Annotated in this window: 46 protein-coding genes and 2 tRNA genes (1 of these 48 running past the window's edge); 45 read left to right on the forward strand and 3 right to left on the reverse strand. The window is 58.6% G+C overall.

The genetic code is table 11. The features are described from left to right. The first annotated feature begins 215 nt into the window (after positions 1-215). From RX395_RS04805 to RX395_RS04815, 3 genes are all read left to right on the forward strand, one after another. The gene (locus RX395_RS04805; protein ID WP_316365867.1) at positions 216-1,640 is read left to right on the forward strand and encodes a lipopolysaccharide biosynthesis protein; all 1,425 of its coding nucleotides are present in this window, start codon (positions 216-218) and stop codon (positions 1,638-1,640) included. Positions 1,641-1,958: 318 nt separating this feature from the next. Further along, positions 1,959-4,622, forward strand: coding sequence for a hypothetical protein (locus tag RX395_RS04810; protein WP_316365869.1), 2,664 nt, complete (start codon positions 1,959-1,961; stop codon positions 4,620-4,622). Between the two features lie 340 nt (positions 4,623-4,962). Continuing rightward, positions 4,963-5,769, forward strand: a complete 807-nt coding sequence (locus RX395_RS04815) for a hypothetical protein (RefSeq protein ID WP_316365871.1) — start codon at positions 4,963-4,965, stop codon at positions 5,767-5,769. A 90-nt stretch (positions 5,770-5,859) separates the two neighbouring features. Here RX395_RS04815 and RX395_RS04820 read toward each other — a convergent pair whose 3' ends face one another. After that, on the reverse strand, positions 5,860-7,074 hold the full coding sequence (locus RX395_RS04820; RefSeq protein WP_316365873.1) for a transglutaminase domain-containing protein: 1,215 nt from the start codon (positions 7,072-7,074) through the stop codon (positions 5,860-5,862). A 567-nt stretch (positions 7,075-7,641) separates the two neighbouring features. Further along, positions 7,642-7,929 (reverse strand): hypothetical protein, encoded by a 288-nt coding sequence (locus RX395_RS04825; protein ID WP_316365874.1) that lies wholly within the window; start codon positions 7,927-7,929, stop codon positions 7,642-7,644. A 561-nt stretch (positions 7,930-8,490) separates the two neighbouring features. On the opposite strand from RX395_RS04825, the gene RX395_RS04830 reads away from it, so the two are divergent. The 17 genes from RX395_RS04830 (at position 8,491) to RX395_RS04910 (ending at position 30,441) form a co-directional block, all read left to right on the forward strand. Beyond that, a complete protein-coding gene (locus RX395_RS04830; RefSeq protein ID WP_316365876.1) occupies positions 8,491-10,665 on the forward strand; it encodes a hypothetical protein in 2,175 nt (724 codons plus the stop codon). Then, on the forward strand, positions 10,649-11,008 hold the full coding sequence (locus RX395_RS04835) for a hypothetical protein (RefSeq protein ID WP_138375005.1): 360 nt from the start codon (positions 10,649-10,651) through the stop codon (positions 11,006-11,008). The genes RX395_RS04830 and RX395_RS04835 overlap by 17 nt, the downstream gene beginning before the upstream one ends. Positions 11,009-11,570: 562 nt before the next feature. Further along, the gene (locus RX395_RS04840) at positions 11,571-12,788 is read left to right on the forward strand and encodes an AAA family ATPase (protein WP_316365878.1); all 1,218 of its coding nucleotides are present in this window, start codon (positions 11,571-11,573) and stop codon (positions 12,786-12,788) included. Between the two features lies 1 nt (position 12,789). Then, on the forward strand, positions 12,790-13,458 hold the full coding sequence (locus RX395_RS04845; RefSeq protein WP_138375007.1) for an RloB family protein: 669 nt from the start codon (positions 12,790-12,792) through the stop codon (positions 13,456-13,458). A 344-nt stretch (positions 13,459-13,802) separates the two neighbouring features. Next, positions 13,803-15,941 carry a DUF4118 domain-containing protein gene (locus RX395_RS04850; RefSeq protein ID WP_316365880.1) on the forward strand — a complete coding sequence of 713 codons (2,139 nt, stop codon included), beginning with the start codon at positions 13,803-13,805 and terminating at the stop codon, positions 15,939-15,941. Further along, on the forward strand, positions 15,938-16,843 hold the full coding sequence (locus tag RX395_RS04855) for a tetratricopeptide repeat protein (protein ID WP_316365882.1): 906 nt from the start codon (positions 15,938-15,940) through the stop codon (positions 16,841-16,843). The genes RX395_RS04850 and RX395_RS04855 overlap by 4 nt, the downstream gene beginning before the upstream one ends. Continuing rightward, positions 16,840-18,720 (forward strand): DUF2194 domain-containing protein, encoded by a 1,881-nt coding sequence (locus RX395_RS04860; protein WP_316365883.1) that lies wholly within the window; start codon positions 16,840-16,842, stop codon positions 18,718-18,720. The genes RX395_RS04855 and RX395_RS04860 overlap by 4 nt, the downstream gene beginning before the upstream one ends. Further along, positions 18,717-20,144 carry a GT4 family glycosyltransferase PelF gene (gene pelF, locus RX395_RS04865; RefSeq protein WP_316365885.1) on the forward strand — a complete coding sequence of 476 codons (1,428 nt, stop codon included), beginning with the start codon at positions 18,717-18,719 and terminating at the stop codon, positions 20,142-20,144. The genes RX395_RS04860 and pelF overlap by 4 nt, the downstream gene beginning before the upstream one ends. Positions 20,145-20,147: 3 nt before the next feature. Beyond that, positions 20,148-21,692 carry an exopolysaccharide Pel transporter PelG gene (gene pelG, locus RX395_RS04870; protein WP_316365887.1) on the forward strand — a complete coding sequence of 515 codons (1,545 nt, stop codon included), beginning with the start codon at positions 20,148-20,150 and terminating at the stop codon, positions 21,690-21,692. Next, entirely contained in the window at positions 21,682-23,451 is a 1,770-nt protein-coding gene (locus tag RX395_RS04875) for a CotH kinase family protein (RefSeq protein WP_316365888.1), read from the forward strand. The genes pelG and RX395_RS04875 overlap by 11 nt, the downstream gene beginning before the upstream one ends. Further along, positions 23,438-24,229 carry a polyphosphate polymerase domain-containing protein gene (locus RX395_RS04880; protein WP_316365890.1) on the forward strand — a complete coding sequence of 264 codons (792 nt, stop codon included), beginning with the start codon at positions 23,438-23,440 and terminating at the stop codon, positions 24,227-24,229. Before RX395_RS04875 ends, RX395_RS04880 begins: the two co-directional genes overlap by 14 nt. 3 nt (positions 24,230-24,232) lie before the next feature. Continuing rightward, positions 24,233-24,898, forward strand: coding sequence for a DUF4956 domain-containing protein (locus tag RX395_RS04885; RefSeq protein ID WP_316365893.1), 666 nt, complete (start codon positions 24,233-24,235; stop codon positions 24,896-24,898). A gap of 251 nt (positions 24,899-25,149) precedes the next feature. Next, positions 25,150-26,121, forward strand: coding sequence for a LacI family DNA-binding transcriptional regulator (locus RX395_RS04890; RefSeq protein WP_316365952.1), 972 nt, complete (start codon positions 25,150-25,152; stop codon positions 26,119-26,121). A 183-nt stretch (positions 26,122-26,304) separates the two neighbouring features. After that, positions 26,305-27,306 (forward strand): PTS transporter subunit EIIC, encoded by a 1,002-nt coding sequence (locus tag RX395_RS04895; RefSeq protein WP_316365895.1) that lies wholly within the window; start codon positions 26,305-26,307, stop codon positions 27,304-27,306. Further along, positions 27,303-27,704 carry a PTS transporter subunit EIIC gene (locus RX395_RS04900; protein ID WP_316365897.1) on the forward strand — a complete coding sequence of 134 codons (402 nt, stop codon included), beginning with the start codon at positions 27,303-27,305 and terminating at the stop codon, positions 27,702-27,704. The genes RX395_RS04895 and RX395_RS04900 overlap by 4 nt, the downstream gene beginning before the upstream one ends. A 106-nt stretch (positions 27,705-27,810) precedes the next feature. Beyond that, entirely contained in the window at positions 27,811-29,352 is a 1,542-nt protein-coding gene (locus RX395_RS04905) for a glycoside hydrolase family 32 protein (RefSeq protein ID WP_316365898.1), read from the forward strand. Positions 29,353-29,448: 96 nt separating this feature from the next. Next, positions 29,449-30,441, forward strand: coding sequence for a PLP-dependent transferase (locus RX395_RS04910; protein WP_316365901.1), 993 nt, complete (start codon positions 29,449-29,451; stop codon positions 30,439-30,441). 133 nt (positions 30,442-30,574) lie between these two features. Here RX395_RS04910 and RX395_RS04915 read toward each other — a convergent pair whose 3' ends face one another. Continuing rightward, on the reverse strand, positions 30,575-30,919 hold the full coding sequence (locus RX395_RS04915; protein WP_316365903.1) for a winged helix-turn-helix domain-containing protein: 345 nt from the start codon (positions 30,917-30,919) through the stop codon (positions 30,575-30,577). Positions 30,920-31,112: 193 nt separating this feature from the next. Between RX395_RS04915 and RX395_RS04920 the strand changes: the two genes are divergently transcribed. The 25 genes from RX395_RS04920 to smc form a co-directional block, all read left to right on the forward strand. Further along, the gene (locus RX395_RS04920; RefSeq protein ID WP_006234046.1) at positions 31,113-32,624 is read left to right on the forward strand and encodes an IMP dehydrogenase; all 1,512 of its coding nucleotides are present in this window, start codon (positions 31,113-31,115) and stop codon (positions 32,622-32,624) included. Positions 32,625-32,997: 373 nt separating this feature from the next. Further along, the gene (gene leuS / locus RX395_RS04925) at positions 32,998-35,574 is read left to right on the forward strand and encodes a leucine--tRNA ligase (protein WP_316365905.1); all 2,577 of its coding nucleotides are present in this window, start codon (positions 32,998-33,000) and stop codon (positions 35,572-35,574) included. Between the two features lie 258 nt (positions 35,575-35,832). After that, positions 35,833-36,327, forward strand: coding sequence for a ribosome maturation factor RimP (locus RX395_RS04930; RefSeq protein WP_316365906.1), 495 nt, complete (start codon positions 35,833-35,835; stop codon positions 36,325-36,327). A gap of 1 nt (position 36,328) precedes the next feature. After that, entirely contained in the window at positions 36,329-37,576 is a 1,248-nt protein-coding gene (gene nusA, locus RX395_RS04935) for a transcription termination factor NusA (protein WP_006234042.1), read from the forward strand. A 91-nt stretch (positions 37,577-37,667) separates the two neighbouring features. After that, positions 37,668-40,382 (forward strand): translation initiation factor IF-2, encoded by a 2,715-nt coding sequence (gene infB / locus RX395_RS04940; protein ID WP_316365910.1) that lies wholly within the window; start codon positions 37,668-37,670, stop codon positions 40,380-40,382. An 11-nt stretch (positions 40,383-40,393) separates the two neighbouring features. Further along, positions 40,394-40,804, forward strand: coding sequence for a 30S ribosome-binding factor RbfA (gene rbfA / locus RX395_RS04945; RefSeq protein WP_117769586.1), 411 nt, complete (start codon positions 40,394-40,396; stop codon positions 40,802-40,804). Then, positions 40,797-41,840, forward strand: a complete 1,044-nt coding sequence (locus RX395_RS04950) for a DHH family phosphoesterase (protein ID WP_316365912.1) — start codon at positions 40,797-40,799, stop codon at positions 41,838-41,840. The genes rbfA and RX395_RS04950 overlap by 8 nt, the downstream gene beginning before the upstream one ends. Before the next feature lie 15 nt (positions 41,841-41,855). Continuing rightward, the gene (gene truB, locus RX395_RS04955; RefSeq protein ID WP_316365913.1) at positions 41,856-42,788 is read left to right on the forward strand and encodes a tRNA pseudouridine(55) synthase TruB; all 933 of its coding nucleotides are present in this window, start codon (positions 41,856-41,858) and stop codon (positions 42,786-42,788) included. Next, a complete protein-coding gene (ribF, locus tag RX395_RS04960) occupies positions 42,785-43,792 on the forward strand; it encodes a riboflavin biosynthesis protein RibF (RefSeq protein ID WP_316365914.1) in 1,008 nt (335 codons plus the stop codon). The genes truB and ribF overlap by 4 nt, the downstream gene beginning before the upstream one ends. Beyond that, on the forward strand, positions 43,785-45,893 hold the full coding sequence (gene dnaG / locus RX395_RS04965; RefSeq protein WP_316365916.1) for a DNA primase: 2,109 nt from the start codon (positions 43,785-43,787) through the stop codon (positions 45,891-45,893). Before ribF ends, dnaG begins: the two co-directional genes overlap by 8 nt. 110 nt (positions 45,894-46,003) lie before the next feature. Next, entirely contained in the window at positions 46,004-47,353 is a 1,350-nt protein-coding gene (gene rpoD, locus RX395_RS04970) for an RNA polymerase sigma factor RpoD (RefSeq protein WP_316365917.1), read from the forward strand. A gap of 188 nt (positions 47,354-47,541) precedes the next feature. Further along, positions 47,542-47,616, forward strand: a tRNA-Asn gene (locus RX395_RS04975). Positions 47,617-47,649: 33 nt separating this feature from the next. Beyond that, a tRNA-Asn gene (locus RX395_RS04980) sits at positions 47,650-47,724 on the forward strand. A gap of 195 nt (positions 47,725-47,919) precedes the next feature. Next, on the forward strand, positions 47,920-48,276 hold the full coding sequence (locus RX395_RS04985) for an Asp23/Gls24 family envelope stress response protein (RefSeq protein ID WP_022093773.1): 357 nt from the start codon (positions 47,920-47,922) through the stop codon (positions 48,274-48,276). Between the two features lie 27 nt (positions 48,277-48,303). Next, complete coding sequence (locus RX395_RS04990; RefSeq protein WP_316365919.1) at positions 48,304-49,965, forward strand: DAK2 domain-containing protein; 1,662 nt, start codon at positions 48,304-48,306, stop codon at positions 49,963-49,965. A gap of 10 nt (positions 49,966-49,975) precedes the next feature. Beyond that, entirely contained in the window at positions 49,976-52,153 is a 2,178-nt protein-coding gene (gene recG, locus RX395_RS04995; protein ID WP_316365921.1) for an ATP-dependent DNA helicase RecG, read from the forward strand. Beyond that, complete coding sequence (rsmD, locus tag RX395_RS05000) at positions 52,150-52,806, forward strand: 16S rRNA (guanine(966)-N(2))-methyltransferase RsmD (RefSeq protein WP_316365923.1); 657 nt, start codon at positions 52,150-52,152, stop codon at positions 52,804-52,806. Before recG ends, rsmD begins: the two co-directional genes overlap by 4 nt. Beyond that, a complete protein-coding gene (gene coaD, locus RX395_RS05005; protein WP_316365925.1) occupies positions 52,799-53,296 on the forward strand; it encodes a pantetheine-phosphate adenylyltransferase in 498 nt (165 codons plus the stop codon). Before rsmD ends, coaD begins: the two co-directional genes overlap by 8 nt. Positions 53,297-53,364: 68 nt before the next feature. Beyond that, positions 53,365-53,862 (forward strand): ATP synthase subunit B family protein, encoded by a 498-nt coding sequence (locus RX395_RS05010; protein WP_316365927.1) that lies wholly within the window; start codon positions 53,365-53,367, stop codon positions 53,860-53,862. Next, on the forward strand, positions 53,862-54,416 hold the full coding sequence (locus tag RX395_RS05015) for a YceD family protein (RefSeq protein ID WP_055309521.1): 555 nt from the start codon (positions 53,862-53,864) through the stop codon (positions 54,414-54,416). The genes RX395_RS05010 and RX395_RS05015 overlap by 1 nt, the downstream gene beginning before the upstream one ends. A 64-nt stretch (positions 54,417-54,480) precedes the next feature. After that, complete coding sequence (gene rpmF / locus RX395_RS05020) at positions 54,481-54,660, forward strand: 50S ribosomal protein L32 (RefSeq protein WP_022094017.1); 180 nt, start codon at positions 54,481-54,483, stop codon at positions 54,658-54,660. A gap of 87 nt (positions 54,661-54,747) precedes the next feature. Then, the gene (gene plsX, locus RX395_RS05025; RefSeq protein WP_316365932.1) at positions 54,748-55,767 is read left to right on the forward strand and encodes a phosphate acyltransferase PlsX; all 1,020 of its coding nucleotides are present in this window, start codon (positions 54,748-54,750) and stop codon (positions 55,765-55,767) included. Positions 55,768-55,891: 124 nt separating this feature from the next. After that, a complete protein-coding gene (locus tag RX395_RS05030) occupies positions 55,892-56,134 on the forward strand; it encodes an acyl carrier protein (protein ID WP_055286398.1) in 243 nt (80 codons plus the stop codon). Positions 56,135-56,137: 3 nt separating this feature from the next. Beyond that, positions 56,138-56,863: a ribonuclease III gene (rnc, locus tag RX395_RS05035; RefSeq protein ID WP_195503185.1), complete on the forward strand. Its 726-nt coding sequence runs from the start codon at positions 56,138-56,140 to the stop codon at positions 56,861-56,863. 10 nt (positions 56,864-56,873) lie between these two features. Continuing rightward, on the forward strand, positions 56,874-57,671 hold the start of the coding sequence (smc, locus tag RX395_RS05040) for a chromosome segregation protein SMC (RefSeq protein WP_316365937.1). The gene runs 2,739 nt beyond the window's last position; only the first 798 of its 3,537 coding nucleotides appear in the window; it begins with the start codon at positions 56,874-56,876; the stop codon falls past the right edge of the window.

The raw sequence follows: 57,671 nt of genomic DNA on the forward strand, positions 1-57,671 counted from the left end.
CCAGGCGAGCAACTCGTCCGGTCTCGGGCGCATCGCCCCTTGCCGGATTCAGATTCGACAAGGGGCGACCATTGTGCAATCGCAAGAAGATGACGGGGCGGAATGTCAATCCTGGTCTAACAGAGCCTTTTTTATTCGTTTGAGACGAAAGCTCAAGCGAATGCTCGGCAATTAGGCCGCATTCGTTGTAATCGCTATATGGTTTGGATGGGCAGATGACTGCAGAAAGTAAATATAAGAAATTAGCTAAGAACTCTGTGGTTTTCTTTATTGGGAACCTAGGTAGCAAGGTTATCACCTTTCTCATTGTTCCCTTTTATACTTATTATTTAACGACCGCAGAGTATGGCACAGCTGACCTTGTTACCACTACAGTCAATTTGCTCGTTCCATTTGCTATGGTTGGTATGAACGAAGCTGTTCTCCGATTCACGGTCTCAAAGGAAGTCGACGTTAAGACCATTGCGTCGAATTCGCTTCTTGTTGTTATCGCTGGCTGGCTTATTTGCTGGCTACTGTTCCCGTTGTTTCGCATGTTCAGCGTTATTGGTGATAACGTCGTTTATTTCTTGCTCTTACTTTGCTTGACCAGCTTCAACTATGTATTCATGCAGCTTCTTCGCGGGATCGGTAAATCAAAGGCATTTGCTGCTAATGGAGTGGTCATTACATTTGTTACCGCCTTTTCGAACGTACTTGCACTTGCGGTATGGCATCTAGGTGTTGGCGGATACCTTGCTTCTATGGTCGTAGCGCAATTCATCGGTGCTTTGCATATCATCGTTTCCTGTAGACTTTGGAATTACCTATCGTTCTCCAGCTTAAATAGACATGCGCTAAATGCCATGCTGACCTACTGCATACCTCTAATTCCGAACTCGCTTATGTGGTGGATTATGTCGGCTTCCGATAGGTATGTAATACTGTTCTTTATTGGCGCCAGCGCAAACGGTATCTACAACGTTGCCCAGAAGATCCCCCAAATCGTTAACATCGTCTACAATATCTTCATGCAGGCATGGCAGATTTCGGCAATTGAAGAACGAGAATCTGCGGATAATGCTAGGTTTCAGTCGACGGTCTTTCGTTATATCTTTGTGGTTCTTGCTGTGGCATCGTCCTTTATCGCTGCGTCTGCCTACCCCGTCTACACGTTCCTCATGAGTTCGTCGTATGAAGGCTCGTGGCAGCCAGTTGCTATGCTATCGCTTGCCAATCTCTTTTCCTGCGTTGCCGCTTTCTTTGGAACAACGTATGTCGTTACTAAAGAAAGCAAGAAGGCCTTCTCTACAACTGCTATTGGCGCAATCGTTAACATAGCGCTCACTTTGCTTCTTGTTCCGGCGTGTGGAATTTTGGGCGCTGCTGGCGCTACTGCCATTAGCTATGCTGTTATCGCTGCGGTGCGTGCGCGTGATACACGTAAGTTTATTAAACTTGATTTTCACAGGGGAGAGATTGCTGCCAGCTTTGTTTTGATTGGCGCCCAAGTGGCTTTGTCTTTCGCACCGTTCTCTCCCGGCATTCTAATTGCAGAGTTTCTGCTTTTCTTTGCCCTTCTATTCGTTCTTAGGAATGGTCTCTTAGACATTGCTTGCAAGGGTATGAAGGTAGTTGGAAAGCGTAAACAATCTGCTTAAGTGGTTGCTTGAATAATCAACGATGCCAATTACAAGCTGATTGTTGTCCATGAGATAAATGACGGCATCTTGGACGACAAGCGTGTGTTTACATTAGGAGTGTCGGTGGGGGCCAACGCTCCTTTTTCAGCTATCAGGTCTTTTTGTTGCCCGATGGACTATGTTCCGAGGGTATTCTAACTCTCGACCGAGTCAATCCCTGCAGCGGGACGTCGGCAATCATTTTTCTTAAATTGAGTAACGTGCTTACTGTTTTACTTCCAACGCTATGAGTCCGCGCCACTTGTTATTCTATGGTTCGATTTGATTGGAGGTTCTATGGATACTAATGAGATGGGTGCCGAGGTTATTGATCGTGACTGCATTGAAGTGTTTGTTAGCTCTTCGATGCGAGATGAGGATACTTTTTGCTGGCGTCAGCTGTGGGACGAGTTGAATAATGCCCTTCTGAAATCGGATATCTTTAAACCCTTCGCTATCGAGTTCCATGCGAGCACTGAACCATCATCGTCCTATTATCTTAATCGCTTGGCGCAGAGCGATATAGTAATTGGAATAATACGATCTGAATTGAGACCAGGGACTAGCAAAGAGCTCCATCGTGCCATTCTGCTCAGAAAACCACTCATTCTCGTTAAGCTTAAATCTGATACTTCGCCGGATATTGAATCTCTGTTTCGCTATGCTAGGGAAATGGATGCGTGCACGTATGTCGAATTACCGAGCGATTCAGATCTCGTTCCTTACTTGATGACCCAGCTTAACAATGTGATGGTCGACTTGTTTCATACTCGACGTTTTGAAATTGAAAACGGTAGTGCGGCTGTTCTTACTGATATTTCTCCAGTCTCTATCCCCGAAGATGTTCTGGATGCTTTTGGCGCTTCCGTTGCTATGGTTTCAAAAAAATACAACTACCATGCTGATTGGCTTGAGAGAAAGACTGACAATCCTTATCTTTTCTTTCTTGGTGAGAAGGCGGTTGAGTGGTTACTTTATGGCACCTCCTTTTCGATTGCCGCATTCAAGACTAGCATTCTAGAGGCCATGAAGGACAGCGGCATTCCCAGAGATACCCTTTCGCTTAGGCTTGACGCTCTCGACGCTTCTCTTGAAGGTCGCTATTCTGAGTGTTATGAATGTCTCCAACTAGCCTGTGATTCAATCGAATCGAAAGACTGTTGGGCTTATGGAAATTGTTTAATTGACAAGCGGACTGTCGCTGGCTTGCTTTCCGAATATGGATTTGGCGCTCAGTTGACAATTCAGAAAAAAATCGATGCGCTTTCCGCTCCATCCTACATTCCCCTTGCGCTTAAGTTTGAAGAGGAGGTGGGAACCGCTATCCTAAACGCTTCGAGAGAGGCGAAGTCAATTAATCCTTACACAACGATTCGACATGATGCCAGCCTTGCTTCCGTCATGTCAAGCATAACGTGTTTGTTATTTAGTTCAATATTATGCGGAAGCATATCGGGCGCCCTCTATTCTCGCAGTTTGCTTGCTAATTCGCTTATCGACTACGCCTCTATTTACAATCGGCCTGAACTTGAGCTTGAGGGAATTAAGCTGCTTGTTCTTCAGGGAGATGCTAAGGGCTTTGAGAAAAGGTTTGCATATAAGAGCGATGGCTTAAGGTCCTACCTTCCGTCGTGTGCCGAGGAGCTGTGGCGTCTGACTTCTTTAACGGCGCAGGCACGTCGTCCGAGTATAAGTGCCGCCGTCATTAAGGAGTGTGCGCCTTATTTTTCGGATGATACTATTTGCGATGCTTGGAGTGCGTTAAGCGCTGTAGATGATTTTCGACAATCTGCATCAAGGTGGATTAAAGCGATCGACATGATCAAGATGCGGGTTGATGAGAAGTCACTTGTTGATCTACTTTGCCAGATTGTCGATCAACATTTATATAGCGTCGCTTCTGATGTGTCGAACGTTTTTGGCGGAATGGATTTAGATAAAATCGACAATGGTCTCGTTGATCAACTGGGCCGTAGCCTTAAATCGAATTCCGATGAACTGCTTAAATTCAATTTCTCTGCTGGCGTATTCGGATATGTTGAGAAGTGTTGTGGCTATTCTATTCTGAGTGAGGAACAAGTGGAGCACCTACCCGCTGTTGAGCGAGGTTGTTATTCTGACAATAAGGTTGCTGCATGCAATGCGGAGACGGCTTGTATCGATGAATTGCTCAGGCAATTCGACTTGAATAATCGTTCTGATTTTCACTCTGGGTTTTCCGTTTGTCCTTCTTCTCTGTTATGCCGGTCGCTTGATGATGAGTCTTCTGAGTCATTTAGCGCATCCTTGGCTCGCGTGCTAGAGCATTGCCTTAAAGAGCTTCCAACATATCAAGGATCGCCTTGCTCTGCAGGAGAGGCTATGGCCGTATTAAATAAGTTTGCATGCCGTTGCGCGCGTGATGGAAAGGCGCTGCCCGACGGTTGGACGGATTTGATTTCTGAGCTTCCGGATGAGTGGCGAGTAGACCCGGTTTTTAGAGATCCTGCTTCAATGGATTCATGTGCATGGTCTGTAAGGTGTTTGGCTCTAAAAGTGGTTGCTGGCCTTGCAAGGGATATAGAGTTCCTAACGCTTGGCATTAAATTTGAAACACTTACTGCCGCTGGGCAGCGCGCGTTCCTGGAAGTACTTGAGCAGTTGATTGTTTGTAATGCTATCTGCGATCAGTACTGTGACGTTGTTTCTGCAATCATTTCGAGCATTTTGCTAAGTGAAGACTCTGCCGTGCGCGCGGCATTGCTTGCTAGCATTGCTGCGGGTTATCGCAAGTGGGGGTCATGTTCTTTTAGCGATTTGGCGTTTCAGTCGTTACACGACGTTTCCTCAAGTGTTGCATTTAAACTTGTGCGCCTATGCAAAGAGGGGAAGTTTAATGATGCTATTCTCGAGCAAAAGCTCCTCAATGAGCTCTCAAATGATTCCAACTGGTTTATTCGCTGGCATGTTGCGAATGACTAGATTGTGGCAGCCCGCCTGATCATTTGTTTGTTTTTACATCCCTGAATATCGCGAGACGGTACCGCCGATATTGCGTTTGAGCACCGGAGCCAACGTGAGCCTCGGTGCTCTTTTCTTGCCAGGCCTGATTGACTTGGATCGATTTCGGTGCTTATTTGATGCCATCGGCAAATCTTGCAGTGCTGACGTATGTCGGCATGCCGGCGGTATGTCGCCGATATGGGGAAGATTTAGCTGCTTGTCAGATTTAATTTCGTTGCTTTCAGACGGGATATAATTCTAATGGTTGTTATTTTCAGGCGCTTTAGTGAGCCTTGTTTGTATATAGGGTGTGTAGTAAATGCTGTTCAACTTAATTGTTCGTGCAAATGAGGCACAGCCCATGTTGACTTCTAGGATGTTCGAGGGAACTCCCGAGCAGTTCGCAAGCGCCTATAGAACAGCTACCGGCTTTGACTTTAATGCCCTCGCTCAGCTTCCGGCTATTATGACACGTGAATTTGAATCGGATGATTTGAGTGCCGTTGCCACACTTGGATATATGGATACCCCGTCTATCAACCCTGCGATCTCTAAGCCAATTCTACGGTTTCCATCGCAGGCATTGTTGGACCTGGGTCTTCTTGACGAGAACTGCTGGCAAAATAAACGTACTCATTGGAGACTTTGCGAAGGAGATCCTTTTCGCCTGTTTTCAAAGTTTCTAGATGGCCGTCCCTTGCCGGTCGAACCTGAAAGGTCTAGTGCGTATGACCCAAATCTAATTGCTGTCATGATGCCATTCACTGATGATCCTTCAATAGATCCTGTATATTTAGCGTTGGTCGAAGGCTCTAAGAGGGCGGGCAAGAAATGTAAACGTGTGGACGAGATATTGACCCCCACAGATATTACGGAAGACATATTTAAATTGATTGCGTCTAGCTCTTCGGTAATTGCGGACATTACTGGTCTGAATTCAAACGTTATGTTCGAAATGGGCTACGCGATTGGAATGGGCAAGCAGACCGTTTTGATATGTCAGGGTGATATTCCCCAACTGCCTTTTGATGTCAGCCACAGGAGGGTATTTAGCTATAAGCGCGATAAGGACGGATTGGCGATTCTTTCAGACGGGATTTTCAAAATCTTGACGAATGCTCAGTGAGTGTTTGCCCGTTTGACCATTGCTGAATATCACGAATCGGTACTACCAGTATTGCGCATGGGTCCCGGTGCCTGTTGCAAGTTGCCGGTCTCACTGAGCCGTCGTGTGTTGTTCTCGCTTATTGTTGGACAGGTCGGTCGAGCGGTAGACGTAGTCGTCCTTTTGGTAGTTTGCCGTGTGGTCGGAGTGGGCGATTGCCATGAGCTCGTCGGTCAGGCCAAAGTACAGATGGCGCTGGTCCAGGTCCCCGTACCAGTTGTCGCTGGTGTCGTCCCAGGTTAGGTCCATCTGGCACCATTTGCCGTCGATCTTAACGGCGTTCCAGGTGTGGCCGTTGCCGGTGATGCGGCCGTTGGCGATGCCCGCGGCGTCAAGGAGCTTGGAGTAGATGCGCTGGTAACTCTCGCAGGTGCCCTGGTGGCGCGTGAGGCCGCTCTCGGCCGAGCACCAGTTGAGGCCTTGGTCGTACTCCAGCTGGTCGAGCGTCCAGTCGTGGAGCCACAGCGCCATGTCGTATTCCGAGCCGTTTGTCTGTTGCCTGCACAGGTCCACGGTGTTGTTGACGATCTGAGTGACGCTTGGGCGGGCGGCGTCGTTTACGGTCACCTCCGCCGTGGCGCGCAGGTAGTAGATCCCCTTGTCGTTTTGGGGGTCGTTTCTGTCGTTGTCCATAAAGTAGAAGTAGATGCGGTACGTGCCCGACGCCGTGAAGTCAAAGGTAAAGTCGTGGCCCGCGGTGCCCAGGCTGTAGTAGCTGGCCCATGCCGCGCGCGACGGGTCGCAGACGCTTTCGTGGCTGCCGCCGTCCCAGTAGGTGGGCACGTCCATGCGCGCCTTGGCCTGGGACGAGCCATTGGTTTGGGTTACGTAGAAGGTCGTCGCTGTGCCCGCGGGGGCGTCGTTCCACGAGACGGTGAAGGTGACACCGTTTTGGCTTGCGGTGGCGGAGTGGGCGTAGCCGGTTTCTGCCGCGGTGGAGATCGCCTCGGGCGTGCCGTTGGTTTGGGCGCGGAGGGATGGGGTGGGGGTGGTGGTTGCGGCGGTGGTGCCGTCGGCGCTTTCCGTGTTGACTGCGCTGGTGCCGGTGGATGTTGCGGTGCTGTCCTCTACGGTATCTTCTGTCACATTTGTGTTGGTGCCGTCTTCAGCCTTGCCTGCGTCGCTGTTCGGGGCGTCGGATTGCGCCTGCTGCTCGGCTGTTGCCCGAGGCTGCATGGCTTCTGCGATGGCTGCCATGGGCAACGTCGCGCTGACCATGGACGTGCATGCGATCGCGCAGAGCAGGTAGTAAAGGGGTCGTTTCATAGCGGAGCCTCTCGGTGAGCAGCCAATAGGGTCCGAAGGCAGCTCCAGGCCAGCACTCCGCACATATTTTGTTGCGGTTAATTTTACGGGAACACCAGTCAACATCAGCGAACTTTCTGGGGAATGTTGGGGAGGGGACGGATGGTTGGTTGCCCGGTGACGTTGTGGATCGCGTTGGGCTGACTATGCCTGATGCGGCAAATCCAGCATGAGGCCGTCTCGCGCTTCTTCGAGACTCGCCACCGAGACCTTCCAGGAAAAGTCCGCTAGGCTGCTGCTTAGGTCAAGTTCTGCGTGGTCGTATTTTTCAATTTTGCAGCCCGGGTGATTCTCGTCTGGTAAAAGGCGACATTCGACCGGACGCGACCCGATGATTCGATACTCCTTCTGATATGCGTGCTTGGGCGTTTTGATAACGAGATTGTTTGGGATGCCCTCAAATATCTCGCGTATCAGTTTTGGCCCGGGGACGCCGTAGGAGATGGGACCGTGGGCGTAGATGCTTCCGTCTTCGGCAATGTGTCTGTCGGCGAGGCGCGCGAAGCTGTCGTACCGCACAATGCCGATTCACCAGTCCGCGCACCTGAACTCCTGGATCATGCGTATCGGGATTTTCACGGTGTTGTCGACGATATCGTTCTCGCGGACCGTGTACATGCAGTAGATAGGCAGGCAAGTATATCTGTAGAGGCACGCCCCGGGAGCCATGGAAGCTTCGAGCGGATCGCCCTGTTCGCCAGGCAGGCCATGGTAGTAGCCGGCTGCGTTCATGTAGAGGTGCCCGTTTATTAGGTCGTCGATGTATGCTTCCTTGGGTGCAAACTTGAGTAGGTATGCGATGCCGTCTTTGAGCATAGAAGATCCTTTCTTGGGTGGAGGTGCCCTGGGTCGCTTTGTGCGCCCGGGTTGTTTGCCGCCAAGGTAAGGCCGACTGGTGGGATCTTCGTGCGGGAGTGGTGCGGGTCGTTGGTGTTGCCCGGGGGCTGTGATCGCCCTCGGCGTCTGGGGTGCATGTCTGTGGAGCGTTCCGGGGGGCTGTTTCCGGGCAGGGGAGTGTCGGCTGCTGCCAGCTAATAACGAAATTGGGGGCGAGCTCACAGTTGAGGCTGTCCTGCGCAACCTCAGCGGGGCTACGTTCTTCAGACGCGTGTTGGAAGTGGTGCGGAGTGTTAGGGCCTCGCCGCGATGTCGAACGGTACGGTTATCAAGGATTTGCTCAGCGTCAAGTTCGAACTTCCGGTGTGGGTGCAAAGTGGATTGGGACAGGACGGATGATTGGGGCCATCTTCGAGCTTGCAGGTGAAATAGGGGCGGCATAGGATATCTAATGATATTCAGGTTTGGGATGCGGACCGACTCGCTTCGAATCGGGCTTACATCAACTTTCTCGACACTATCGTATGAGAGGAATCTGGTATGAAGATTGATTTGCATTGCCATACCATCAAGGCGAAATCGGGCGATGGAGGGCGCGATATTGACCCGGCCAGCTTGGCTGAGGCCTTAGCAGGCAACCAGGTTGGTATCGCCGCCATTACAAACCATAACCTCTTCGACCTTTCAATATTCAAGCAATGCGTAGCTGAAGCGTCAGCCAAGGGAATCGATCTCTGGCCGGGCATAGAGCTTGATATTCGAGGCAAGTCTAGGGTTGTCGGCCATGTAATCGTTATTGCTGACCCCGTGCATGCGAAGCAGTTTTCTGATGTCTGTAATGGCCTGGTTCAATGCACACATCCTGATGATTTTGTTCTTGATTGGGATAAGCTTGCCGGCGCATTTGTCGGACAAGGGTTCGATTTCATCGTGATATCTCATTACCGTCCCTTCAAGGGCAAGTCTTATAAAGATAAGGCACTGCCTTACGCCGATAATCAAGCACTGAAAGCGAGTTTTCCAGTAGAAACCCCGTTCTTTTTCGAGCCTTCAAACCTTAAGCGCGCTGGCATCATGTATGCCGATGGGGTCGATTGCCTGATTGGCTCGGACGTCAAAGACTGGAGCAAGTATTGTGAGTGCTCCCTTCCTGAGATTAAACTTGAGGTCAAGTGCTTCAGCCAGTTTCTGCTCCTGCTTAGAAAGACACCTGAAGTTCTCAAATCCATTATGGACAAGAAAACGTCAGAGCAGGTTGAAATCACTTTGTTCGATGACGATGCGAAGCTTACCTTCCCCGTCTACAACGACGTCACCATCGTCTTTGGCGCCAAAGGCACGGGGAAGACGGCGCTTCTAAAAAAGATAGAGAATCATTTTCGGGCGAAGGGGTGGACCGATGTCTCTTCGTATTACGCGTCAGAAAACAATGACAAGTATAAACAAATGGTGAACGTGAATCCCAAAGAGGAGGACTTTGTTAAACTCGGCGTCGACGACGCGAGTGATAAATTCGCTGGCATCAGAGCGTGGAATGAACCGGCAGTAACTCCTTTTAGCAATTACATCAGCTGGGAAGAATACAGTGTCGAGAAAAAGGACACGGCTCGCTTCGGATTTGCCTTGGCTTCTGCACCTGTAGAACCGGACCTTGACGCGATGAGATGTCTTATCGATGACTATAAGACATTGATATCTAGCGCTAATAATATTCTTAACAACAAGATTGTTGAGGCTTGCTTGAGTTCTAACGAATTCAGTGAACTTAGATCTGCTGTTCTGAGAGTATGTATGAACGCGCAATCCTATGTGCGATCCGGTTTCGTTGACGCCTACGCACTTCATCTCGAGTGTTTTACAGTCAAGAAAATGAAAAGTTACATCACTGCGCGAACGGGGAGTCCTACAAAGCCTTCCGGAACCGGGTTTTCGGCTTTTGCCTTAAGCTACAAAAAGGCGAGATCCATTTTGAATTCGATTTCCGATTCTTTTCAAAACGAGCCTTATGAGGAAAAAGTGGTACTCGGACGTCTGGCTGAAAAGGGCGACGTTGTACAACATCGAAAATACTTAATAAATCCGTCGCAGGGAACGAAGGTCTCTTATCTTCGCGATAAGGTGAAGGCCAAGAATCTAAAATCGTTGGTTGCGGCAATCGGCAATGCATCGGATACCGCCAAAACTCCGTGTGGGGCATTGGCCTCGAAAATAGCCGAGGTTAACAAGATGACAGATGAGATGGGAATTGCCTCGCTTAAGGACTGTCTGGGCGTTACCTCCTATGTGTCTTGTGGGGGAGATTCGAGCTATGAGCCCTCTAACGGGGAGAGGGCGATGATTGTTCTTGCCCATGCCCTGTTCGACGATGATGCCTCCATTTATATCCTCGATGAGCCTGAGGCAAGTATGGGCAATGAATTTATCAACGAGGTTATCGTAGATAGAATCAACCAGCTGGCGAAAGCAAATAAAATTGTCATAGTGCCCACCCATAATGCCAACATTGCTGTTCGTACTTTGCCCTGGCAATCGATTTATCGCGAATACGATGGCGGTTGCTATCGTACCTACGTGGGTAATCCCTTTTGCGATGAGCTTAGGGATATTGCTGAGGTCAAACCGCCTAAGGTGTGGACACAAGTGAGTATGGACACTCTTGAGGGCGGGGAATATGCATTTACCGACAGGGAGATTGTTTATGGAAAACTTAACTAACGGAATCGTTCTGAACGCCGGTGCCGACCAACACGTGATTACGGTTACGTTGCGTATGAACTCGGAGGGCAATGAGGTCCTTCACTTTGAAGACGCTCCGGAAGAGTTGGACATCGACTTTGCGAAAAGCGACCAGACCTCTCTACGCAAGTTATTTCGCTGGCTGTTGGATGAGCAGCTCAAGCAAAGATTCAGCCTGAAATTAAAGATTGACTCCTCGGTTAAGAATGTCACTTATAAAAAGGTCGCTGAGGATTACGTCAATGACCTCAACGCTGAAATTGATCAGGTCTTTTTAAATGAAGCTCAGACCATAAAGGATCTACATGAGAAATTGGGATAGAGCCCGGAAACGGTAGGGGTTCTGGGGACTCATAAGCCTCGATTAGTTTGAGGTATCTTTAAAGATGACTCCCGATAACGTCTTGATAAGGGCTGCTTCGAATATTGGTAGTATGGTTGTTTGCGAATTTGTGTATGAGACGCTTGACTAATGTGTCCTCGTGGAGTGCGATGCCGTCTTTCGGGTCGCTGCGGGCGCGGGTATGTAGAGTGCTTTTATGCGTTGGCACTCGTCAACCGCTAGGGCGATGCAGTACGAGTTGGGGCCTCTTTTCTGCTTCACTTCATTAAGTTGTATAGTATATAGCGCAATATTAAAGCTCTTTGGGAGCTTTAAGGGTGACGCTTTCTGTAAGAGAGTGTTGCCCTTTTTTCATGCATGTAATGTGTGACGTGTTAGCTAAACGCCATTTCGGCAATGGGATGGTCGAGTATGGGCGGTTTGGCACCTTGCGCCTGCTGTCATTGGTGTAGCAAGCACTTGATTTAGACTACTTAAAGTCTATAATCAAAGAAAAACTCTGATATATCTTTTCAAAATAATGAAAGGAATGTTGAGTACCATGCTTTGTCAGTTCACCTTTAAGAACTATCGGTCCTATCGCGACGAGGCTGAGCTTTCCATGCAGGCGACGCCGATGAAGGAGTTTGAGCGTTCCCTCATCGAGTGCTCCGACGGGCAGAGTTTCCTTCCGGTGGCTGCGGTGTACGGGTCCAACGCTGGCGGTAAGTCTAACCTGCTCGAGGCTCTTGATTACGTTCGTTCGGCGGTGGCCAGACCAATTAGATTGCTGTCTGCCAGCGCTGATGCGCCAGCGGGTGATCGCCCTTTGATAGCCCGTTGTTCGGCGTTTGAATTTGATGACGTGTCTGCTGCCGAGCCCACCGAGTTCGAGCTCTATTACCGCGCGGGCGAGCATGAGTACCGCTATGTTCTGTCTGTACACGCCGATGAGATCGTGTCCGAAGGGCTGTGGCGGCGTAAATTGGGAGCGTCGCGTACGGCGATGCTGTTCGAGCGCGAGGATACAAAGGTTGAACTCGGCCCCACACTGCGTAAGCTTGTGACGGCTGCGAGGTTCAACCCGAGCCTGCCGTACCTATCGTTCCTTTGCATCAACTTCGATGCGCCGGTGGTCCAGGAGGCGGCCAGCTGGTTTCTCGACGCTGTGTTTCTCAACTACAACAGTTCCTACCTTGAGCGGATGCTCGAGCAAATGCTCGACGAGGGCGACTCGCGCGAGGTCACGCGTTTTTTGCGCGCCGTTGATGTGCGTATTGATGGCTTCAGAGTGGAGAGGGCGCCGGAGTGGCGCGGCCAGCGCGTCTTCGTGAGGCACAAGGTGAGGGGCAAGGCGTACGAGCTGCGTTTATCCGAGGAATCTGCCGGTACCCAGAAGCTCATGGGGTTGGCTGCGTATCTGATGACAGCGCTTGAGCGTGGTGGCACCGTTGTGGTAGACGAGCTCGACGCCAAACTGCACCCGAAGCTTCTTCGCTATGTGATTCTGCTGTTTAAGGATCCTGAGGTCAACAAGAGTGGCGCGCAGCTCATCTTCTCGTCCCAGGATGTGTCAACCATGCGAAACGATGTGTTCCGCCGTGACGAGATATGGTTCGCTGCACGCGGCGAGGGGGAGGCGAGCCAACTGTGGTCTCTCGCCGATATCCACGAGGCAAACGGTAATCTGGTAAGCAAGAACGCGGCTTTCGACAAGCAATACCTGTCCGGTCGCTACGGCGCCGATCCGTACCTCACCCGCATCGAGGAGTGGGATTAGCATGGTGGTGAAGAAGTCGAAGGGCTGGCGTAGCGGCAAGCGAGAGGGCCGCTCGCGCATGGTTCAGATGACGCGTCATCTTGTAGTGAGCGAGGGCAAGGAGACCGAGCCTCGCTACTTTGAGGGCGTGCGTGCGGCGTTGGGCGCGGCGAACGAGCGCAAGGTTGCCATTGTCGTTAAGGGGACCGGCAGACACACGCTTGACCTGCTTGACTTCGCCGTCGAACACTGTCGCTATGCGCCCGAGACGTTCGATCACGTGTGGCTCGTGTATGACAAGGATGACTTTCCTGCGTCCGACTTTGATGCGATGAAGCGCAAATGTGACGAGCTCTCCGATGGTTCGAGGACCTTCCATGCGTTGTGGTCGAACCCCTGCTTCGAGCTGTGGCCGCTTTTGCACTTTCGCTACACGACCGCGCATATGTCCGCGTCCGACTGCCAGCATGCCCTCGCGCAGGAGATGTCGAAGAACTTGGGCATCGAGTACCGCAAGAACCTGGACGGGATGTTTGGGGCAGTGGATGATAGGCGAGGCGAAGCATTGGAGCGTGCTGGGCGCCTCGTCGCGTACCATAGGGAACTGGGTAACATTAAGCCATCTGCGCAAAACCCTGCAACTAAGGTGGGCGAAATTTTCGATGTAATCGGGCCGTATCTGGTTGGCTAGGCGAGTCGCTGGATTGGCTTTCCGGTTAGTGCGATTGGCGGATTGTACTGCGCTATTGCGAGTCCGGTGCGTAGGAGAAGTGCGGGGAAAATCGAAACTCGCCGAGCGCACATCGATTTTTGCCAACAAAACTGCAGGTCGCGGATGCCCAAAACAGGGGACTGTTTGACAGATCTCGGTTTTTCACCGTACCCCCGATTGGGTGCGCATTTAGCACCCTCGATGTCCCCACATTCCCTAAAAAAGTTCTTAAAACAGCCTTAAAGACGTTTCAGCTCGCGTTGACAGCGTAAAATACGTATGTTTGACTATGTCTAAAGTGGATTTTAGGGGGGGAGTGCGCCATGGAGGTGCTGGTTGTTGGCAACACCGCATATGTTGACGATGACTTTTGTGCCAAGGCGTTCCCCGGGGACCATGTCCAGGTCGTCGCTGCCGCGGAAGCGCGCCGCGACGAGTCATCGCCCCATGCCTCGTGGAAAGAGCTTCTGCAACACCTGGATCAGGCCTACGAGTTCGACCGCGTGGTCTACCTATCCAATTACCTTACCCCGCATACCGATACCGTGGGCGATATCGAGACGCTGCGCTCGGTCTTTCGTGCGTGCGCGGGTCGCCGGGTCCAACTGCTGTATGTAGCGGGGCCCGCGGGTGCCGAGGGCGCCGCCGATGCCGTGGGGCGAACGGGCAAGGGCATTATCGCGCACGCAGCCAACGACCTGTGCCGCTACTACGCTGCTCGCGAGGGCGTTCAGACCAAGATTCTGCGCGTGCCGTTCCTGTATACCGCGTCTGCCGCGCTGGAGGACCCGTTTCTGGTGCCGCTGTTCGACGCGTGCTCAACCGGATCGGTCGCTCTGCAGGGCGCGCAGGATGCGGCGTTTCCCCTGCTGTGTGCCGAGGAGCTTGCGGTGCTGGTACGCCGTATCTTCGACAGCTGGGATGGTAACTTTGAGACGCTCGACGTTGCCGATACCTTCCATCACACGTCAGGTGAGGTGGGCGACGCCCTTAAGTCGCTGTTCCCGGGGCTCTCAGTTGCCTATGGCGATTCTGCTGGCTACGCCCTGCCCGCCAGCGACGTCGCTCGCGTGCGCTATGGCTGGTTTCAGCGCTATGACTTGCTGCGCGATCTCTCGACCATTCAAGCTCGCTGGGGCGCTGGACGCATCAAAAAGATCAACCCGCTGCGTGCCGCCATCGACCGCATCCAGATGCGCTCGCTGCCTATTAAATGCCTAGAGACGGGCGTTGCCTGGGTTCTGTTCGAGGTGCTGGAGCATCTGTTCTCCCAATCTGCCCAGCTCAACGTGCTCGATTATCGCCTGCTCTGCGTTGTGCTGATCGGCACGCTGTATGGCCTGGACTTTGGCTTGGTCGCGGCGCTGCTGGCATCGGTGGGCTTGGCCGCGAGCTACTTTACCCAGTACGGCTATACCTTCCAGGGCCTGTTCTACGAGCCGTCCAACTGGCTGCCGTTTATTGCGTACTTTGTTGTGGGTGCCGTGTGCGGCTATGTGCAGCTGCGCAACAGCGAAGCCATTAGGGCGGAGCGCGATCACAACGAGCTCGTGCGCAACCGCAATACGTTCCTTACGCAGCTCTACCACGACGCGATCGAGGACAAGCGCGCGTACAGGCGCCAGATCGTGGGTCGCCACGACAGCTTTGGCAAGATCTTTGCCGTGACGCAGGAGCTCGACGTGCTCAACCCACGCGACATCTATCGCAAGTGCTGCGAGCTTCTGGGCGAGATTCTCAAGAACGATTCGGTGGCGATCTACCATGTTTCGGGTGGGGCATTTGCACGCCTGGTGGCAGCAAGTCCCGCGATTGCCGAAGATGCCGCACGCTCGCTCACGCTTGAGCAGCTTGCACCTCTTTTGGGCGACGGGGGTCGTTCGAACCTGTGGGTGAACCGCGAGCTGACGCCGGGACTTCCCATGTTTGGATACACGATCGAGCGCGACGGGGCACCCGCCGTGTTGATCTTTGTGCGTAGTGCGGCCGAAAACCAAATGACCCTCTATTATCAAAACCTGTTCCGCATCTTGTGCGGGCTGGTCGAAAGCGCGCTGGGCCGTGCCTTTGACTATGAGGCGGTGGCGCAGGATAAACGCTGCGTTGACGGCACTTGCGTGCTCAAGCAGGCTGCCTTTGGCCAAGAGCTCGCGGCGGAGCAGGCGCTGGCAGATAGCAAGATGGGGAGTTTTTTGCTTCTGCGCGTGGTACCGGGCGTGGAGCCTGTCGGCGAGCTGGTGGGCGCAATTGGGTCGGCAATCCGCGAGAGCGACGCGGCGGGTTTGGTCGACGGCGACGTGCTCTACTTGCTTATGCGCCAGGCAAAGGCGTGCGATCTGCCCATTATCCGCGAGCGCCTGAGCGCAAAGCAGATTGCGGTGGAGCCCGTCGACGGCGAGGACATCGTGGCGCTGCTGCAGCACATCTCTTACACCGGTGACGGCGAGGGGAGTGTCGCTTGATCTCGCTTGTCGTTGCTGCCGTCTTGCTACTGATTCATGCGCTGGTTTGCCTGATGCTGTGGACGCTCATGAAGCTGGGCCTGCTGCCGGTGCGCGGGCACATGCTGGCTTTGATAGTGCTGGTGCCGCTGTGGGGCCCGTTGCTGGTGGTTCTGTTATCGGTCCGCAGCGCGATGTTTGGCGAGGGGCTGAAAGAGTCTGCGCTGGAGTCGCTGCGCTTTAACGACGACCTGCATCGCAGCATCCTGGTGCACGACCGTGACGCCGATGCGGGCGTGGTCCCGCTCGAGGAGGCGCTCATCGTCAACGACCCGGCATACCGGCGCCGCCTAATGCTCTCCATGCTCACCGAGGAGCCCGACGCGTACCTGGCGCAGCTGCAGGCGGCTAAGCTTAACGACGACGTTGAGGTGGCGCACTATGCGGCGACGGCGGTGGCGCAGATCTCCAAGGAGTTCGACCTTAAACTGCAGCAGCTGGAGCATGCCTTTAAGACGGACCCGAGCGCGCAAAACCTCAACGAATACTGTGATTTTCTTGGCGAATATTTGGGCTCGGGCTTGGCTGAGGGGCGCGTGGCTCAGATTCAGCGTCAACAGTACACGCGCCTGCTTGCGCGTCGCTGCGAGCGCGAGGACGCCCTTGAGCTGCGCATTCGATATGCGACGGCGCTGGCCGATGTCGGACAGATCGACGAGGCGCAGGCCGTGATCGACCAGCTGGTGCTCGACGTGCCCGAGGAGCAGGAGGTTTGGATGCTTTGCCTGCGCCTGGCCGTGATGCGCCGCGACGGTGACGAGGTCCACCGTGTGATTGATGCGATTGACAAGCAGCATGTGTATTTGAGCGCCGACAACCGCGAAAAGTTGGCGTTTTGGCGCGACGGGGAGGAGGCCCGATGAGCGTGGTGCAACATATCCGCGACCGTGCAGGCCGCTTTCGCTGGATGGGACTCCTCGTGGTGTGGGCTGTTTTTATCGTCATGGCCGCCGTGCTGCTGATCGAACGCGCCGGCGTGCAGTACAGCGCTGGACAGCACAAGCTGGGCATGCTCGCCGCCAACGACGCGGTGCCGGCCTCCTCGGCAATCTTTGGCCAAAAGCCCACGTGCCTGGTCATTACCGACTCGGACCAAGATAGCGTCGACGACGTTAAAGATCAGTTCGACCAGATTTTGCTGGACATGAAGATCGCCCATCGCGATGTTGATATTGCCACCGACGGTGCGGACGCGATCCCATCGCTCACGTCGTTTGATCGCGTGATTGTGCTTATGCCCTCGCTTGACGGACTGGGTACGCATCTGACCGATCTGATGAGTTGGGTGAGTGCGGGCGGCTCGCTCATGCTGGGCATGACGCCAGATAACTCGAACTACTTGCAGGCTATTGCTTCCAACCTTGGGATCGAATCGGCCGGATATGACTATGCGACAGCCGAAAGTATCGTTCCGAGCGAGGACTTTATGTTGGGCGGAGGAGAGCGCTACGAGTTCTCGGATCCCTTCGATTCTTCGCTTTCGGTTTCATTGCGCGAAACGGCGCACGTATGGGCAAAGACCGGTGACGCGGGCACGCCGCTCATTTGGTCTAACGATTGCGGCAGTGGTCACACCGTGGTGTGCAACATTGGCATCTACGACAAGGTCATGCGTGGGTTCTATGCTTCGGCCATAAGCTTGCTGGGTGATGCCACGGCCTATCCGGTCATCAACAGCGCCGTGTTCTATTTGGACGACTTTCCTAGCCCCGTGCCCTCGGGCGATGGTACTTATATCAAGCGTGACTACGGCCTTTCCATTGCGGATTTTTACACCAAGGTCTGGTGGCCCGATCTGCAAAAGCTCGCGCAAAAATACGGCATTCGCTATACCGGCGTGATGATCGAAAACTACGAGGACGCGGTCAACCAGACCGAGCCCGCGCGCCAGGCCGATACCACGCAGTTCCGTTACTTTGGCGGTATGCTGCTACAGATGGGCGGAGAGCTGGGCTTTCACGGCTACAACCATCAACCGCTCGCGCTCTGGGACACCGACTACGGCACTTTGTACGACTACAAGACGTGGAAGAACAAGGAAACGCTTGTCGCATCGCTCAACGAGCTTATCGCTTTCCAGGACGAGGTCCTGCCCAACGCTCATGGCTCGGTTTACGTGCCGCCGTCGAATATCCTTTCGGCCCGTGCGCGCAAGCTTATCGGCACCGACGTTCCGCGCATTAAGACCATCGCCAGTACGTATTTTGAGGACGGCACCGACCTGCCGTACGTGCAGGAGTTTGGCGTGGCGAGCGACGGCATTGTGGAGCAGCCGCGCATTGTCTCGGGCGGCATGGTCGGCGATTCCTATATGCGCCTGGCTGCCGTGTCCGAGCTCAACATGCACTACGTAAGCACGCACTTTATGCACCCGGACGACCTGCTCGATCCCGATCGCGGCGCTACGGAGGGCTGGGAGGTCTACAAGGGCGGCCTGACCAACTACCTGGAGTGGCTTACCAAGTTTGCGCCCGACCTGCGTCGCCAGACCGGCTCGGAATGCTCGGGCGCCATCCAGCGCTTTTCGTCGGTGACGGTGGGCGTGGATACCAGCGCGGATGCCTGGACGCTTAGCCTGGGCAATTTCCACGACGAGGCGTGGCTCATGTTCCGCGCCAATAATGGCGAGCCGGGTGCAGTCACGGGTGGCGAGATTACGCATCTGACAGGCGACCTGTACCTGGTCAAAGCCACGGACAAGACGGTGACCATTGCGCGCAAGGAGGGTAGCGACAAATGAGAATTTGCTTGGTACTCGAGGGTTGCTACCCCTATGTGCACGGCGGCGTGTCTACCTGGATGCACGGCTACATTACGGCTATGCCCGAGCACGAGTTTGTGCTGTGGGTGATCGGCGCGCATGCTGCCGACCGTGGCAAGTTTGTCTACGAGCTGCTCGGCAACGTGGTCGAGGTGCACGAGGTGTTTCTGGACGATGCCCTGCGGCTTTCGGGCGAGCAACATGAAGCCAGTTTTAACGACCGTGAGCGCGAGGCGCTACGCCGTCTGGTGTCGTTCTCCAATCCGGACTGGGACGTGTTATTCGATATCTTCCACCGCCGTCGCGTGCATCCGCTCTCGTTTTTGCAGAGCCGCACGTTTATGGATATCTTCCGCGACGTGTGCCTTGCCGAGTACCCCTACACGCCCTTTGCCGACGCATTCCACACCATGCGCTCTATGCTGTTGCCGGTGCTCTACCTGCTGGGCAGCGAGGTGCCGGTTGCCGATGTGTACCACGCTATCTCGACCGGCTACGGCGGCCTGCTCGCCTGCCTGGGCTCAAGCGTTCACCATGCGCCGGTGCTGCTGACCGAGCATGGCATCTATACCCGCGAGCGCGAGGAAGAGATCATTCGCGCCGACTGGGTGGTGCCGTCATTTAAGGACCGCTGGATTCGCTTTTTCTACCTGCTTTCGGAGGAGATCTACCGCCGCGCCTTCCGCGTGACCAGTTTGTTCCATAACGCCCGCAAGACGCAGATTGATATGGGCTGCGATGCGGACAAATGCCTGGTCATCCCCAACGGCATTCAGTTCGACCGCTTTAAGGATATTCCCTTAAAGCCCGATGATGGCTGGGTGGATATTGGCGCAGTGGTGCGCTTGGCGCCCATCAAGGACGTCAAGACCATGATCTATGCCTTCTTTGAGCTGCACGATCGCCTGCCCAAGGTGCGCCTGCACATCATGGGCGGCGTGGACGACGAAGAGTACGGCGCCGAGTGCCACGCGCTGGTCGATACCCTGGGCGTGCGCGACCTGATCTTTACCGGTCGCGTCAACGTGGTCGAGTACATGGAAAAGCTCGACTTTACCATTTTAACGAGCATCTCCGAGGGCCAGCCGCTCAGCGTGCTAGAGTCGCTTGCCGCGCGCCGTCCCTGCGTGACGACCGAGGTGGGCTGCTGCCGCGAGCTGCTGGAGGGCGCACCGGGCGATGACTTTGGCGTTGCCGGGTTTGTATGCCCGCCTATGTATCGCAAGGGCCTGGCCGATGCCATGGAGCGCATGTGCACAAGCCGCGCCCGTCGCATTGAGATGGGGGAGCGCGGGCAGCGTCGCGTTGCCACGTACTTTTTGCACGAGCAGATGCTCGCCAACTATCGCGCGCTGTACGACGAGACGGCGCAAGCGTTTGACCTGCCCAGAGAGGGGGAGTAGCCGGTGGCCGGAATCGGTTTTGAGCTCAAGCGCCTGTTTAGGCGCAAAGGCCTGTTTGCCACGATGCGCGCTTACGGCTACGCCGGCATTGTGTGCACGGGCCCGATGCTGTTGGGCGTGCTGCTCCAGGTGGGCATCTTGGTGCTGTGTGGTCTGTGGGGCGTGGGCCGTGCCAACCAGGATCTGCTGGTGTGCATGGTGACCTACACGCTGCTGGCGTCGCTTACGCTCACGAGCTTTTTCTCCATGCCGGTCACACGCTTTTTGGCTGACATGCTCTTTGCCGAGCGCGAGGATGAGATCTTGCCTTCGTTTTGGGGATCTAATGCCATCATGCTCGTTGCGGGCACCGTGCTCTACGGCGCCTTTTTGCTGTTCTCGGGCGCCACACTGCTGCAGGGACTGCTGTGCCTGTGGCTGTTCAACATTATGATCGTCAACTGGAACGGCATGAGCTACCTCACCGCCATCAAGGATTACCGCGGTATCCTGTGCAGCTTTGCGGCCGCCATTGGCGTGGCGTGCCTGTGCGCCCTGGCCGCGCTGGCGCTGGGACTGCCGCCGGTCGAGGGCCTGTTGGCGTCAATTGCTCTGGGCTACGGCGTCATGCTCGCCTGGGACGTGGTACTGCTGTACCGGTATTTTCCTCAGAGCGACCGCAGCCCCTGGCCCTTTTTGCAGTGGCTCGATCAGTTTATGCCGCTGGCGCTCACGGGTCTGTTAACCAATCTGGGACTCTTTGCGCACCTGGTGATTATTTGGGCCGGTCCCATTGGCGTGCGGGTCAAGGGCTTGTTTTATGGTGCGCCCTACTACGATGTGCCGGCGCTCATCGCGTTTTTGACGATCCTGGTCACGACCGTTAACTTTGTGGTCTCGGTCGAGGTCAATTTCTATCCGCGCTACCGCGACTACTATAGCCTGTTCAACGACGGCGGCGTGGTGGGCGACATTGTGGTGGCAGAGGAGGAGATGCTTTCCACGCTCAACAACGAACTGCGCTTTTGCGCGCTCAAACAGTTGTTTGTGACCGCGGCGGTCATCTCGCTCGAGACCACGGTGCTCTCGGCCTTACCGTTGGGCTTTAACAACCTTATGCACGGGTATTTTCGCACGCTGTGCGTGGGCTATGGCCTGTATGCCGTGGGCAATACGGTGATGCTTATCTTGCTGTACTTTACCGACTATAAGGGGGCCGTGCTGGCTTCGGGCCTGTTTGCCGGTGTGGCCGGGCTGGCGACTGCCGTGTTGTTGCTTTTGCCGCAGCAGTTTTACGGCTTTGGCTTTTTGTTGGGTGCGGCGGTGTTTTTTATCGTGGCGCTGCTGCGGCTCGATATCTATACCGCCAACTTGCCGTATCGTATCCTGAGCCAGCAGCCCATTGTGGCAACTGACAAGACGGGCTGGTTTACCGAACTTGGCCGCTTGCTCGACCGTGCCGAACAGCGCTATGAGGAAGGCCGACATAAGGGCGTGCCGCACGGCGCGTTTGAGCGCGCAGTAGTTCGCGTGTATCGCAAGCATTGGGGAGGTTCTGATGACCGATAGGATGATGTCTCGCCGTCGCCTGTTTGAGGCGGCTGCCGGTGCGCTGTTGCTTTCGGGCTGCTCGGTGCAGGAAGACTCCTCGACCAAAAAGGTCAAAAAGCAGGACAAGATTAAAAAGACCGAGGCCTCCGACCAGTCCAAGCACCTGCGCGACAAGGACGAGCTCTACGAGGTCTACGATGACTCGGGTATTGTGACCATGTACCTGACCGTCTCGCGCGGCAACAGCTCCGAGAACACCGACCACAGCTGGGCCGAGATCAACACGTACTCGGTGTATGACTATGCCGACATGGGCGTGACGCGCTATCAGGTTATGGGCCTGCTGCAGCCGGGCGACGAAGACGGCCCGGTGGCCGGCGAGGTTGGCTATGGCGAGGAAGCGCCCAATGCCACCGTGCAGGTGCGCGGTCAGACATCGAGCAATAACTCGCAAAAGAATTACAAGGTGGAGCTCAAAAAGGGCAAGGGTACTTGGCGCCAACAGCGCGCGATTGCGCTCAACAAGCACATGGGCGAGGGTATGCGTTTTCGCAACAAGATGGCCTACGACCTTATCTGCGGGATACCCCAGATGATGGGCCTGCGTACGCAGTTTGTGCATCTGTGGGTGTGCGACCAGACCGAAAAGTCCAACGACACCTTTGAGGACTACGGCCTGTTTACGCAGGTGGAGCAGCTCAACAAGACGGCGCTTAAGGCACATGGGCTGGATAAGAACGGGCATCTGTACAAGGTGAACAACTTCGATTTCCATCGCTACGAGGACACCATTAAACTTGCCGACGATCCCGACTACAACCAGGCAAGCTTTGAGGGCATGCTCGAGATTAAGGGCGATTCGGACCACACCAAGCTCATCGAGATGCTCGATGCGCTCAACGACGAATCGCAAAAGATCGATGACGTGCTCGACACCTACTTTGATTCCGAGAATCTGGTTTATTGGCTGGCGTTTCAGATTCTGACGGGCAACTGCGATACGCAGAACCGTAACTGCTATCTGTACAGCCCTCTCAACTCAAATACCTGGTACTTTTTAGATTGGGATAACGATGGCATACTTCGTAAGCTGGAGCTTTCTCTTGCCGGGTTTTCGGACTACGCGAGCTGGGAGCGCGGTGCAAGCAACTACTGGGGCAACGTGCTGTTTAACCGCGCGTTGCGCAGCAAGTCGTTCCGCAGCGAACTCGACTGTGCCGTCAAGGACTTGCGCTCGTATTTGACCGAGACTCGTCTGACCAAGATGATCAAACACTACCGCGAGGTTACTGACTCGCTGGTCTTTGCTTCGCCCGATATCGACAATCTGCCTGTCACCAAGGACCAATACGAGCAGATCGCCGCGGCGATTCCCTCCGAGATCGAGGAGAACTACAAGAGCTTTCGCGAGAGTTTTAAAAAGCCTATGCCGTTCTACATCGGCGTGCCGCAGATCGATAACGGTAAGCTGCGTATTAATTGGGATGCGTCCTACGACTTTGAGGCGCGCGACATTCGCTACACCGTGGAGCTTGCGCGTGACTATGCCATAAGCGACGTGGTCTTTAAGGCCGAGGACGTGCTGCTTCCCGAGGTGACCTGCGATGCGCCCGATACCGGCCAGTATTTTGTGCGCGTGCGTGCTACCAACTCCGACGGTTATACGCAAGATGCGTTTGACTACTATGTGACCGACGACGGCAAGCACTACGGCATGAAGTGTTTTTACGTGCAAGACGGCGGTAAGGTCGTGGAGGACACGTATGAGGAGGGCTAGCGCGCTGCTTGAGCGCTTGGCGGCTCCGCCTGTGCGTACCACGCAGGAGCGTTACCGCCACGAACTCAAATATCTCATGAACGAGGGCGAGCACTCCGCGCTTGCCTGTCGCATGGCGCCGGTGTTTAAGCTGGACAAGCATGCACGGGCGGGTGGTTACACCATTCGCAGCCTCTACTTTGACGACTACTGCAACTCGGCCTACGAGGAAAAAGACGCTGGTATTCTCATGCGCAAAAAGTATCGCGTGCGCATCTATAACGGCAGCGACAAGGTGATTAAGCTCGAGCGCAAAAAGAAGTACGGTAGCTGGATTTACAAGGAGGATGCGCCGCTTACGCGCGGCGAGTTTGAGCAGATTTTGGCTGGCGACTACGACTTTTTGCTGAGGAGCCCCTATCCGCTCTGTCGCGAGTTCTACATCGAGTGCATCTGCAACGTGATGCGCCCGCGGACCATCGTGGACTACGAGCGCGAGCCGTGGGTGATGGATGAGGGCACTGTGCGCATTACGTTTGACATGAACGTGCGTGCCGCGGTGGGAAGCTTCGATATCTTTGACGCGACGCTGCCCGCGCTGCCGGTCCTGGAGCCCGGCAAGCTGGTGATGGAGGTCAAGTTTACGGAGTTTTGCCCGCAGCTGGTGCGCGATATGGTGCCGCCGGGAGCGGCCGAGCTTACGGCGGTCTCCAAGTACTGCCTGTGTTACGAAAAGACCGCCTACCTGCGCGGATTTAATTACTGGGAATCGGATTTTGAGAACCGAGGGGATATTTAGACCATGAGCACCAGGGACTTTTTTAAGAACTCCGTCTTGGAGGCGTTTGGCCAGGTCGACCCTGCCAAGATTGGCCTTTCGCTGCTCGTGGCGCTCGCCATGGGCATCCTGATCTATTACGTGTACAAGCGCTTTTTTACCGGCGTGGTGTATTCGCGCAGCTTTGCCGTTACGCTTGTAGGCATGTGCGTGCTTACCTGTATGGTCACGCTCGCGATCTCGACCAACGTGGTCATCTCGCTCGGTATGGTCGGTGCTCTGTCCATCGTCCGCTACCGTACGGCGGTCAAGGACCCGCTCGACCTGCTGTATCTGTTTTGGTCCATTACCACGGGCATTACGGCCGGCGCCGGCATGTATGCGCTCGTGGCGCTCACGGCGGTGGTGATCGTGGTGATGATCGCCGGCTTTGCGAGCCACCAGGACAAGGCGCGCGTGTACATGATGGTCATCCACTACACGGGTCAGACCACCAGCGACGATATCGTGCGCGCGTTTGGGCGTACCAAGTTCACCGTCAAGTCCAAGACCATGCGTGGCGACAAGGTGGAAATGGTCGTCGAGATGTTCTCGGACGGTGTTGACATGCCCTATGCAGACGCCATTCGCGCGCTCGACGGCGTTGAAGATCTGACGTTGATCCAATATAACGGCGAATATCACGGCTAGAACCCTAGCGAGCAGATTGCATAAAGAGGGCCGTTCCTGGTCGAGCATGCGTCAGCGAGCGGGCGGCTACCGTGGCGAGGTGCCGCGAAAGAGGAGCGACGCGTACTTCATGTACGCGAGCGACGGTTTGAGCGGCAGATCGCCCGGTAGTTGCCCGCGCAGCGTCGAGCAGTCCGGCGTTCGTTAGAACGCCGGAACGAACAGGTATTATGGTGAAAGCGATTTCAATGACAGGGGTACTCGTGGTAAAGATGAAAGATGTGGCCGAGCTGGCCGGCGTTTCGAGCGCCGCCGTCTCGCGCTACCTCAACGGTGGATATATCTCGGCGGACAAGGCCGAGCGCATTAAGCAGGCAATCGAGCTGACCGGATACGTGCGATCTAGCCAGGCTCGCGCGCTGCGCACCGGCTCCACCAAGCTCATCGGCGTTATCGTGCCTAAGATCAACTCGGAATCTGTGAGCCGCATTACCGCCGGTATTGGCCAGGTGCTCGCTCGTCGTGGCTACCAGATGCTGCTTGCCAATACCGACAACGCGGCCGATCGCGAGCTCGAATACCTTGATTTATTCCAAAACCATCCGGTTGACGGCATTGTGCTGGTGGCAACCATGATCACCGACGAGCACCGTCGCGCGATTGACTCGTGCCGTGTGCCCATTGTGCTGATCGGTCAACATGTCGAGGGCGCGGCGTGCGTGTATCACGACGATTACGAGGCCGCTTTTGAGCTGGGCCATGCGCTTGCGGGTCGCGTGGACGGCAAGATCGCTTACATTGGGGTTACCGAGGAGGACCGCGCGGCCGGTTATGACCGCCGACGCGGTTTTGAGGCCGGCTTGCGCGCCGCGGGTAACCCGCTCGATGCCGCCTTGATTCGCCTGGGCTCGTTTACGCTCGACTCGGGCTATGGTGCGGCGCGTGAGCTGCTTTCTGTCGCTCCCGATGTTTCGTTTATCGCCTGCGCGACCGACACTATGGCGGCCGGCGCGCTTCGTGCCATCGATGAGGTTCGCGGCATGGGCGAGGGCATACACCGCGTGAGTGGTTTTGGCGACAACGCGTTTTTGCGCGCGCTGACGGGCGGCATTCCCACCGTGCATTATGGCTACCTGACCAGTGGCGTCGAGGCGACCAATATGTTGCTCAACACGCTCGATGGCGTGGAGGGGGAGAGCGGTCTAAAGACGCTCAAACTCGGCCATCAGCTTATGAATGTCTAGATTTTGGGCACGTCTGCCTGCCTCTGAGCCCTTATATTTGTCTCAAAACTACCATTCGCCGGCTATTTCCTACCGTTCACCCTAATATGAAAACGATTACAGACATATGAAACTGAAAACGATTACAGTGTAAATGTCAAAGATGGCCGGGTGCACATGCGCCCGTTGGAGGAAAGGGAAGTCATGGACTACCGCAAATCAGCGCAAGAGGTGCTCGACAACATCGGTGGCGCCGGCAACGTTGTTTCGGCCGCGCACTGCGCCACGCGTCTGCGCCTGGTGATTGCCGATAACGCCAAGGTCGACAAGGAAGCCCTCGAGAATATCGACGGCGCCAAGGGCGTCTTTGAGGCCCAGGGTCAGCTGCAGATTATTTTTGGCACCGGCACCGTCAACAAGGTCTACGAAGAGTTCATCGCGCTCAGCGGCGTCGAGGCTGCCACCAAGGCCGAGGTCAAGGAGGCCGCGGCACAGCAGCAGAACATCTTTATGCGTGCCATTAAGGTGCTCGGCGACGTCTTTGTCCCCATCATCCCCGCCATCGTGGCTTCGGGTCTGCTGCTGGGCATTATGAGCGCCCTCAACTTTATGGCCTCCAACGGCTTTATCGCGCTCGACACCAATAACTTTATCTACAAGATAGCCGACCTGGTCTCGGGCACGTCCTTTGGCATTCTGCAGATTCTGATCGGTTACTCCGCCGCTAAGGCCTTTGGCGCCAACCCGTATCTGGGCGCTGTCGTCGGCGGTGCGTTCATCAACTCCTCGCTGCAGAGCGCCTACACGGTTGCCTCCGAGGGCGTGCAGACCATGGTCACCGTCATCCCTGGTCTGTACAGCTTTGAGTGGGTTGGCTATCAGGGCCATGTGATCCCCATCGTTATCGCCTGCGCCATTCTGGCCTTCCTCGAGAAGTGCCTGCACAAGATCGTTCCCGAGATGTTCGACCTCTTTGTGACTCCGCTCGTCTCGGTGTTCGTGACCGTGCTCGTGACGCTCGTTGCCGTCGGCCCCATCTTCGTGTGGGCCGAGAACGCCATCCTCGGTCTGATCCAGACCCTGCTGACCTTGCCCTTCGGCATTGGCTCCTTTATCGTCGGCCTGTTCTATGCTCCCACGGTCGTTACCGGTATCCACCAGATGTACACCGCCATCGACCTGGGTCAGCTTGCCCAGACGGTGTGACCTATTGGCTGCCCATCGCCAGTGCCGCCAACATCGCCCAGGGTGGCGCCGCGCTCGCCGTTGCCTTTAAGACCCGCGATGCCAAGATCAAGGGCCTGGCGCTTCCTTCGGCCCTGTCCGCCTTCATGGGTATTACTGAGCCTGCCATCTTTGGTGTGAACCTGCGCTTCTTTAAGCCCTTCATCGCCGGCTGCATCGGCGGCGGTTGCGGTGCCCTGGTCTGCGCACTCACCTCGCTTGCTGCTTCCGGCACGGGCGTTACCGGTATCTTCGGTATCCTGCTGTGCCTGGCACAGCCCGTGCAGTACGCGATCATGTTTGCGGTCGCCGCGGTCGTGTCCTTTGCCATCTCGTTTGTCCTGTACAAGGACGAGCCCAAGGCTTCCGAGCAGGCCTAGGAGCTTTTGATTGAGGGGTGCCCGCGGGTTGTATGCTCGCGGGCGTTTCCCGTATCTGTTGCCGATCTCTGGCGCCTTGTTACTTTCGATCCGTTAGGACTTTGATATGTCTAATGCACTTGGTCGCGACCTTGCAAAGCTGGTTGCCGCTGTTGACGCTGCCGCCTCTGAGTGCGGTCATGGCGCGTATGGCCAGCGCTTCCATATTATGCCGCCGGCGGGTTGGCTCAATGACCCCAACGGTCTCTGCCAGGTGGGTGGCGTGTTTCACGCGTACTTCCAGTATGCCCCGTTTGATGTGAACGGCGGCGTAAAGATGTGGGGCCATGCCACAAGCCGCGACCTTATGAACTGGGAATATGTTGGCGCGCCGCTGCTTCCCGACGAGCCGTTCGACTGCCATGGCGTGTATTCGGGCTCCGCGCTTGCCGAGGACGGCCGCATTCGCGTGTTGTACACGGGCAACGTTAAGCTTTCCGATGCGGACGGCACGTACGACTACGTCAATACTGGCCGCCGCGCCGATACCGTCTATGTGGAGAGCGTTGATGGCCTTGCCGGTCGGGAGTTCAGCCAAAAGCGCGTGGTGCTGGCGTCCGAGGATTATCCCGACGATCTGACCTGCCACGTGCGCGATCCCAAGGTGTGGCGTGACGCGGACGGGCGTTATCACTTGGTGCTGGGCGCGCGTCGTCTCGTGGACGGGCCGCATGTCGATAGCCGCTTTTGTGAGATGCACGGCGAGGGTGCCGGGCGCGATGTGGGCGAGATCTTGGTGTATGGCTCGGCCGATTTGCTGAGCTGGGAGCTCGAAAGCCGCGTTTCCACGCCCGAGCGCTTTGGCTTTATGTGGGAGTGCCCGGGATACCTTGAGCTTGAGTCGGATGGCGGTGTACCGGCGAAGTTCCTGTCCTTCTCTCCCCAGGGGCTCGAGGGCGGTCGTTGGGACCGCGGTAACGTGTATGCAGCGGTCTACATGCCTGTAACGGGCGACATTACGGGTGGCAATGACGCTTATGAGCTGGGCGAGTTCCGCCTGTGGGACGCCGGTTTTGACTTCTATGCTCCGCAGGAGTTCACGGCCGAGGACGGTCGCCACATTCTGATCGGCTGGATGGGCATGCCCGATGAGCCGACCTATGGCAACGCGCCCACCATGGCGTGCGGCTGGCAGCACTGTATGACGGTGCCGCGTGAGCTTACAGCCGGTGCTGGCGGCGTGGTGCTGCAACAGCCGGCGCGCGAGATTGAGCACCATTATGCCTCGGTGCGTGTGGGGGCGGGCTCGTTGGAGGTCGCCGGCGACGCCTGCTTTGACGTTGTTGTCGACGGTGTCGACGGCGCATTCACCGCGACCGTTGACGGCGAGCTGAAGCTGGCGTTTGTGCCCGCCGAGGGCGAACTGCCCTCGCGCTTTGAGATGCGATTTACCGATGAGGGTCGCGCTTCTGCCGGCTGCGGTCGTACCGTGCGCTGGGAGCCCGTCGACGAGGTTCGTAACGTGCGCATTGTTGGCGATGTCTCGTCGGTCGAGGTGTTTGTGAATGATGGCGCGCTCGTGTTTTCGACGCGCATCTATCCTGAGGCCTATGGCGTGACCGTTGACGCTCCGGGTGTGAGCGTGAACTATCACGCGCTCAATATTTAGGCGATTCGTCGCATATCGGCGCTATACTGCAGCCGTTGTCCACGATGCGGGAAACATCCGCATCGTGGGTTTTTGCTTATGAAGGGACGGTGCCGCGTGGACGTGCAACAGCTAGAAGAGGCTTGGGCTGCAAGGGCCGGCGCGCGTGAGGCGCGTCTTGTTGCGGCCCTGCATGTGCCGGCGGCGCTGTCTCTGTTGGGGGTTGTACGTCCCGGCGATCTCCTGGTTGCGTTTGCCGATGACTTTGCCGATGCGTTTGCGCACGGCTTTGATGGTTGCGATGTCGCGCTGGTGGGCTCGCCGTCCGCCGAGGCGTTTGCCGCTGCGTCCGAGGGCTTTGATGCTTCGTTTGATGTCGAGGGTCCGCACTTGTGGTGGTTCGTCAACTCCATCGGCGGGTTTGGTCTGCGTGTGCCCGATCTGCGCGCTCTGGGCCGCGCTGCTCGTGAGGCCCATGCGCTGTTTGTGGTGGATAACACGGTAGCGTCGGCTTTTGGCTGCGATCCGCTGCGTTTGGGTGCCGTGCTGTCGCTCGAGGCGCTCGACCGCGTGTGCGCCGGCAAGGCTCCGCGCAAGTTGGTTGCCGTATCGGTCGCGCGCTCGCAGCTCAAGCGCCATCGCGTGGATGCCGCGGCTGAGTGCGCGCATGCCCTGCTTGAGGGCTGTGGCTTGGCCAAGCTTGATATGCCTGCTGACGAGGCCGGTGTACTGGAGCGTGGGCTGGACTCGCTCGATGTCCGCATGCAGGCGCATTTCGATCGCGCCCGTGCGCTAGCCGAGTATCTGGCCGCCAACGAGATGGTGCGCAGCGTGCGCTATCCCGGACTGAGCTCGCATCCTGATCATGCGGTTGCAACGGGAATCCTCGAGCACGGCTTTGGCCCGGCAGTTGAATTTGATCTTATCGAGCTTAGCGCAGGGGGGCTGTTCGATGCTTTGTCGGGGGAGTTCCACACATCGCCCGCCGGCGGCGCAGCGACGCGCCTTTCGGCCCCACGCGGCAAGCAGGGGAGCACCATCCGCCTCTTCGCCGGCGCCGACGACCCCTTGATCGTGGCCGCCACCCTAGATAATGCCCTCCGCAACTAGCTAAATCATCCTCGACTTCATAAGTTGCGGTGAAATAGGGATTGATTTACGGCTTTAACCGCATAAACAGTCCCTATTTCACTGCAACTTATGAGAAGGGGTTGTGTGGCTATAAGGCCCCGTCCCAAATGGGCTACTCTTTGATGCTGGCGATGAGGGCGTTTGCTTTGGTGGCAATGACGTTGTTGATGTCGGCCTGCAGCTCTTCGTAGACCGCTATGGCTCGTTCGCCGGCGGGGGTGAGGGTGGATCCGCGGGCGCCGTCGCGCTCTATGAGCTTGCAGCCCAGCTGGCCTTCGGCCTCGTTTACAATGCGCCAGGCCTTGGAATACGCCATGCCCATGCTCTTGGCGGCGCGGTTGAGCGAGTGCTCGCGGGCGATGCCCTGCAGCAGCAAGACACAGCCGTGTCCAAACACGCCCGGCAGATCTTTGTCGAACGCTTGAATGACCAACTTTGCCGTCGTCTTGTACTCCATGTGCTCCACGTCTTCCCGCTAAAGTGTTTGCTGGGCAAACGCAAAGCCTGCGTCAAACCCTCGTGTGCTCTTCTTAAATCATGCATTGTAGCAGTCAAAGTGCGTTAAGATACTTCCCCAGTATTGGGCGCCCAAGGTTGGGCTGGGTCCTACGAGGCCTGCAGCCGACCGGTCGCATGGAAAAAGGAGAAACATGGCTACGTTCTTTCCCGGTGAGTCCCACACGTTTTCGGAGTATCTGCTGGTCCCTGGTTACTCGTCCTCGCAGTGCATCCCCAACAACGTCTCTCTTAAGACGCCGCTAACCCGCTTTAAGCGCGGTGAGAAGCCGGCAATCACCCTGAACATCCCCATGGTTTCCGCCATCATGCAGTCCGTCTCGGGCGTCGACATGGGTGTCGCGCTCGCTACCGAGGGCGGCCTGTCCTTCATTTACGGTTCCCAGAGCGCCGAGTCTGAGGCCGCCATGGTCAAGGCCGTCAAGGATCACAAGGCAGGTTTCGTTCAGTCCGATTCCACGCTGACCCCCGACATGACCATGGAGCAGGTCATCGAGCTCAAGGAGAAGACCGGTCACTCCACCATGCCGGTCACCGACGACGGCACCCCCAAGGGCAAGCTCCTGGGCATCGTCACCAGCCGTGACTATCGTCCCAGTCGCGATGACCACCAGACGAAGGTCTCCGAGTTCATGACCCCGCGTGAGCAGCTTATCGTGGGCGACAAGAACATCAGCCTTAAGGTTGCCAACGACGTCATCTGGGACAACAAGCTCAACGCCCTGCCCATCGTCGACGATAACGATCACCTCATGGGCATTGTCTTCCGCAAGGATTACGACAGCCACAAGACCAATCCTAACGAGCTGCTCGATAACGACAAGCGCTACATGGTCGGCGCCGGTATCAACACCCGCGACTATGCCGAGCGTGTGCCGCTGCTCATCGAGGCCGGTGCCGATGTCTTGTGCATCGACTCTTCCGAGGGCTTCAGCGAGTGGCAGAAGCGCACCATCGAGTGGATTCGCGCCAACTACGGCGAGGACGTCAAGGTCGGTGCCGGTAACGTCGTCGACGCCGAGGGCTTCCGCTTCCTGGCCGACTGCGGTGCCGACTTCATCAAGGTCGGTATCGGCGGCGGTTCCATCTGCATCACCCGCGAGACCAAGGGTATCGGCCGTGGCCAGGCCACCGCGCTGATCGATGTCTGTCGCGCCCGTGACGAGTACTACGAGGAGACCGGCGTCTATGTGCCCGTGTGCTCCGACGGCGGTATCGTCTATGACTACCACATGACACTCGCCCTTGCCATGGGTGCCGATTTTATGATGCTGGGCCGCTACTTCGCCCGCTTCGACGAGAGCCCGACCGAGCGCGTCAACGTCAACGGCCAGTACATGAAGGAATACTGGGGCGAGGGTTCCGCGCGTGCCCGCAACTGGCAGCGCTACGATCTGGGTGGCGCCGCAAAGCTCAGCTTCGTCGAGGGCGTCGACTCCTACGTTCCCTACGCCGGCTCCCTCAAGGACGGCGTGGGCGGTACGCTTTACAAGGTCAAGTCCACGATGTGCAACTGCGGCGCCCTCTCGATCCCCGAGCTCCAGGAAAAGGCACGCCTGACCCTGGTAAGCTCCACCTCAATCGTCGAAGGCGGCGCCCACGACGTAGTCGTCAAGGATTCCCAGCAGAGCGTCAGCTACCGCTAAGCGGCTTTCCCAAGCACCGCACCTTGCCGTTCAAACCGTCGCTCGCGTACCAAAGTACGCGTCGCTCCTCTTTCACGGCAATCTGCGGCACTTGGAAAACCCGACCATGCTTGGGCTGGTAACAATTAGCGGTTGATTCACAACCACGTTATTAAGATAAAGCGAGATGCCTGCAAGTCGCAGGCATCTCGCTTGTTGTATTTGCTATCATCATGCGAGTTAACGATGTGGCGGGGCGTTCTTACCTTTGCTCGCTGCAAGTTCCGCACGAGCCGAAGAGCACTTAATGTGCTCTTCGTGCGAGCAGGACTGTCCGCAGCAGCGAGTAAAGGTAAGAACGCCTCGCCCCAACCCAGCTAACAAAGGAGCTGATATGTGCGATTGCACAGATCATAAGGACGAGATCCCTGTCTACGACGCGCAGGCCATTGAGTCCAGGTGGATGAAGGCCTGGGAGGACTCCAACCTCTTTGCCGTCGACACCGACGACAGCAAGCCCAAGAAGTACGTGCTCGAGATGTTCCCGTATCCGTCGGGCGACCTGCATATGGGCCACGCGCGCAACTATACCATCGGCGATGCCATGGCCCGTCAGGCCCGCATGCGCGGTTACGACGTGCTGCACCCCATCGGCTTTGACGCCTTTGGCCTGCCTGCCGAGAACGCCGCCATCAAGCACAATACGCAGGCTGCTGCCTGGACGTATAAGAACATGGACCAGGCGCTCGCCACGATGAAGCGCATGGGCTTCTCCTACGATCTGGATCGCATGGTCAAGACCTGCAGCCCCGACTACTACCGCTGGGGTCAGTGGATCTTTGAGAAGCTGTGGGAAAAGGGCCTGGTCTACCGCAAGAAGAACCCGGTCAACTGGTGTCCTAACTGCAAGACCGTTCTGGCCAACGAGCAGGTCACCGAGGGTAAGTGCTGGCGCTGCGGCACCGAGCCCGAGAAGCGCGACCTGGAGCAGTGGTACTTCAAGATCACCGAGTACTCCCAGGAGCTGCTCGACGACCTGGAGAAGCTCCCCGGCTGGCCCGAGCGCGTCAAGCAGATGCAGGCCAACTGGATCGGTCGCTCCGAGGGCGCCGAGGTCGACTTTACCCTGTGCGACCAGGATGGCGAGCCCATCGAGGGCGATGAGGGCAAGATCACCGTCTTCACCACGCGTGCCGATACCCTTTTTGGCGTCTCCTTCTTTGTCCTGGCTCCCGAGTACGCCGGCCTGCACGAGCTCGTCGAGGGCACGGAGTACGAGGAGGCCGTCACCAAGATCGTCGAGGACTCCAAGCATATCTCTGCCGTCGAGCGTGCCCAGGGCACCCTCGAGAAGCACGGTGCCTTCACGGGCCGCTATGTGGTAAACCCCGTCAACGGCGAGAAGGTCCCCGTGTGGGTTGCCGATTATGTCGTTGCCGACTACGGTACCGGTGCCGTCATGGCCGTTCCCTGTGGCGACCAGCGCGACTTTGAGTTTGCCCGTAAGTACGACCTGCCGATCGTGCCGATCATCCTGGACGATGACGATCGTGCTGCCGTCGAGGCCAGCGGCGAGACCATCGATACCTTCCATGCCGAGACCGTCGACTGGGATTGCGCCCACGCTGCCGAGGGCACGCTCGTCCAGTCCGGCAAGTACACCGGCATGCGCGGCGGTAAGCACTCCGAGGGCGAGGCTGCGATCGTGGCCGACCTCGAGGCCATGGGCTGCGGTCGTCGCAAGGTCGAGTTCCGCCTGCGCGACTGGCTCATCAGCCGCCAGCGCTATTGGGGCAACCCCATCCCGGCTATCCACTGCGAGCACTGCGGCATCGTGCCCGTGCCCGAGGATCAGCTGCCGGTGACGCTGCCCGAGAACCTGGACCTGGGCGCAGGCGAGACCCTCGCCGAGTGCAAGGAGTTCTACGAGACCACCTGCCCGGTCTGCGGCTGCCCGGCCAAGCGCGAGACCGATACCATGGACACCTTTACCTGCTCCAGCTGGTATTTCCTGCGCTATACCGATCCGCATAACACGGAGCTGCCCTTCTCCCGCGAGGCCGCCGACCGTTGGATGCCCGTCGATAACTACATCGGCGGCATCGAGCACGCCATTCTGCACCTGCTCTACAGCCGTTTCTTTACCAAGGCACTGCGCGACTTGGGCCTGCTGAGCGTGGACGAGCCCTTCACCAACCTACTGTGCCAAGGCATGGTTAAGGACGAGAACGGTGACACCATGTCCAAGTCCAAGGGCAATGTCGTGCCCCCGAGCTCGGTCATCGAGCCCTACGGCGCCGACACCATGCGTTTGGCGATCCTGTTTATCGCCCCGCCCGAGAAGGACTTCGACTGGGATCCCAAGGCCGTCGAGGGCGCCAACCGCTTTATCAAGCGCGCCTGGCGTATCGTTTGGCAGCTCGTCCAGTCCGGCGATGCCAACGTGGCCTTCGACAAGTCCGCGCTCGACGAGGTTGCGATGAAGCTCTATCGCGAGCGTCACCGCACCATCGCCAAGTGCACCGAGGACTTCGATCGCGGCCAGTTCAACACCGCGATCTCGGCTGTCATGGAGCTCGTCAACGCGGCGAGCGCTTACCTCAATGCCACTGAGGGTACCGCCCGCGACAAGGCGCTGTGCTATGGCGTGGCTAAGGACATCGTGAGCGTCCTTGCTCCCATCTGCCCGTTCTGGGCCGACGAACTGTGGCACGAGGCGCTCGGCTGCGAGGGCAACGCCTACACCGCCGCCTGGCCCGAGTTCGACCTGGCCGAGTCCGTTGAGGACACGGTGCAGATCGTCGTCCAGGTGCTCGGTAAGGTCCGCGGCCGCGTCGACGTTGCCCGCGATGCCTCCAACGAGGAGATGCAGGCTGCCGCCGAGGCCGCTGTCGCCAAGTGGCTCGAGGGCAAGACGGTCGTCAAGGCCATCTGCGTGCCCGGCAAGCTGGTCAACCTGGTGGTCAAGTAAGCGCTGCGCGCATAGCTGACATGCAATAAACGAGGGGCGGTCCGTTTGGGCCGTCCCTCGTTTTGCATGTACCTGCCTAGGTGTCTTCGGTCAATTGTCCTATTCTTGTGGAGAAGCTGTGCGAACGCTGACCTGCAGATTCGTACTGTGCTTGCACGTTTCCGCAGCTATTGGTATAGTTTACTTGCAAATGAAGTTGTAATTGAAAGAAGTGGGGTTTCGGCCCCGCTTCTTTTTTGTATGGATGGAGGTGCCGCAATGGTCAAGACCAAGACCGAGCAGGCGATCATCAACGCGCTCGAGGCCGTCGCTCCCCAGCACGATGTCGACATCGTCGACGTCGAGCTCGTGGGTGCCACCAAGGCCCCCTGCGTGCGCGTGCGTATCGAGGGTGCCGAGGGTCAGAGCCTGTCGCTCAACGACGTCACGGCCAACACCAAGTGGGTCGGCGATGTGATTGAGGAGCTCGACCCCATCTCTTCGAGCTATACGCTCGAGGTGTCGAGCCCTGGCATGGCGCGCCCGCTACGCCGCCCGTGCGACTTTGCCCGCTTTGTGGGCGAGAACTGTGAGCTCACCTCCACCGTCACCGAGGGCCGTCGCAAGTACGCCGGCAAGATTGCCTCCGCCACCGAGACGAACGTGACCCTCGAGCTCGAGGACGGCGAGTCCGTCACCCTCGATTTCTCTGATGTTAAAAAGTGCAAGTTGAAGCCCACCTACGACTTCAAGCCCGCGAAGGAAGGAAAGTAAGATGGCAGCATCCGACATGATGTCCGCCCTGATGGAGCTTTGCCAGGAGAAGCACATCGACCAGCTCTACCTGATCGACCGCCTGGAGCAGTCGCTCGCCAAGAGCTATGCCGAGATCCTGCATCTTGAGTGGGGCGCCAAGGTGACCATCGACCGCACCACCGGCAAGATCTACGTCTACCGTCTGGAGCCGATCGACGATTCCATGGACGAGGAAGGCAACTTCACCGAGTTCGAGGAGATCGACGTCACCCCCAAGAACACGAGCCGCATCGCCGCCCAGCACGCCAAGGCCGAGATCAACGCCATCGTGCGCAACTCCGCCCGCGAGCAGATCTACGAGGAGTTCTCCGGCCGCATCGGTGACCTCATCAGCGGTACCGTGCTGCAGTCCACGCCCGACTTCACGATCGTCAAGATTCGCGAGGGCGTCGAGGCCGAGCTGCCGCACTTCGACCAGCGCCGTTACGAGAACGAGCGCAACGAGCGTCCGATGGGCGAGCGCTACCTGCACAACCAGCACATCAAGGCCGTGATTATCGACGTTCGCGACCCCAACTCCAACCTGCAGCCGGTTCGTGGCGAGCACAGCCGTCCGCCGATTGTCATCTCCCGTACCCACCCCGAGCTCATGCGTCGTCTATTTGAGCAGGAGGTGCCCGAGATCTATGAGGGCACCGTCCAGATCAAGTCGATCGCCCGCGAGCCCGGTCAGCGCTCCAAGGTCGCCGTCCACTCGCTCGACGACCGTCTGGATCCCGTGGGCGCCTGCGTCGGCCCCAAGGGCAGCCGTGTTCGCGCTGTCGTGGGCGAGCTCCGCGGCGAGCGCGTCGACGTCATCCTGTGGGATGCCGATCCTGCCGTCTACGTTGCTAACGCCCTGTCGCCCGCCAAGGTCACCCGCGTCCTCATCGACGAGGAGAAGGCCTACGCCGGTGTTATCGTGCCCGACGACCAGCTGTCCCTCGCCATCGGCAAGGAGGGCCAGAACGCCCGCCTCGCCGCGCGCCTGACCGGCTGGCACATCGACATCAAGTCCGAGACGCTTGCCGCCGACATCCTCAAGAACGTTCCCGTTCACGAGGAGCCCGCCGCCGACCTGATCGGTGACGAGGAGGACGAGGACGTCCGCCGCTGCGAGTACGTGTCCGAGGACGGCATCCAGTGCCGCAACCAGGCTCGTCCCGGCTCCCGTTTCTGCGGTGTCCACGACACCGACGCCTTCGATGATGCGGAGGACCTGATCTAGCGCGCGGTCGCGCCGGGCGGGTCCCGGCGCGTCTCCCACGCTCGTTCAGTCTCTAGGCACCCAAGGTGCCAGAAAGGGTAGGTGAAGTCATATGGCAAAAGTCCGTGTGTCCACCCTGGCCAAAGAGTTCGGCATGACCTCCAAGGAACTGATGGGTCATCTCGCCGATATGAAGATTCCCGCTAAGTCCGCTTCCTCCACCTTGGAGGACGCCTATGTCGCCATGGTCCGCAAGCAGCTCGCCTCGGTAATCGAGGCCCGCGCTCAGGAAGTCGAGGCCGCCAAGCAGGCCGAGGAGCAGGCAGCTGCCGCCGAGGAGGCCGCTCGCGCCGCCGAGGCCGAGCGCGAGCGCATCGCCGCCGAGAAGGCCCGCGAGGAGGAGCGTCGCCAGTTTGCCGCAGCCCAGGCTGCTGAGGAGGCTGCCCGCGCCGAGGCCGAGGCCAGGAAGAAGGCCGAGCAGGAGCGCCTTGCCCGTGAGAAGGAGGAGGCTGCCCGCGAGGCCCAGCGCCGCGCCGTTCCCGCTTCCGACTCCGGTTCGCGCTTCCGTTCGCTGCTCGACCAGATCGCCGCACAGGAGACCGTGCTCAAGGAGAAGAAGGACGCCGAGGACAAGGCCAAGGCCGAGCGCGCTGCCGAGCGCGGTAACCGTCGTGGCGGCAACAACGACCGCCGCGGTGGCCGTCGTAACGATCGCAACGCCTCTGACAACAACTCCGAGCGCAACGCCTCCGAGAGCCGTCCGCACAGCCATCGCACCAACGCCAGCAACAACGTTGCTGCCGGCATGGACTTCCCCAACCCCGATAAGCAGGGCAAGGGCAAGAAGCGCAAGGGCGGTCACAACAACGAAGAGGACCACTACAGCCGCATGGCTCGCGAGGCCGAGGAGTACAGCCGCGAGAAGGTGCTCGAGGAGGCTCGTGCTGCCGTCGAGGAGGCCTCTCGCGAGTCCACCGGTCGCCGCAAGAAGCGCAAGGAGAAGCGCGAGCGCGAGGCTGCCAAGGCTCAGGAGGAGCGCAAGATAGAGGAGGCGCTGGCCCAGGGCGTGAACCCCGAGGACCTCGACGCCATCAAGGTCTCCCAGGGCGTTACCGTCCAGGAGCTCGCCGAGGCGCTCGACGTTCCGGCCAACGACATCATCAAGCGCCTGTTCCTGCTGGGTACGCCGCTCACCATGACGCAGTCCATGTCCGACGACCTCGTCGAGCTCGTTGCCGACGACCTGGGCCGCCAGATCAAGATCATCACCCCCGAGGAGGAGAACACCTTCTCGTTCTACGACGATCCCGCCGACCTTAAGCCGCGTGCCCCGGTCGTCACCGTCATGGGCCACGTCGACCACGGCAAGACGTCGCTGCTCGACGCCATCCGTCACACCGGCGTTGCTGCCGGCGAGGCGGGCGGCATTACGCAGGCCATCGGCGCTTCGCAGGTCATGATCAACGACCGCAAGATCACCTTTATCGATACCCCGGGTCACGCCACCTTTACGGCTATGCGTGCCCGTGGTGCCAAGGTGACCGACATCGTCATCCTGATCGTCGCCGCCGACGACGGCGTCATGCCCCAGACGGTCGAGTCGATCAATCACGCCAAGGCCGCCGGCGTACCCATCGTCGTTGCCGTCAACAAGATCGATAAGCCGGGTGCCAACCCCGATCGCGTGCGTCAGGAGCTCACCGAGTACGGCGTCATCCCCGAGGAGTGGGGCGGACAGAATATGTTCGTCAACATCTCGGCCAAGCAGAAGATCGGTATCGACGACCTTCTGGAGACCGTGCTGCTCCAGGCCGACGTGCTCGAGCTCAAGGCCAATCCGGACACCTTTGCCTCCGGCAACGTCCTCGAGGCCAAGCTCGACAAGGGCCGCGGCTCGGTTGCTACTGTGCTCGTGACCCGCGGTACCCTGCACGTGGGCGATACGCTGGTCGCCGGCCTTACCTACGGCCGCGTCCGCGCCATGCTCGACCCCAAGGGCCGCGCCGTCACCGAGGCCGGTCCCTCCGACGCCGTCGAGATTTTGGGCCTGCAGTCCGTGCCCAACGCCGGTGACGAGTTCCGCGTGTTCGAGGACGAGCGCGAGGCACGTGCGCTGGCCGACGAGCGTTCGCTGAAGGCCCGTATCGAGGAGCAGAGCCGCGTCAAGCACGTCACGCTCGAGAACCTCTTCGAGACCATTGCCGACGCCGAGGTCAAGGAGCTCAACCTGATCATCAAGGCCGACGTCCAGGGTTCCATCGAGGCCCTTCAGGACTCGCTCGACAAGATGGATCAGTCCGAGGTTCGCATCAACACGATCCACTCCGCCGTTGGCGCCATCAACGAGACCGACGTCGTCCTGGCCGACGCCTCCAACGCCATCATCATCGGCTTTGGCGTCCGTCCCGACGGTAAGGCCCGCTCCGCCGCCGAGCGCGAGGGCGTCGAGATCCGTTGCTACGACGTCATTTACAAGTGCCTCGAGGAGCTCGACGCCGCCCGTATCGGCATGCTCAAGCCCAACGAGGTCGAGGTCGCCACGGGTACCGCGACCGTCCTGGACACCTTCAAGGTGCCCAAAGTCGGTATCGCCGCCGGTGTCCGCGTCGAGGAGGGCGAGATCGCCGCGACCGATTCCGTGCGCCTGGTGCGCGACGGCATCGTGGTCTTCAACGGCAAGATCGCCTCGATGCGCCACTACAAGGACGAGGCCAAGAGCCTCAAGAGCGGTTCCGAGGGCGGCATTGGTCTGGAGAACTTCCAGGACATCAAGCCCGGCGACCAGATCGAGGGTTACCGCATCGACCAGGTTGCCCGTACCGAGTAGGGGGTAGCTCTATGAAGCAAACGCAGGCAACCCGCCGTCTGGGCGAGCAGCTTCGCGAGAAGCTCGGTTATATCCTGCTCTTTGAGGTTTCCGATCCGCGTCTCGACCTGGTTACTTTGACTGCGGTCGAGGTCGCGGTGGACCGTTCGTTCGCGCGCGTGTACGTGTCGTGCGATGCGAGCCGCTACGACGAGGTCATGGAGGCGCTCGCAAGCGCCAAGGGCCGTATTCGCAGCCTGTTGGCTCGCTCGCTCGATTGGCGTGTCACGCCCGAGCTCGATTTTCGCATCGATCGCTCGACCGATGAGGCCGAGCGCATCACACGTGCGCTGGAAAACGTTCCCGCCACGCTTGCGATCGAAAAGGACGAGGACGGCTATCCGATAGCGGATGTCGCCCAGGAGGCAGCTTTAGATGACTAATTCCGCCGAGCTCGCTTCGTGCGAGTCTGCAGATATTCATCGACGCATCCTCGAGCTCATCGAGGGTGCGTCCTCCATTGCGATTTCGGGACATACTTCTCCCGATGGCGATGCCTTGGGCTCCGTATTGGGTCTGGGCCTTTCGCTCATGAAGTTTTTCCCCAACAAGGACATTGCCCTGCTGCTGGCAGACGATGACCCGGTTCCGCGCATCTACCGCTTTATGGAGGGTGCCGATCGTCTGGTACCGGCATCTACGTACACCGGCAATCCGGACCTGTTCATCTCGGTGGACGTGCCGGTCGTCGAGCGCCTGAATAACTCCGCCGAGGTGCTTCGCCGCTCAACGCATGTGGTGTGCTTCGATCACCATCCGGCGCGCGAGGAGTTTGCCGAGCTCAGCCTGAGGCGCGTTGAAGCTGCAGCCTGCGCTATGATCATCGACCGCTTCTTGGACAATTGCGGCATTGTCGCACGTGATGGCGTTGCGACCTGCCTGCTGTGTGGCTTGGTTACCGATACCGGCCGTTTCCAGTACCAGAATGCCGATGCTGCCGCCTTCCATGCGGCCTCGCGTCTTGTTGCCCACGGTGCCGATCCGGCGCGTGTGGCTCTCGAGGTATATCAGAGCATGCGCGTTGAGTTTTTGCACCTCAAGTCCATCGTTATGGGCCGCATTAAGACGGTCGCGCATGGGCGCGTGGCGTATAGCTATGCCTACCAGAGCGACCTTGAGGCCTGCGGCGTCACCTCGGACGAGTGCGACGGCCTGGTCGATGTGGTGCGTTCGGTGATGGGCGTCGAGGTCTGCATGTTCTTAAAGGGCATTGAGGGCGATACCAAGGTGCGTGGCAACCTGCGCTCCAAGGGCGACCTCGATGTGTCCGAGCTTGCTGCCAACTTTGGCGGTGGCGGGCATCATGCCGCCGCCGGTTTCTCCAACAACGGAACGATTCTCGAGACGCTCACCGTGGCACTTCCCATGCTGGCCGAGCTGGTAGGGGAGGATCCCGCTTCGGTGACCGTCGAGCTTTAACTTTTTGGATGGTACATGGCTCGTCGTACGCCTTCTCAACTGAATATGCTGCTCGCCGTCGATAAGCCGGTGGGCTGCACGTCCCACGATGTGGTCTCGCAATGCCGACGCGCCCTCCATGAGCGGCGCGTCGGCCATGCCGGCACGCTCGACCCCATGGCATCCGGCGTCATGGTGGTGGGCGTGGGCCAGGCTACTCGTCTGCTGGGCATGCTAACCCTCGATACCAAAAGCTATGTCGCCGACATCTCGTTTGGTGCCGAGACCAATACCGATGATGCGGAGGGCGAGGCGGTCCGCACAGTGGCTGTTGCCAACGAGCTCCGCGATCCTGCCTATGCCCGTGAGCACTTGGCCGCTATGCTGGGCCCGCAGATGCAGGTGCCGCCGGCGTTTTCGGCTATCTCGGTCAATGGCGTTCGCGCCTACAAGTCTGCTCGCGAGGGCAATGCGGTGGACCTACCTCCGCGCCCCGTCGAGGTCTATGCCGCCGACCTGATCGCCGTGGGCGGCGAGGATGATACGTGTGTGTGGACCGTGGCGTTCTCGGTGAGCAAGGGCACCTATATCCGTGCGCTCGCTCGCGACCTGGGCCGTGCCTGTGAGAGCGCCGCACATATTTCCGCGCTGCGCCGCACGGCCTCCGGTGCTGTTTCCATTGGCGCCTGTCATGCGGTGGAGGAGCTTTCTCCCGAGTCCGCCGCTGGCTTTGCCCTGGATCCCATTGCGGCCTTGTGCGCCACGCGTGTTGACTTGCCGGGCAATCTTGCCGACGACCTGCTCTGCGGCCGTCGCATTCCCGTTGAGCGTGCGCTTGCCGATTTCGATGTCTCGAAGGCGCCGTTTGCGCTGGTGCTCGATGGGGGACTCAAGGCGCTCGCCCGTATTGAGAGTGGCCGCTTTGTTATGGAGCACGTGTTTCCGCAGGCAATCGGCGGTGTTCGATGATGTTGTCCGCTCGCGAGCTCGCGCGTGTCTTTTTCGCGGGCGAGTCGGACGAGGCTCGCATCGTTGCTGCCGATAGGTTTGATGAGTGTGAGCACTTGGGTGCCGCATCGATTGCCATCGGCGTGTTCGATGGTGTGCACCGTGGACACCAGGAGCTCATTGCGGCGCTTGTCCGTGATGCCCGTGCCCATGGCTGCAAGGCGGTCGTGGTCACCTTCGATCCCGACCCGGACGTCGTGGTGAGCCCTTCGCCCGCTCAAAAACTGATGACGACGGCCGACCGTCTGCATGCCTTGGCTCAGACCGGGGTCGATGCGGTGGTGGCCGTTCCCTTTACGTCTGAGGTTGCGGCGCTTGACCATGTTGATTTTCTCTCGCTGGTGTCGCGTCTGGTCGACATTCGATCGATTCGCGTTGGCAGCGACTTTAGGCTAGGTCGCGGCGGTGCATTTGGTGTTGACGAGATGCGCGCCTGGGGTGCCGAGCGCGGCGTTGACGTATACGGGCACGACTTGCTTTGCGAGGGCGGTGAGGCCATTTGCGCCACCCGCATTCGTCATGAGCTGGGACAGGGCCATGTGGAGCTTGCTGCTGAGTTACTCGGGCGTCCGTATATGGTGCGTGGCGGTGTTATTCGCGGCCGTCACGAGGGTTCTGGCATGGGCTTTCCTACGGCAAACCTGCAGGTTCCCGTCGGCATTCAGGTGCCTGCCGATGGCGTGTATGAGGGCCTGGTGCTGGTCGATGACACCGCGTGGCCCGCTGCCGTTAACGTCGGACTGCCGCCGACGTATGCCGACGATGCCGCTTCGGCGCATCTCGAGGCCAACTTAATTGGTTATACGGGCGACCTGTACGGCGCCTCCGTTTCGCTGGCGTTTACGCGCTGGCTGCGTCCCTCGCGCGTGTTCGATTCGCTGGATGAGTTGATCGCGACCGTCGAGGGTAATATCGAGGACATTCGTCACAACTTGGGTGAGCAGGGGGTGAGCATCCGTGATTAGCGATGAGGAAAAAGACCAGGTACGCGCTGCGTCTGACCTAGTCGCCATCGTGCAGGAAACGGTTGAGCTCAAGTCCCGCGGCCATGAGTTTTGGGGATGCTGCCCCTTTCATGGCGAAAAGACGCCGTCCTTCCACATTATCCCCGCCACGCAGGTGTGGCATTGCTTTGGCTGCGGCGAGGGTGGCGACGTCTTCACCTATATCATGAAGCGCGAGAACCTGAGCTTTCCCGAGTCAATCCGTTATTTGGCCGATCGCGCGGGTATTGAGCTGCATGACACCGGAGATCGCCGCGAGCGCGGCACCAAGCGTGCCCGCATCTACGATCTGTGCGCCGAGACCGCCCAGTTCTACCACACCATGCTCATGCGAGGTAAGGACGGCCGTCCGCGCGAGTACTTTGCCAGCCGCGGCATGGGCGGCGACGTCTGCCGCCGCTACTGCCTGGGCTTTGCACCGGGCCGTAACGCGCTGGTGTCGCACCTGTCCCAGGCGGGTTTTACCCCGCAGGAGATGATCGACGCCAACGTTGCCGTGAGCCGCGGGCGCGGGCAGCTTGCCGACCGCTTTTACGACCGCGTGATGTTCCCCATCTTTGACGAGCAGGGTCACAACATTGCCTTTGGCGGTCGCATTATGGGCGACGGCCAGCCTAAGTACCTCAACACCGCCGAGACGAGCGTGTTCCATAAAAAGCGAAACCTCTACGGCTTTAATTGGGCCAAGGAGTTTATCGTCGCGCAGGATACCGCCATCGTGGTGGAGGGCTATACCGATTGCATCGCCTGTTGGGAGGCGGGGATTAAAAACGTTGTCGCCACACTGGGCACCGCCCTCACGGAGCATCACGTCAAGACGCTTACTCGCTTTGCCAAGCGCATCGTGTATATGTTCGATGGTGACGCCGCCGGCCAAAAGGCCGCTCGCCGTGCGATTCAGTTTATCGAGCAGGATTCTATGGACCTGCGCTGCGTGGTGCTCCCCGATGGCAACGACCCCATGGAGTTCATCACCGCGCATGGTGGCGAGGCATTGCAGGCGCGCATCGATGCCTCCGAGCCTCTCATGGACTTTGTGTACCGTTCGCTGCAGGAGTCGAGCGACATTACCACGCCGGGCGGTCGCGCCAAGGCGCTGGAGGATGCGCTGACGCTCATCTATCCGCTGCGCGATAGCTATATGATCGATACGTACTTTATCCAGATTGCCGACCTGCTTGGTTTGGACCTGGAGACCGTGCGCGCGAGCTCGGGCCGCGTGTTTCGCGATGTCGCCAAGCGCGAAGATGCGGAACGACGTCGTGAGCAGAACTATGAGCGCCAGCGGGCACAGGCTGAGCGGTCCGGTAGCGCGGGCGGTCGGGCGTCGGGTTCTCGCGATGCCGGTCGCGGTGCTTGGGCATCGGGCGCGACGCCGCCGGTTTCCGCGCCGGTCGAAGAAGAGCCGTACGACTACGTCCCGCTCGATGCCTACGGTGCCGCGCCCGTGGATGTCGTCGATGACCTGCCGCCGATCGACGTACCTGATGGTGTGGGCGCTGTTCCCGTGGCTGATGGTTCGGGCGCACCGGCTACGGCGGCGCCGATGGTTCTTACCGATCTTGAGCGCAAGTCCTTGGCGGGGGAGCGCGAGCTGTTGACAATGCTCACGAGCTACCCTGACCTGTTCCGCACGTATGCCGACCGCATCTGCTCCATCGAGTGGGTTGACCCACGTCACGAGTCCATCGCATGGGCCGTGCTGGCAACGCCGCCGGGAACCGATCCTGCAGCCTGCATGGATGCGGCGCGCTCGGTGTGTCCCGAGGCGGCAACGCTTGTGAGTGCCGGGCGCATCTCGGCGACGAGCAAGCACCCCACCGAGACGAATATCGTTTTTATGCTCGATACGCTCGAGCTCTATACCATCAAGCGCCGCATGCGTGCCGCACAGGCCAAGCTGCGCCAGGATCGTTCGCTCGATGATGAGGCCCGCCGCGCGCTGACCGTGCAGGCCGCGCAGGATTCGCAGCGTCAACGCGAACTGCAAAAGTCGATCGGTGGCGTGGCAGACCCGTTCCGTTTGATCGGTCTGGAGGCCGCAGGCACCGAACAGGCCTAGATGTTGTGGTCAACCAGCGTATTCTCGCCTATATCCAGTCCTCTTTTTGGGTATAGAAGTCTATGTGTGTGCTAAAGTAATGAGTCCTGTGGACTATGAAGGGAGAATCTGTGCCAAAAAAGACTGAGAGCACGGGTACTGGGCTGGAATCCTACGTTGCAAAGCTCATGGGCAACGGCTCAAACAGGACTTCGGTAACCGAGGACGAGATTCAGGTCGCCCTGAAGGATATCGATGTAACTGATGAGCAGCTCACCGCGGTGTATTCCGCGCTGCGCAACAGCGGCATCCAGATTATCTCCGCGAGCGGTAACGACGACGCCCCCATGGACGTCGACGATGACGATACCGATTCTGATACCGACGATTTCGATGACGACGACGAGCATGATTCCGGCTCGCTCGACGATCATGAGCTCAAGATGGCCCGTCAGGCCGACGCCGAGATGGGTTCTTCCAAGAGCAAGAAGAAGCGCACCGTGCGCACGTCCCGTTCACGCTCGCGCGTGCGTGGCATCGATGCCTCCACGGTGATGTTGACCGGTGATCCGGTCCGTATGTACCTCAAGGAGATCGGCAAGGTCGACCTGCTGACCGCCTCCGAAGAGGTCGATCTGGCCATGAAGATCGAGGCCGGTCTTGAGGCCACCGAGAAGCTCGAGGCTGCCGATGCTGGTGAGCTCGAGCTTACGCGTGCCGAGATGCGTCGTCTTACGCGCATTGAGAACGTGGGCCTCGAAGCCAAGCAGGCGCTCATCAGCGCAAACCTGCGTCTGGTCGTCTCCATCGCCAAGCGCTATGTCGGTCGCGGCATGCTGTTCCTGGACCTGATTCAGGAGGGCAACCTCGGTCTGATCCGCGCCGTCGAGAAGTTCGACTACCAGAAGGGCTTTAAGTTCTCCACGTACGCCACGTGGTGGATCCGTCAGGCCATCACGCGCGCTATCGCCGACCAGGCCCGTACCATCCGTATTCCCGTGCACATGGTCGAGACCATCAACAAGCTCGTCCGCGTGCAGCGCCAGCTCCTTCAGGACCTTGGTCGCGACCCGACCCCCGAGGAGATCGGTGCCGAGATGGACATGAGCGCCGACCGCGTCCGCGAGATCCAGAAGATCTCGCAGGAGCCCGTGTCGCTCGAGACCCCCATCGGCGAGGAAGAGGATTCTCAGCTGGGCGACTTCATCGAGGACTCCCAGGCCATCGTTCCGCCCGATGCGGCCAGCTTCTCCATGCTGCAGGAGCAGCTCACCCAGGTGCTCGATTCGCTTGCCGATCGTGAGCGCAAGGTTATCGAGCTGCGCTTTGGCCTTGTCGACGGACATCCCCGCACGCTCGAGGAAGTCGGTCGCGAGTTTGGCGTTACGCGCGAGCGCATCCGCCAGATTGAGTCCAAGACCCTGGCCAAGCTCCGCCATCCCAGCCGTTCGAGCAAGCTGAAGGATTATATCGAGAGCTAGTCAAGCAAGAAGCGCCCTCAAGCACATCCGCTTGAGGGCGCTTTCATGTAGTCGTTGGGGACGTTCTTGAATGACTACTCGTTTAAGAACGTCCCCAATGACTGGGTCGGAAAATTTCTTAAAAAAGTTCTTGCCCTGAGCTGATTCGTCCGTATAATAAACTTCGTTGCTTGAGAGCACGCACCTATTCCTCGGTAGCTCAATGGTAGAGCACGCGGCTGTTAACCGCGCTGTTGTAGGTTCGAGTCCTACCCGGGGAGCCAGAATTTTCCAGCCCTTTCTGTTGGGCTTTAAATTCCTCGGTAGCTCAATGGTAGAGCACGCGGCTGTTAACCGCGCTGTTGTAGGTTCGAGTCCTACCCGGGGAGCCAGGTTGTAAAACCCGTCGCTTATGCGGCGGGTTTTTTCATGCCGCGATCGCCGTTCGCGAACGTTACCATATCAACATTTCGTGTCGAGGATGTAATCCCGAGGCCCGCCACCTCAACATGGCGCGGTCGTTGTAGAATATTGCAATGATTGCTCCCACGACATGGTGCCGCGAGCACCAAGAAAAGGAGATTCTTGTGTCTGAGACCATTAACGGCAGCCTGAGCGTCTCGAACGACGTTATTGCCGATATTGCCGGTTATGCCGCGATGACGTGCTATGGCGTTGTCGGTATGGCTGAGCAGCTCCAGGGCGCCGAGAGCGTGCGCCTGCTTGCCGGTCAGCGCCTCCGCAAGGGTGTGCTTGTCTCCGCCGACGAGAACGGCCTTACGGTCGATCTTCACGTCGTGCTCGAGAACGGCGTCAACATGAAGTCCGTCTGCCACAATCTTTCGAGCTCCGTTGCCTTCACTCTGCAGGAGATCGCCCAGATCGATCCCGCCAGCCTTAAGATCGGCATCCACATCGACGCGCTCAAGAGCCGTCTGAACTAGCATCCGAAAACGGAGATTCAAATACCCATGATTGCAAAGACCATTCGCACCTGTTTTCCGATCGCTGCGGCTGCCGTTTCCGACAAGGCCGAGGAGATCAATAAGCTCAACGTCTTCCCCGTACCCGATGGCGATACCGGCACCAATATGTCGCTCACGCTCGCCTCGGTGACCAAGGAGCTTTCCGCCCTTCCCGCCGATGCCGACATGGAGGCCATCGCAGGCGCCATCACCCACGGCTCCCTTATGGGCGCCCGCGGTAACTCCGGCGTCATCACCTCGCAGATTCTGCGCGGCGTGGCCGAGGGTCTTGTCTCCGCCGACGAGCCCATTACGTCCGCCAACATTGCCTTCGCCTTCCGTCGCGCCGTCAAGGTCGCCTTCCAGGCTGTCCGCAAGCCCATCGAGGGCACGATCCTCACGGTCCTGCGCGATGTCTCGACCAAGGCCGATGAGTGCGAGAAGAAGAAGTTCTCGGCCGAGGACGCGCTCGATGCCATCGTCGTCGAGGCCTACCAGTCCGTCGCCCGCACGCCCGACCTGCTGCCCGTTCTGAAGGAGAACGGCGTGGTCGACTCCGGCGCCTTTGGCTTTGCCATCTTCCTGGAGAACTTTGTTGCCGCCGCGCTTGGCCGCAGCACCGTTGTTGAGGATTTCTCCGCCACGTTTGATTCCGCCGGCTCTGCCCGCGACGCGGCCCTCGGTCGCGTTGAGATCGAGGCCAACGACGATTGGGAGGGCTCGGAGTTCCGCTACTGCAACGAGTTCCTCTTTAAGGCCGACGCTCCGTTTGACGAGGACGAGTGCCTTAAGTTCCTGGGCTCCATGGGCGACTGCGAGCTGCTCGTGGGTGCCTACCCCGACTACAAGATTCACGTGCACTCCAACACCCCCAACCTGGTGCTCGAGCACATGCTGCAGCTCGGTCAGATTTACGAGGTCTTTATCCACAACATGGAGATGGAGGCCCACGACCGTACCGCTAAGATTCACGAGGACCAGGAAAAGGCCGCCGAGCCCGCCAAGGCGCTGGGCTTTGTCGCCGTTGCCGCCGGTTCTGGCGAGGCCGACATCCTCAATTCCCTCGGCGTTGACGTGATCGTCTCGGGTGGCCAGACCATGAACCCCTCGACCGCCGACCTGCTGGGCGCCGTCGACCAGGTCAACGCGACCTCGGTCATCATCCTGCCCAACAACGGTAACATTCGCATGGCTGCCGAGGCCGCTGCCTCTGCCTGCACCGATAAGAAGGTCGCCGTCGTTCCTACCAAGACCGTCCCGCAGGCCTTCTCCGCGCTGTTCGCGGTCCTGCCCGATTTCGAGCTCGAGGACGCCGTCGCCGCCATGGTCGACGCCATCAGCGAGGTCCGCGATGGCGAGGTCACCCGCGCCGTGCGCGATTCCAGCGCCTCTGACGGCTCTCCGATTCACTCCGGTGACGTCATGGGCATCATTGCCGGCTCCATCGATGTGGTCGGCTCTGACGTGAAGCAGGTCACACTCGACTGCATCAACCGCATGCAGGAGGAAGAGGAGGGCGACGCGCTGACGATTCTGGCCGGCGAGGAGCTGTCCGATGAGGCCTTCCAGGAGATCGTCGACGCCATCGAGGAAGCTCAGCCCGACTTGGAGATTGACGCCCATCGTGGCGAGCAGCCGCTCTATCCCGTGATCTTCTCGATCGAGTAGGCATCTGCCCATGTCCGAGCTCTGCTCCGTGCCGCGCGTCTCGGAGCGCTTTGCCCAGAGCAATGCGCTCGACGAGGATATCGCGCGACTCAAATATGTTTCGGGTAAACGTGAGGAGGCCCTTCGCCGTCTGGGAATTAGGACGGTGGGGGACCTCCTTCTCCATATCCCTCATCGATACCTCGACTTTACCCGTTCGTGGTCCATCGAGATGGCGCCCATCGGTACCGTGTGCACCATCATCGCCACGGTCGACCGCATCGTCCAAAAGCAGCCGCGTCCGCGCATGCAGGTGACCGAGGTATCGCTGGTGGACGAGACGGGCGTGTTGCAGGTCGCCTTTTTCCGCCAGCCCTGGATTGCCCAGCAGCTTAAACAGGGCGACCGCCTGGCCGTGATGGGCAAGGTCGAGTTTGCCTACGGTTTTAAGCAGATGGCCTCGCCGCACTTTGAAAAGCTCGATGACGGGCGTGCTGCGGGCACCATCCTGCCGGTCCATTACGTGAGCGATGGCGTGAGCCAGGCGTGGATGCGCCGCATCGTAAGCGGCGCGCTCGAGGTCGTCGGCAATCCGTTCGATCCGATTCCCGCGCCGCTGCGCGCAAAGCGGAAGCTCATGAGCAATGCCCGCGCGTTGCGTTCGATCCACTTTCCATCGAGTATGGCAGAGCGCGATATCGCGCGCGCACGGCTTGCCTACGAGGAGTGCCTCTACCTTCAGCTGGCGCTGCGCCTGCGCAACGACGGCGGCCTGGTCGATGTGGTTCCCTATGCCCACACCGCGGGCGAGCACCTGGCCGCGCTCAAGCAGGCCCTGCCGTTTTCGCTGAGCGACGAGCAGGAGGCCGCGTTCCAAGATATCCTGCACGATATGTGCGATGGCGGGCGCGTGATGAACCGTCTGCTGCTGGGCGATGTCGGTACCGGTAAGACCGCCGTTGCCGCCTGCGCGCTGGCTGTGGCTGCCGATAGCGGCACGCAGGCCTGCGTTATGGCGCCCACGGGCGTGCTGGCGCGCCAATATGCCGATAAGACCGGCCCTCTAATCTCGCAGGCCGGCATGTCCTGGGCGCTTCTGACGGGTGCCACGCCGGCCTCAGAGCGCGAGCGCATCCATGCACAGCTGGAATCGGGTGAGCTCGACGTCCTCTTTGGCACCCACGCGGTGCTTTCGGATAACGTTACGTTCAAGCATCTGTCACTCGTGGTCATCGACGAGCAGCACCGGTTTGGCGTCGGCCAACGCAACGCCCTGCGCGCGAAGGGCCCCGGTGCCGATCTGCTCGTTATGACGGCAACGCCCATCCCGCGTACGCTGGCGCTTTCGGTCTACGGCGATCTGGACACGAGCATCATCCGCCATCGGCCCGTCCCTGGCGCTGGCGTGACGACAAGCGTACTCACCGAGTCGAGCCGTGACCTCGCCTATGGAGCCATCCGCGAGGCGCATGAAAAGGGTCAGCAGGCCTACGTGATTTGCCCGCTCGTGGAGCCGAGTGATTCGACCGATGAGCTGGAAGACGTGCCCGGTATTGCCCGCGACGATGAGGGCCGCGTAACCGTCCCCGTGCCGCTGCACGATACGGCGACCGAGCTCGATCGCCTGCGTTTGGCGTTGCCGGGTCTTGCCATCGAGCGCCTTCACGGCCGTATGCCAGCGGGGGAGAAGGATCAGGTTATCGATGCCTTCAAGCGTGGCGAGATTGACGTGCTCGTCTCGACTACGGTGGTCGAGGTGGGCGTCGACGTGCCCAATGCCACCGTCATGGTCATCGAGAACGGCGAGCGCTTTGGTTTGGCTGCCCTGCACCAGCTGCGCGGTCGCGTGGGCCGTGGCAGCGTGTCGGGCACGTGCCTGGTCATGGCGCACTCCAAGGGCAACGGCGGCGCATCGGCGGCGCAAGACCGTCTCCAGTCGCTCGAAAAGACTTCGGACGGCTTTACTCTCGCCCAGATGGACCTGCGCCTGCGCCATGAAGGCGAGATCCTGGGTTATCGCCAGCATGGTGGCGTGAGCCTGCGTTTTGTCGACCTGGATGCCGACGAAGAACTGATCGAGTGGGCCCATTTGGACGCGCTCGAGCTCTTGCGGTATGCTTGCAACCTTGACTCTGTGGCGACGCGTCCCTTGCGCGACGCGGTCGTCATGCGTTATCGACATATCTTTAAGGAGGTCAGCGGAGGATGAGAATCATCGGCGGCGAATGGCGTGGTCGTAAGATCGAGGAGCCCCGTGGTCGCGATGTCACCCGCCCCACGACTGATCGCGTGCGCGAGGCGTGCGCATCTATGGTCATGTCGGCATTCGATTTCGATTTGGACGAGGTTCGTGTGCTGGACGCCTTTGGTGGCTCCGGTGCCCTAGGTATCGAGATGCTCTCTCGTGGGGCCCGCTCGCTCACGACGTTTGAGATCGATCGCAACGCCGCGCGGCTCATTACCAAGAATATCGAGTCGCTCTGCCGTGACCGTGCGCGTTGGCGCGTGGTGACGGGCGACATGCTGATGAGTGCCTCGCGCGGTCGTGTGCCGGGCGGCCCCTTTGATCTGGTCCTGCTCGACCCGCCGTATGCTTTTGGCGCCGAGCCGGTCGAGGAACTGCTGCAGAATCTGGCCCAGCAGGGTCTGCTTGCACCTGGTGCTTATGCCCTGTTTGAGCATGCCGCCGCCGATGCGGGCGCGCATCCGGCAGACTTTGAGACTGTACGTGAGAAGCGCTACGGCATTACCTCGGTCGACCTGCTTCGTTGGGCCGGCGATGACGATGGTGAGGGCGATAGCGCCGGCGCAGATGCCGACAACAACGATGCCACGACGCTTCAGGAGGACGTCCATGAATGACACCATCAACCGCGTGATCGTCCCGGGCACCTTCGATCCCATCACGTTTGGCCATATCGATGTGATCCGCCGCGCCCGCCGTATCTTTCCCAGCGTGATCGTCGCTGTTGCCGAGTCGCAGGGTAAAAACGGTGTGGGCACCACGTTTATGCTCGATGAGCGCGTGGCGCTGGCCCGCGAGGCGCTCGGTGAAATCGACGGCGTCGAGGTCCTGCCCTTTACCGGCCTCTTGGTCGACTTCGCTCGCGAGCAGGGGGCGGGTGCCGTGGTCAAGGGCCTGCGCGCCATGACCGACTTTGAGTACGAGCTGCAGCAGGCCGACCTCAACTACCGCCTGGATAACGAGCTGGAGTCCATCTTTGTCATGAGTGCTCCGCAGTACGGTTACATCTCGAGCTCGGTCGTTCGCCAGATCGCCTCGCTCGGCAGCGATGTATCGACGTTTGTGCCGCCCAACGTGGTCGAAGCGCTCAGACATCGCTTTTCGTGACGTTTTTTATTGCCTGGTGGCATGTGGTAAACTAGCACGATGATATGTTACCTATGAAAGGAGACCGGATGCCGGGCGAGAATTTTCCTGGCGATAGGATCGTCAGCTTGGTCGATGAGCTCGAAGGGCTGATCGAGGAAGCCAAGCCGCCTTTCGGCAAGAACGCTCAGTTCAAGGTCATCGACGCCGACGTGTTCTTCAACATCCTCGACGAGATCCGCATGAGCTATCCCGATGAGTGGCAGAAGTCCCGCCGTATCCTTAAGGAGCGCGAGGAGCTTATGGCTTCCGCCGCCGCTCAGGCCGATTCCATCATCGCCGACGCTCAGCAGCAGGCCCTCACCATTGCCGGTGAGCAGGAGATCGTCCGACTTGCGCAGCAGCAGGCCGACGACATCCGCGATCGTGCCCAACAGTATGAGCGCGAGACTCGTTATGCCGCCGAGGACTACGCAGAGCAGGTCTTTACGCACCTGGAGGAGAACCTCAAGAGCCTGACCGGCACCGTTACCCGTTGCCGTCAGCAGCTCAACGAGGGTGCCGCCCAACAGAATGGTCAGTGGTAATGGCTGAGTTCCCGAGCGTTACCGTCGATCTTTCCGAGCAGCTCGAGTTTCCTGGAGATTCGTATCCGCTGACCGGTAAGGTCGATGTCGCCACCTACACGGTGGGCGAGAAGGAGTACCAGCTTCAGGACGGCATCGACTACGACGTTGTCTTTACCAATGCCGGTACCGGTGTCTTGCTCACGGGTATGGTCCGCGCACACGCCACTGGCGAGTGCGACCGTTGCCTGGAGCCCGCTTCGTTTGATATTGCCGGTGAGATTGAGGAGTTCTACCTCTTTGAGGAGCCCGAGGATCCCGAGGCCTACGAGGACGGCTACGAGCTCCTGGGTGAGGACCGTATCGTCGATCTGGGTGAGCCTATCAATGACGCGGTCGTTATGGACACGCCGTTTGTGGTGCTCTGCAAGCCCGATTGCCGTGGTCTGTGTCCCACATGCGGTTGTAATCTCAACGTCGAGCAATGCGATTGCGCCGCCCAGGCAGAGGCAGAATGGGCCGCTGCCACGGAAAATCCATTTGCAGCATTGAAGAATCTCAAGCTTGATGAGTAAAACTGTGGTAGTATCGCTACTTGCGCGTAATCGCCACACTGGATAGTTCATAAGGAAGGTCACTATGCCCGTACCTAAACAAAAGCAGGGTCGTATCCGCACTCACACCCGTCGTTCCGCCAACATGAAGATCTCGGCTGCGGCTCAGTCCACGTGCCCCCGTTGCGGCGCTGTCAAGCTTCCGCACCACGTGTGTCCCAGCTGCGGTTTCTACAAGGACCGCGAGGTTATCGTTACCGAGTAACGGTATACTCTGGATGCGATGCCGTTCCAAATGGAACCACAATGGCCGGCTCAATGAGTCGGCCATTTTTGTATAAGGAGCATGTATATGAGTAACGTTTGCGTTTGTGTAGACGTTGTGGGCGGAGACGAGAAACCTCAGGTTGTTCTCGATGGTATCGAGGCTGCACTTACCGCCGATCCCGATATCGAGGTCTTGGCAGCTGGCCCCGCCGAAATCGTCAATCCCTTTGCCGCTTCCCATGCACGTGTTGAGGCCCTTGAGGCACCTGACGTTATCGCCATGGATGACGATCCCATTCGCGCCGTGATGACCAAGCGTAAATCGTCGATCGTGCTTTCTTGCCGCGCCATTAAGAAGGGCAACGCGGATGCGTTCTTCTCCGCCGGCTCGACCGGTGCCATGACCGCCGCTGCCACCGCCTACGTGACGCCGTTTAGGTATCAGGCCGAAGGCAAGAAGCAGCCGGTGCGCCCCTGTCTGACCAATGCGCTGCCCAATCGCGCCGGCGGTCTGACGGTGCTGTGCGACATGGGTGCCAACCCCGATGTCGAGGTTGACGATATGGTGCGTTTTGCCCAGATGGGCAGCGCCTATGCCCGCGTCGTCCTGGGTATCGAGCATCCTCGCGTGGGCCTGCTTGCCAACGGCACCGAGGACGAGAAGGGCTCTAACTTTACCAAGGCCTGTTTCCCTGCTATGAAAGCCGCCGTTCCCGGCTTTGTTGGTAACTGCGAGGGCACCGACCTCACCTCAGGCAACTTCGATGTCGTCGTTGCCGATGGTATGTCGGGCAATATTGCGCTCAAGGCCACCGAGGGCGCTGCCAAGTTTTTGCTGCAGGAGCTCAAGGGTGTCTTTATGTCTTCGCTTGGCACCAAGATCGCCGCGCTGCTCATCAAAAAGCAGATGCGCGAGATTGAAGCCAAACTCTCTGGCGACGCCAAGGGCGGCGCGATTCTTTTGGGCCTGCGCGGCGTGGTCCTGATCGGCCATGGCGCCACCTCAGTCGAGGCTGTCAAAAACGGTACGCTCGCGGCGGCCGAAGCCGTGCGCGCCGGGCTGGTTGAGAATGTCGCCAACTCTATGGACGGTATCGTTTTATAAGAGCGAGTTAGAGCGCTGTTATGTGCTTCGCGGCGCACGTCGTGGGGTAGAATCAGAACCGTGTCTTGGTACCGCCCGGGCGGTACCATTCTTTTGGTATTCATGCACTATGAGAGGAAGCGCTATGGACCGCTCCGAAATCTTCGACAAGATCGCCGAGGTCGCTGCTGACGTTCTGGGCGTCGATGTTGCCGAAATTAGCGAGGAGACCACCTTTGACGACCTCGATGCCAACTCGCTCGAGCGCCTGCAGCTGGTTACGGCTATCGAGGACGAGTTCAACCTCGAGATCGATGACGAGACCCTGCTCTCGCTCAACTCTGTCGCCGACGCCGTCGACGCTATCGAAGCTGCCAAGGAGGCCTAAGTCTTGGCTTTATCCGACCGACTTACGCGCGCCCAGGAAATCCTGGGCCACGAGTTCAACAATAAGGTGCTGCTGCGCGCGGCGCTTACGCATCCCTCGGCAGTCGAGGGCCAGCCGGTTTCTGCCAGCTATGAGCGCCTTGAGTTCTTGGGCGATTCCATTTTGGGCGCTGTGGTCGCACGCTCCCTGTTTGAGTCCTATCCGGAGTTTGACGAGGGCAAGCTCACGCGCTTGAAGGTGTCGCTTGTCTCGGGCGCTACGCTGTCCGAGGTTTCTCACGAGCTGGGCATCGACGACATCATCATCTTTGGTGCCTCCGAGACCGGTACCGGTGCGCGCGGCCTGCATTCGGCGCTTGAGAACGTCTATGAGTCGCTCGTGGGTGCGCTGTACCTGGATGCCGGCTGGGATGCGGCGGCGGAGTTTATCCATCGTACGCTTAAGCCGCATTTGGCTTCCGAGCGTGCCGAGCATCCTGCGAACCCCAAGTCGTTTTTGCAGGAGTGCGTGCAGGCCGACGGTCACGAGCCCCCGGCGTATAAGCTCGTTGGCTCCGAGGGCCCGGCGCATGCGCCCACCTTTACCGCCGTGGTGTTGATCGATGGTATTCGTCAGGGTCGCGGCTCCGGCTCCTCAAAGAAGGAAGCCGAGGGAGCCGCCGCGCTCGAAGCGCTCGACCGCATGGGTTACACCACCAACGGCGTGATTCTGAACAAGAAGCACGTGTAAGCGAGGAACCGTGTATCTCAAGTCCCTCACGCTCAAAGGGTTCAAGTCGTTTGCCGACCGCGCCCATATGACGTTTGAGCCGGGTCTGACCGTCATCGTCGGTCCCAACGGCTCGGGAAAATCGAACATCTCCGACTCGATTCTGTGGGTCCTGGGCGAGCAGAGCGCCAAGCAGCTGCGCGGCCAGGCCATGGAGGATGTCATCTTCTCGGGCTCGTCGGCTCGCAAGCCGGTGGGTGTCGCCGAGGTCACGCTGGTGCTCGATAATTCGGATCATATGCTGCCCGTCGATTTTGACGAGGTCGCCATCACCCGTCGCATGTATCGCTCGGGCGAAAGCGAGTACCTCATCAATTCGAGCCCGTGCCGCCTGATGGACATTCAGGACATCCTGCACGATTCCGGCCTAGGCAAGGATACGCATTCCATCATCAGCCAGGGCAAGCTCGACGCCATTTTGCAGAGCCGCCCCGAGGAGCGCCGCGCCCTCATCGAGGAGGCCGCCGGCATCTCCAAGCACAAGCGCCGCAAGGAGCGTGCGCTCAAAAAGATTAAGTCGATGGACGAGCACCTGACGCGTGCCCGCGACATCAATAAGGAAATCGCCCGCCAGCTGCGACCGCTGGAGCGTCAGGTCGATCGCGCGCGCAAGTACAAAGAGCTGTCCTCGCGCGCGAACGAGCTTACGCAGATGCTGGCTGTCGACGAACTTCGTTCGCTGCAGTCGCAGTGGAACGACCTGGAGAGCCGCTCCAAAGAGGGTGCGGCCGAGCTTGAGCTTGCGCAGTACCGCTTGGACGAAAAGGAG

Source organism: Collinsella aerofaciens (genome assembly GCF_032584215.1).
Taxonomy (GTDB): domain Bacteria; phylum Actinomycetota; class Coriobacteriia; order Coriobacteriales; family Coriobacteriaceae; genus Collinsella.

Bases quoted from the DNA above. Each gene is read 5' to 3' on its own strand.
- RX395_RS04815 (WP_316365871.1), top strand. From the start codon at position 4,963: ATGCTGTTCAACTTAATTGTTCGTGCAAATGAGGCACAGCCCATGTTG.
- nusA (WP_006234042.1), top strand. From the start codon at position 36,329: ATGGCAGCATCCGACATGATGTCCGCCCTGATGGAGCTTTGCCAGGAG.
- RX395_RS04830 (WP_316365876.1), top strand. From the start codon at position 8,491: ATGAAGATTGATTTGCATTGCCATACCATCAAGGCGAAATCGGGCGAT.
- RX395_RS04990 (WP_316365919.1), top strand. From the start codon at position 48,304: ATGATTGCAAAGACCATTCGCACCTGTTTTCCGATCGCTGCGGCTGCC.
- RX395_RS05010 (WP_316365927.1), top strand. From the start codon at position 53,365: ATGCCGGGCGAGAATTTTCCTGGCGATAGGATCGTCAGCTTGGTCGAT.
- leuS (WP_316365905.1), top strand. From the start codon at position 32,998: ATGTGCGATTGCACAGATCATAAGGACGAGATCCCTGTCTACGACGCG.
- RX395_RS04840 (WP_316365878.1), top strand. From the start codon at position 11,571: ATGCTTTGTCAGTTCACCTTTAAGAACTATCGGTCCTATCGCGACGAG.
- rpmF (WP_022094017.1), top strand. From the start codon at position 54,481: ATGCCCGTACCTAAACAAAAGCAGGGTCGTATCCGCACTCACACCCGT.
- recG (WP_316365921.1), top strand. From the start codon at position 49,976: ATGTCCGAGCTCTGCTCCGTGCCGCGCGTCTCGGAGCGCTTTGCCCAG.
- infB (WP_316365910.1), top strand. From the start codon at position 37,668: ATGGCAAAAGTCCGTGTGTCCACCCTGGCCAAAGAGTTCGGCATGACC.
- RX395_RS05030 (WP_055286398.1), top strand. From the start codon at position 55,892: ATGGACCGCTCCGAAATCTTCGACAAGATCGCCGAGGTCGCTGCTGAC.
- RX395_RS04880 (WP_316365890.1), top strand. From the start codon at position 23,438: ATGAGGAGGGCTAGCGCGCTGCTTGAGCGCTTGGCGGCTCCGCCTGTG.
- RX395_RS04850 (WP_316365880.1), top strand. From the start codon at position 13,803: ATGGAGGTGCTGGTTGTTGGCAACACCGCATATGTTGACGATGACTTT.
- RX395_RS04890 (WP_316365952.1), top strand. From the start codon at position 25,150: ATGAAAGATGTGGCCGAGCTGGCCGGCGTTTCGAGCGCCGCCGTCTCG.
- pelF (WP_316365885.1), top strand. From the start codon at position 18,717: ATGAGAATTTGCTTGGTACTCGAGGGTTGCTACCCCTATGTGCACGGC.
- RX395_RS04950 (WP_316365912.1), top strand. From the start codon at position 40,797: ATGACTAATTCCGCCGAGCTCGCTTCGTGCGAGTCTGCAGATATTCAT.
- RX395_RS04810 (WP_316365869.1), top strand. From the start codon at position 1,959: ATGGATACTAATGAGATGGGTGCCGAGGTTATTGATCGTGACTGCATT.
- RX395_RS04920 (WP_006234046.1), top strand. From the start codon at position 31,113: ATGGCTACGTTCTTTCCCGGTGAGTCCCACACGTTTTCGGAGTATCTG.
- RX395_RS04875 (WP_316365888.1), top strand. From the start codon at position 21,682: ATGACCGATAGGATGATGTCTCGCCGTCGCCTGTTTGAGGCGGCTGCC.
- coaD (WP_316365925.1), top strand. From the start codon at position 52,799: ATGAATGACACCATCAACCGCGTGATCGTCCCGGGCACCTTCGATCCC.
- RX395_RS04915 (WP_316365903.1), bottom strand. From the start codon at position 30,919: ATGGAGTACAAGACGACGGCAAAGTTGGTCATTCAAGCGTTCGACAAA.
- RX395_RS04835 (WP_138375005.1), top strand. From the start codon at position 10,649: ATGGAAAACTTAACTAACGGAATCGTTCTGAACGCCGGTGCCGACCAA.
- RX395_RS04805 (WP_316365867.1), top strand. From the start codon at position 216: ATGACTGCAGAAAGTAAATATAAGAAATTAGCTAAGAACTCTGTGGTT.
- ribF (WP_316365914.1), top strand. From the start codon at position 42,785: ATGATGTTGTCCGCTCGCGAGCTCGCGCGTGTCTTTTTCGCGGGCGAG.
- RX395_RS04845 (WP_138375007.1), top strand. From the start codon at position 12,790: ATGGTGGTGAAGAAGTCGAAGGGCTGGCGTAGCGGCAAGCGAGAGGGC.
- RX395_RS05015 (WP_055309521.1), top strand. From the start codon at position 53,862: ATGGCTGAGTTCCCGAGCGTTACCGTCGATCTTTCCGAGCAGCTCGAG.
- RX395_RS04885 (WP_316365893.1), top strand. From the start codon at position 24,233: ATGAGCACCAGGGACTTTTTTAAGAACTCCGTCTTGGAGGCGTTTGGC.
- RX395_RS04895 (WP_316365895.1), top strand. From the start codon at position 26,305: ATGGACTACCGCAAATCAGCGCAAGAGGTGCTCGACAACATCGGTGGC.
- rbfA (WP_117769586.1), top strand. From the start codon at position 40,394: ATGAAGCAAACGCAGGCAACCCGCCGTCTGGGCGAGCAGCTTCGCGAG.
- RX395_RS04905 (WP_316365898.1), top strand. From the start codon at position 27,811: ATGTCTAATGCACTTGGTCGCGACCTTGCAAAGCTGGTTGCCGCTGTT.
- RX395_RS04930 (WP_316365906.1), top strand. From the start codon at position 35,833: ATGGTCAAGACCAAGACCGAGCAGGCGATCATCAACGCGCTCGAGGCC.
- plsX (WP_316365932.1), top strand. From the start codon at position 54,748: ATGAGTAACGTTTGCGTTTGTGTAGACGTTGTGGGCGGAGACGAGAAA.
- truB (WP_316365913.1), top strand. From the start codon at position 41,856: ATGGCTCGTCGTACGCCTTCTCAACTGAATATGCTGCTCGCCGTCGAT.
- rsmD (WP_316365923.1), top strand. From the start codon at position 52,150: ATGAGAATCATCGGCGGCGAATGGCGTGGTCGTAAGATCGAGGAGCCC.
- RX395_RS04860 (WP_316365883.1), top strand. From the start codon at position 16,840: ATGAGCGTGGTGCAACATATCCGCGACCGTGCAGGCCGCTTTCGCTGG.
- RX395_RS04820 (WP_316365873.1), bottom strand. From the start codon at position 7,074: ATGAAACGACCCCTTTACTACCTGCTCTGCGCGATCGCATGCACGTCC.
- RX395_RS04825 (WP_316365874.1), bottom strand. From the start codon at position 7,929: ATGCTCAAAGACGGCATCGCATACCTACTCAAGTTTGCACCCAAGGAA.